Consider the following 57671-nt stretch of genomic DNA (forward strand, 5'->3'; position numbering starts at 1 on the left):
CCCCAACTTAGAAATAGGTTGGGGTTTTTGCGTTTGGAGCTTGGTGGAATGGGAAGGATGATCCATAGTGAAAGAAAGATACGAACAACTGATTCAGGAAATAGCCCCGCTTTAAATAATACTTCTAACTAGGCATGACTTTTTCAGCCTCTGGGCATAGCGTTTTGTTTTGGAAATAGGAGGTCGATTCAATAAATAAATTGTAGTAGAAATGACTAGATGTTCAATGGATACTTGTTGCTTACAGTAACTGAAATGCGCAATTTTATAAAGACTGTTTATTCGAATGGGATAATGAAAGAGCTTGAATCCAGGAGAAATACTTTTTAACCTTTAAGGGCTAGCGTTTTGATGAACTGTATAATGGTGGTAAATTATGTTGCCTTTGTTAAGGATATTAAAATTTCTTACTTAAATTAGATTTAAGGTAATGATGGTTATATTTATATATTATGTGAAAAGTACAATTGCTAAAGTTGCCATATTCACGAGTGCCACAAGGGCAGTATTAATTGGTATTTTACTATTAGATATTTTATTAAATAAATACTAGGAAGTAATGAATCAGAAGCAACAATAAATTATAAAAATTAAAAAGAATAGAAAAAGGTATGCGCATGAAAGAAGTGGAAAAAATAATGGGTAAACCAGATACAATACTAATTTTTTCTGCTAAATATTATGGATATATGTATGATGCTCCGTTTGGCATGTCTGATAATTTTTACATTTTTATATCCAAGAAAGATAGTTTAGTAGTCGGTATAAACGATGGTACATAAAAAAACGCTATGACTTTATTATGTAAAAGTCATAGCGTTTTTTGTTTAATAATTGATTACCTATGCGCCAGCCGTCACGATGTTAAAAGGCTCGGTAAAATATTGGTTAGCTAAAGCTTTCAGATCTTCGTTTGAAGTGCTACGGATAGTAGCAAAATAAGAGGTAAAATAATTAGCAGGCAAATTATAGAGTATCAAATGTTTATAGCGATCCATTTGATCGAAAACTGTGTTGGATTCGCTTAAGAATTTACCAATAATGTAATTTTTAACCGTTCTTAATTCTATGGTCGGGATCAATTCATTTTTTAGCGATTCCAGTTCTTTATTTATTTCGGTAACAGTTTCCCCGGCTTTTGCCGCGTTTACTTCTGTACCGATGAAAAATAAGGTAGAATGTTTCCGAGGAGAAAGGGAAGCATATATGCCATAAGTAAAGCCTTTATCTTCCCGGATATTTTTCATTAACCTGGATCCGAAATATCCTCCCAATGTTTTAGTCAGAATACTAAGCTTTATGTAGTCAGGATGATTTATTAAAGGAAAAGTTTTACCATACCGGATAGCAGCCTGTAAACTACCTGGTATAGCAACGTTTTCAACTAAGGACCCAGGCTGAATTTCATGCTTTGGAATATTTACAGCGGTAATACTAATATGATCAATGAGCTGTAAATTTTCAATTGCCTTACTAATGTCAGGGTTAAGATCGCCACACGCAAAAATTTCCGCAGTGCTTATACGGAACTGGCTAGTGTAAAAATCGCGGATGTCTGTTAATTGGATCTGCCCGATGGTTTCATTATCCATCCCGGAAGTATAAGGGTGGTTCCGCCCATAAATATTGCGGGTAAAATGCTCCATGGCCAAGTACGCAGGTTTCTTTCTTTCCACCGATATGTTTTGAGCGGTACGTTGCTTCAGCAGCTCAAATTCCTTCTCAGGGAAAGCCGGTTCATTCAGAATTTCGGTTACCAACGGCAGCAAGGTTGTAAAATGCCGGGAGAGGCAATAAAGCGTTAACGTAGCATAGTCAAAACCCTGGTTACACTCCAGCGATGCACCGTAAAAATCGAGAATGTCGGCAATTTGTTTGGCCGATTTATTTTTAGTGCCTTCCAGTAAAAGCTTCGACGTGAAATAGGAAGCACCTTTTACTTTTTCAAACCATTTCCCGGCAGGAAAAACGATCTCAAACCGCAAAACTGGTTGGGTGGAATTAGCAAGGTAATGCACTTTAGCACCATTAGCTAAAGTTTTTACTTCAGTTTGTGGTAACGAGAAATTTTCGAATTCGTGAATTGCCGGGGCAAGCGAACGATCTAGCATAGATTGAATTATTGTGCTGGAGCTACAGATGCTTCGTCTTTATCTACGTTAAACATCAGCGTAAAACGAATGGTATTGGCAAGCGGATTGGATTGCTGATTGCCCGTTGGAACCAGATAGGCAGCATCTAATCCGAATTTCTGATAACGAATACCAAGACCCATTGAGAAATACTGACGATTGCCTTTATTAGGATCTTCGTAGAAATATCCGGCCCGGGCAGCAAAGATATTATCGTACCAGTATTCAGCGCCAGCCGAAATATTGATCTCTGAAATTTCTTCGCTGAAACCGTCTGGAGCATCGGAGAAAGAGCTGAATACAGCACCTAATACGTTCTTAGCGCGGCGGATTGAATCTTCCTTGATATCACCGGAAGGAGAAGGAACCAGCAGTTTGTTGCCATCAACGGTCAAAGTGATTTTGTTGAATGGGTCCAGATTCATGGTAAAGGCAGTACCTAAACGCAGGTTGGTTGGAATAAAATCTTTATCGTCCTGGGTATTGTAGCTGATCTTGGCACCAAGGTTAGATACATTACCACCAAAAGAAAGGTTATAATCTTTACCACCCATAACCAGATCTTTGGTATAATAGATGCCCAGGTCAGCTGCAACCGAGTTGCCCGGTTTGGCTGTTGCTGTAGCACCGCTGCCGCTGGTAATAGAAATACCGCCGGCTAAGTTAGAGTGAATAAAACGAGCCCCTAGACCCAAAGAAAGGTTGTCGCTCAAACGCTGGCCGTAGGCTGCATCAATAGTATATTCTTTCGGCCGGAAATCCTGTAAAGGGTTGCCATTGGCATCGGTAAACTGAATGGAACCGAGGTTGAAATATAAAAGTGATAAAGAAAAAGAGGAGTTGTCGTTAATGTTTTTTACTGCTGAAACGTAGCTCAGCGACATGTCGTTGATGATATTGCGGAGCCATGGCGAATAAGAGGTAGCAATAGAAAAATCGTGCTGAATAAAACCAAGTTTGGCAGGGTTCCAATGAGGTGCATTTGCATCCGGCGAAATGGCTACTCCTGCATCGCCCATAGCCGCAGAGCGGGCATCTGGCGAAACCGTTAAGATCGGTACGGCAGTAGTAATAGCCCGTAAAGCATCCTGACCGGAAGATGAATTTTGTGCGAATGAGATTTCTGGAAGGAGTAGGCAAATACCGGCTAAAAATCCTGAAACTGATAGTTTTATTTTGTGCATATGAAGCGGGAATTATTTATTGCAAAGACCAAATATAAATATACTTTTTAATTTAAAATCACCAGTTTTTCGTATTTCGAAACTTTTGCACCGCGCGATGCCCGAACCGTTAATTTGTACACGTATACGCCCTTTGCCAGCACGTCGTTATATTCGTCACGGCCGTTCCAGGTTATTTCTGCTACGTGAGGCTTGCTGGCAAAACTGGTTGCGCTCAGCGTTCTGACCAGTTTACCTGATACGGTGAAAATCTGAATTTGTATATCCAGATCTTCGCCGGCCCGGTTATGGTCGAAATGGAAGGTGGTATTGGTAGAGAATGGGTTCGGGTAATTCAGCACATGATCAAGGGCCAGGCTTTCGGAACTGGCTACTATAAACTCAATGCGTTTTTCCGATGAATTATTGTGCGTGTCCCAGGCTTTTACGCGCAGTTCGTGCGGGCCGGGCGTTAAATTCTTGAACATATACCGCACCTTGCCCGATTGGAAATTATCGAGATCGGAAGTATAATATTCATTCAGCACTTTCACGTTTTCCTTATTCCCGTCAAGGGTTGCCGTAATTTCGTGGCCAATGCCTAAACCTGCCGTATTAATGCCGCTGGAATCGGAGAGGTGGGAAATAAGCAGGGAATTGGTACCGGTAAGTCCGCCGTACACAAAGGCTTCGTTATCCATAAAAAGGCTGATAACCGGCGGCACCGTATCGGCAGGAATATTGGATGCCGAACCGCCAATAATAATAGTAGTATCAGCGCCATGAGCATCCAGATTACCTGATGCTGCATACAAGCTAATCTTGCCTTTGCCGTAGAGGTAATTAATATCTTTCGGTACTACAAAGGTGCTGCTCCATAAACCGTTTTTAGCGGTGGCTACGCCTTCGTAAATAATGCTCTCGCGGGTATTGATGTTTTGCGGACTACTGCCATTATCGCCTAAGGTACGAACGGTGGTTTCTTTTTCGAAAACCGTGATATTGACTTTTCCATTAAAATCGGATAGCGTTTGGCCGTTCTTGCTGGTAACGTTGCCGGAAAGTTTTACGGTAGAAAGCGCTTTTAACGTATCAGGTTGGTTCACGGCCGGTTTTACATCGATGGCGCTAACCTGCACTTTTTCTTCCGGATAAGCCAGCCGCATGGAAGGATCGCCGAGTAAAGCAAAGTTGCGGTTCGAGGAACCCGAAATACTGGTGTTTTTGGTATGCATTACAATGTCACCTAGGCGTGGCATCTGGCCGTTTACCGGTTTAAAAGCAAAATTATAAAAGCTGCGGTTCAGCACATCGTTAGAGCTGGCACCAACCGGACGCGTGGTGGTTATTAACCCGATCGCGCCGCCTTTCTTGCTTTTTAAAGCGAATTCAGCTGCGGAAGGCCGGCGCGGGTCATCGTAACGGCCAAACTCGCAGGTGGCAGTTACAAAAAACGACGGGCTGTTTAAGTTATTCCAGTTATTGATCTGGCCTACGGTAACGATCTGTTCGTGTGCTAAACCGGTTTCGCCGCCGTGGCCGGAATAATTTATGATCAGAGAACCTTGTTCCACCGCGCGGTCAATTTCGGCAACGCAATCCGGCGAACGCTGACCATTAGCCACAGCTACCTGACGGAACATATCGAGGTACACTTTATTTACATTATAAGCGGGCTGCTTTTCTGTTAACAGATTGGCATAAGCTTCGGTAGCATTCTGATGCAGGTTTCCATCCTGGTCGTCGGCAATGAAGGTGATGCGGTTTCGCCATTTGCCGAACTTCTCCGGACTGTCGTAGGTAATAATTTTATTCACCATGTTTTCTGCATCTTCGGTGCTGGCCGCCGGTAAACGTCCCACGCCGATGTCAGAAAAACCATTGGAAGAATACTCCGGCCAGGCACCTTCCGAATCATCTAAAAAGGTATAATAATCTTCGGAAGAATAGGTGTCTATCTGGTCCAGCGATTCGAACGATTCGTAAACCGGCACAAAGTTGGTGTTGTTTTGCGTGCGGTTCTGCTGGCTGTTAGGGAAGTTTGATTTATAGTCGTAGGAAGCATCGCCGAACAGCAGCAGGTAAATTAAGCTGTCGCCGGTTTTGGTGTCGTTCAGGATTTTGCGGTCGTAGATCATTTTCATCAGGTCGCGGATGGCAGTTACATCCTGGGCGCCGGAAGAAAATTCGTTGTAAACCTGGCGGGGCGTTACAATGGCAATGTTCAGTTTATCGCGCTGGCGGCGGTGGTTGGCCAAACGTTGCGCCTGCGGCAGAAAAAGCGGGTGGCTCACAATTACCATATCCAGCTTGCCATCCTGGTTCAGGGCGTGCAGGTTCTGGTTGGCAACGCGGCCCCAGGTAAAAGGAGCAGAAAAATTGGAGCCGGAAAAAACCACAAATTCCCGAATGCTATTGGTGCGGGCGATAAAAGTAGCTTCGTTGCCGTTAAAACTAAGTTGTTGTTGCACGGGTTGCAGCGGGTCGGTTACGTCCCACACAAAGGTTGCTGCGGGGTTGCCAATATTACCGATCCGGAACTGGCTGATCCCATTCGGAGCGATGTTTTGAAGCGAGCGGAAATTGGTTTGATCGTTATACAACTGCAGCCTTCTTTTCGCATTTATTTCCAGGTAATTCAGGTAGCCTAAGGTAGAGGTTAAGCCCATCTGGTTAAAGGCAAGGCCTACGCGCAGACTGGAATTATTGTAAGCAACGTTATTTAAATTGAAGGTAAAAGTCTGGGTGTTGTCGTCGCCGGCCGGGTGATAATCCCAGTTGCCGTGGCCCATAATATCCTGCGTGCCCAGGGTGGTATTATTTACTTTTACGGTAAAACGGCCACCAACGGTACCTGTAGAAACCGGCGAAACTCCTGCTACCGAAGAGGTAAGCACGACGGGAAATGCCGGGTCCAGTTCCGATAAGCCGGAGAAGTTAATTTCGTGGTTCAGTTTGTAAGCGTTGAATTCTTCGCCGTACCAAACCCGGCCTGAAGTAAGCAGGTTCCGGTTTTCTAATTCGTGGTGGGCCCGCTCATTGAAACTGGTAATGGTTGCCGTTGGCGTACCGGTAAGAACCTGGGCATTCGAAACCCGCTGGCCGGGAGCCGCGCCAACTGTCAGAAAATAATAGGCGGTATCGGAGTAAATGTTGAGGTTGTAATTAAAACCATCTTTATTGTTGTTCAGCTTCCAGGTATGCGGGCCCTGGCCATAGAATAAAATATAATCCTGTTGGTTGAACTGTCCGTCACTTTCTCCCGGAAAAAAGATAGCGTTTTCTACCAGGTCATCGGCCCGGGGGGCATCGTTGGCCTGAGGCAGCATGCCGCCACCGTTGCCATAAAGCTGAATGCGGCGCGGATCAACGTTCTGTAAATTCAGGCCCATGCCCTGTAGGGTGGCATAATCGAGCTTGTACATGCCGCTGCCGGTAATGCCAATGCGGTACCAATCGCCGGAGCTTAGTACGGAGGCGGTCTTGTAACCCCGCTGGTTGGCGCCTTTTTTTTCTTTTAAAGCTGAATTGCTGGTATATGTATAATCGAAACGGGTAAGTTTTTCGAGCTGGCCAGTCTGCGGGTTTTTCCGGATCGGGACAAAAGACACGGTGCTTAAGCTGCGGCCGTTGGATAAACCGCTGTGAACAGAAACTTCAGGCGAGGCCTGGAAAATATCTTTGGGTAAAAAACGGGCTTCTTCGGAGGTGAACGGTACGTAAACCGGGTTCTGGAACTGGAAATTGCTTACGCGGGCATCGGTTATCTGGAAGGAATAAACCGGAACGCGTTCTTTGTATCTTATTTCGGCGCCGGCAAAAACAGGGATGGTAGCTTCGGCTTTACTGGTTTTCTGAACGGGTGCCGTGCCCTTCCAGGCCAGGGTAATGGTTTTACCGGTTTCAGAAAACGCAGACGTTGCTGAAAGCCAGGAGAATAATACAAAAAAGAGCGCGGTAAACTGCTGCTTCATAAGGCCAAACAAATATTCCGTAATATAAGAAAAAAGCGCATTAATTGTTTCAGCAACAAGAAAATAGCCCGGCAGGTTCAGCTGCAGGGCTATTACATAACTACTGTTAAGAATAAATATTGTATGCGGCCAATAATTAATTTTGGTGCAGCTCGAAACGGTACGATTCCATGATCAGGTTGGCCAGTAATTTCTTGCAGGCATCTTCCACTTTCCCTTTAGCTTCGGCTTCGTTTTCAGCTTCCAGTTGCAGGGTAATATGTTTGCCTACGCGTACGTCCTGCACGGTATTTAAACCCAAATGCTCTAAGCCCAGCATCACCGCTTTGCCTTGCGGGTCCAGCAATTCTTTTTTCGGCATTACGTCAATTTCAGCGGTAAATTTCATGAATAAGAAGGTTTTATTATGGATAAAAGGATGTATAAAGCAATGATAAACGGTATGGCTACGAACTGAAAAAGTGCCGTTAATAACACCGCCATGATAACAAAAACGAACCGCACCGAATTATCTTTCCAGGTCAGGTTCTTGAATTTTAAAGCGAACAACGGAATTTCAGCCACCAGCAGATAACTCAGCAGCGCGGTTAAAAACGTAAGCAGAAACGGGTTCAGAATAATTTCGGAAATCCCGAAACCATCGTTGGCCAGGATAAGCGGCAGCGAGCTTACAAAAATGGTACAGGCCGGCGTTGGCATGCCAATAAAAGACGTGGTTTGCCGCGTATCGATGTTGAATTTAGCCAGCCGCAGGGCCGAAAAAATAGTGATCAGAAAACCGAAGAACGGAAAAACGGTAGGGGAAATGCCCAAAAAACTGCTTTGTCCTTCGAGCGAAGTTTGCAGCAAATGAAACATGAGCACGCCCGGCACAAACCCGAACGAAACCATATCGGCCAGGGAATCGAGCTGCTTGCCGATCTCGGAATAAGCTTTGAGCAAACGCGCCAGCATGCCGTCCATGAAATCGAGCACCGCCGCCAGACCCACCAGATACGCCGCCAGCACCATGTTGCCATGAAAGGTAAAATACACGGCCAGACAACCGCAAAACAGGTTCAGACAGGTAATGGCGTTGGGGATATGCTTTTTCATTGGTACTTTTTTGATCGGAAAAGATACGGTTTTTTAGCGTAAAAACGGATTTTCTCTTTTTTCTTCGCCCATGGTGGTGCTCGGTCCGTGGCCCGGATACACTTTTACATCTTCGGGCAGTACGAATAATTTGGTTTTAATACTTGATATGAGCGTATCGAAATCGCCGCCGGGCAGATCGGTGCGGCCAATGCTGCGCTGGAAAAGTACGTCGCCGGCGATCAGGTTTTTGCCTTTTTCGTCGTAGAAAACCACGTGGCCCGGCGCATGGCCCGGCGTGAAGATCACTTTAAGCTGGGTGTTGCCGAAAGAGACGGTATCGTTTTCCGCTAAAAAAGTGGCAGGCAATACTTCTTCGTAGTTGGTAAACCCGTAGCTTGGCGCATAAGCCGGAATCGCTTTCAGGGTCGGCAGATCAGCCTCGTGCATTTCCAGGCCCACGTTGTAGGTATCGGCTACAAATTTATTGCCCAGCACGTGATCGATGTGGCAGTGCGTGTTCAGCAGTTTTACCACTTTCAGGCCGTTGTCGGAAATAAACTGCTTCAGCTTCGCTTTCTCGGCGGCATCGGAGCAACCCGGGTCTACAACTACGCATTCCTTGGTTTCGTCGTAGAGTAGGTAAGTATTTTCGGCAAAAGGGTTAAACGTAAGGCCCGTAACGGTCATGGCAAAAGCATTTTAAATTGTTGCTGTAAAATTGCGTTAATATTTAGGCATTTCCAATTTCGGGGCGGGATTTGGGCTTGTCTAGTGGAAGAGATACATTAACAGTTTTGAAATATAAACATTTTGTTTTCTTGATCTCCTTTGTTTAACTTGGCTTTTCTGCTTGCTTCTTACCTTCTGCCCTATGAAAAAGCTTCTGCTGACTTTTCTGGCTTTTCTATTTTTCTCTATAAGCTCTTCGGCACAAATGCTTTGGGATAAGATATATGGCCCACCGCAAAGCCATGCATTTCTTTCCAGAATGATACTCCTTTCTAATGGTGACTATTTATTGGTAGGAAGGCAGGCATCGCCAATCTATACAACTTATGCTGTGCGCACTGATGCTAATGGAGATACTATCTGGACGCGTAAGTATACGCCATTGGGCTTGGCATTTTATCTGGTTAATGATGCAGTTGAAGATAGCGATGGAAATTTGATTTTAGTTGGAGGGGGGCATACAGGTAATCCAAATAATTATGATGGGTTTATCCTAAAGTTGGATGCCAAAGGCGATACAATTTGGATGAAAAAGACAGTTACGCCCCAATATGATAGTTATTCTGAAATCATAATTGGAGCTAATAATACTTGTCTTGTTAGTGCAATGGTTGGCGGGAGCAATTTTTTGCAGAAGCTCCATAAGGACGGAACGGTTATTTGGAGCAAATCTTATGCATTTTCTCCGGGTAATATTGGTGGAGTAAATGGTTTAATTAAAGTGGCGAATGGCTATCTCATATTTATTGGATCACATTACAGCATAGGCCGCGTTAGGGCTGTACGCATTGATGAGAATGGGTTTGAGCTTTTTAGTTACATCAATAAAGCTTGGCAAATATTTGACGTAGCTGCTGATCAGAAAAATAATTTTTTGGTCTGTGGTGCTGGAAGGTTATTTAAGTTTAATTCCCAAGGGGATACCTTATGGAGTATTAGTCCAAGAGTTGGAAATAAGATGATTTCAATCTTTTCTGCTAAGCCTACTGCCGATGGAAATTACATCGCTCTTTTTGACAGGAATAACGGGAATGATCAGGATATAGGTTTAATGAAAGTTGCGCCAAACGGTACTGTTATTAAAGATACAGTGCTTTATCGTTTTAGATTTACTGAATATTCAAGTGATATTGTCGTAGATGCTAATGGCGACTATGTTTTTGCCGGTTGGGCTCAGGTAACAAATGGGCAAAACAGGTTCTTCCTAGCTAAACACCGCAAATGGAATCAGGTAATTGATATAGAAGAGAAAAAAGATGAAAAAGAACTGGTTTCAGGAACAAATCTATATCCAAATCCCGCCACCACCCACGCTACAATATCAAATGAAGATTCTCTATCTGGAACATTTAAATTATATGATTTGCAAGGGAAAAAAATCTGGCAGGAAACGGTATCAAATAGTACTGAAAAAGTCATTCCATTACAAAGCTTTTCCCGGGGAGTTTATATCCTGAAGTTCTATTCCGAAAAGGGTAGCAACTTTACTAGAAAAGTCGTGAAGCAGTAAGCCAACTCACAAAACCCTCACCGCTTCCGAAAACCTGTGAGGTTTTTTTACACTTATTCCAGCGGAATTTTCTTGCCGTTTTCCTGTAGCCACATTTCGAAATTCTGCAGTTCCGGGTTTAGTTCTTTGGCCAGCTGCACGTTGCGGGTTTTGGAAAATACGTCTTCAAAATCGCGGTAAAACTGGAACATATTGCCCAGGTCATCGGCCCCCGGAAAACCCAGGTTCCGGTACGTTTCCGGGGTAATTTCATGGTATTGCACTTCCTGCCCCAACGTTTTACTCAGCGCATCGGCCATCGCCTGGCAGGTTAGTAATTCGCCGGCAATGCCTACCGTTTTCCCGATCATTTCCGGGCCTTTTTTTAAAATACCGTACGCACATTTACCAATATCGGCAGCCGCAATGCCGGCCAGTTTTTTATCGCCCATCGGAAACGTGATCGTCAGTTTCCCGTCGTCGCCTCTTTTCGGCCCCATGCCAAAATAAAGCAGGTTTTCCCAGTAAAAAGTAGTGAGCAGAAACGTAACCGGCACGTCCAGATCGGTGAAAAAGTGGTTGGCTTCGCCTTTAGCATCGAAATGCGGTACTTTGTATTTGCCTTGCAGCGTCGGCATGCGGTCATCATCCAGCGGCACGTATTGGCGCGTATCATCCAGCGTAGACCAGATCACGTGTTTTAAGTTGGCATCTTTGGCAGCCTGCGCCATGCTGCGGGCTTCGGCCAGTTCCTTTTCCGGCGAAAAATGCTCCCAGAAAAAAGTAACGAAATAAGCTCCGTAAGCGCCATCCAAAGCCCGCTGCATACTTTTTGGGTCGTCTATATCAGCCTGTATCAGTTCCGCGCCCAGTTCCGCCAGTGCTTTGGCTTTTTCAGAATCAGGGTTGCGGGTAACCGCCCTAACCGTAAATCCGCTGGCTTTATCCTGAAGAATAGCACGCGCCAGACCGCCACCCTGCGCACCGGTAGCGCCAAAAATTGTGATCACCTTTTTCTCCGACATCGCTGTAGTGGTATGATTCAGGAATTTAAACAGTTCTGTCTGGCTATGGTTTTAAAAATTTCCCGAACGCCGCATTTTTTTGCCAGGAATGTAGCAGTCGTAATTCAATTCGAAAACGGTATGCTTTCAGCCTCAAAAAGTAGGAACCCACTCGGTCAAACCTCCTAGGTCTTTTAAAGCTGGGAGGTTTTTCTACTAAACTTTCTTTCCCATAACTCCATATAAATTACCATATATTCAGCGGTTCTTTTAACTTGCCGTATGCTTTACGATTTCCTGGTGGTGGGCCACGGCCTGGCGGGTGCCATTCTAGCGCAAACCTTAGAAAAACGCGGTCACAACGTGCTCGTGTTCGATTTTGAGAAAAATAATTCCGCTTCTAACGTCGCAGCCGGTCTGATCAATCCGGTGGCGGGCAAGCGTTTTGCTAAAAGCTGGCAGGCCGATGTGTTTATTCCTGCCGCCGAAGAATTTTACCGCAACCTCGAAACCGAACTGGGAACCACACTTTACCACCAGAAACCCATCTTAAAGCTTTTTTCGAGCATCGAAGAACAAAATAACTGGATGGGTAAAAGCGCCGAAAACCAGTGGAATGAATACATCGAAGAAACCTACCCATCGCTGCCATTTTCCGAAACCGTAAACCAGGAACTCGGCGGCCTGAAAATTGCCAGAGGCGGGTTTGTAGAGCTCCGGAAAATGCTATCGTTTTTGCGTCAGAAACTCGGAACACAAAATAAAATCCGCTCCGGAACGTTTCAATTCAGCAACTTAAAGCTTACAGAAAACGGCATTCAGTACGAAGATATCCGGGCCCGGCACCTGATCTTTTGCGAAGGCTGGCAGGCGGTCAATAATCCTTACTTTGGCTGGCTGCCCTTCAGCATCAATAAAGGCGAGGTTCTCGATATTTCGGTGCAAAATTTTACTACCGGATGCATCTATAATAAAGGGGTTTACGTTGTGCCATTAGGGGAGGAAAGATGGAAAGTAGGGGCCACGTATAACTGGCGCGAACCAAACGAATTGCCAACCGCAGAAGGCCGAGAAGAATTGCTGGGAAAGGTAAAACAACTGCTTAAAATTCCGGTGGAAGTTACCGGGCACCTGGCAGGAATAAGGCCGGCCACGCGCGACCGCAAACCGCTGATCGGTACGCACCCGGAAGTTTCGCAGCTCAGTATTTTTAACGGCATGGGCTCAAAAGGCGTACTCATGGCGCCGTTTTTAGCCGGGCAGTTTGCCGATGCTTTAGCCGGAAAGAGTGTACTCTGGCCCGAAGTTTCCATAGACCGCTACCGGAAGTTTTTTAATGAAAGCGAGCAAAAAGGATGAAAAATATAAGTAGCCGTTGCCTTGGATTGTTATTGTTTTTGCTGGCCTTCATGGGTTCGCAAACGGCGCAGGCACAGGTGGCCGAAGAAGAATTTGGCCGCAACCGCATCCAGTACAAAGAGTTTAACTGGCAATATTACAGCACGCCCAATTTCGAGGTTTACTTTTATGCCGGCGGCAAAGAGCAGGCCCTGCGCGTAGCCGAATATTCCGAAAAAGAACTCAAGCGCATCACCAATCTCATCGGGTACTATCCGTATTCCAAGATCACGTTGCTGATCTATAATTCCGTTTCTGATCTGCGCCAAAGCAACATCGGCCTGAACGATGACCGTTACCAGACCGGCACCGATGCGCTTTTTCTCAAAAATAAGATCGAAATCCCGTTCGAAGAATCGCAGGTTAATTTTAAAAAGAACATTACCTACCGCCTGAGCCAGCAATTGCTCAACGATATGATGTATGGCGGCAGCCTGAAAGAAGTATTGCAAAGCAGTTATTTGCTCAAGTTGCCGGAGTGGTTCATCAGCGGGGTTTCGGCCTATTTAGCCGAAGGCTGGAGCGTGGAAATGGACGGCTACATGCGCGATATGATAGAACGCACCGGCGGCAAACGCCCCGAAACGATCTTTCTCCGCGATCAGAAAATGGCCGGCCAGTCGGTCTGGAATTACATTGCCGAACGCTACGGCTACACCTCCATTCAGAATATTCTCAACCTTACCCGCATAACCCGCGACATTGAAATAGGGATTTCCAGCAGCCTGAACGTTCCTTATAAAAAATTCATCCGCGATTGGAATACCCATTACCTGCAGATTAACACTTTACCCGATGCCGGTTTAACTGCCCTGACGGCTGACGATCAGGTAAACGGTACCAACTGGCGCGGCCGCAAATTCTCGCAGGTTACTTTCAGCCCCGATGGCAGCCAGCTGGCTTATGTGCAGAACGATGGCGGCCGTTATAAAGTAGTGGTGCGCAACATGGCTACGGGCAAACAAAAAACGGTGCGCCGCGGCGGCTATAAAACCCCGGATCAGAAAGTAAACTATAATTTGCCGCTCGTGGCCTGGCGTACCAAAAACCAGCTAAGCGTTGTGGAAGAAAAGAAAGGCCGGTTAGTGCTGGCTGGCCTGAATTTAGCCGGCGGAAAACCGGCCGTTACCAATCTGAGCCAGTTTTCGGCCGTAAACAGCCTTCGCTATTCCGACGATGGGAAATTGCTGGTAATGAGCGCCGTGAAGAACGGGTATTCCGATCTGTTCCTGTTCAGAAATATGCGCCAGCCCGAACAGATCACCAACGACGTTTTCGATGACCGGCAACCGGTTTTTATGAAAGGCAGCAACACCATTGCCTTTGCCTCTAACCGCTGGCTCGATTCTCTGGGGCCGGTTACGGGCAGCTTCGATAAAACCGTCGATAACTTCGATATCTTCCTGTACTTTCCCGATAAAAATACCTACCGTTTCCGGCAGATCACGTCTACCATTTCTAACGAAACATTTCCGGTAGCGGTAGAGAACGGGTTTTTATACCTGAGTGAAGAAAGTGGCATCAGAAGCGTGCACCGCTACGATTTTGCCGCCGGTTTACAAGGCCGTATTTCCGGTTTCCTGCAAAACATAGAGGCTTACGACTATAATCAGAATACCGGCAACCTGGCGTTTACCGCTACTTCGCGCGCGCGCCAGAATGTTTACCTGGCTAAGAATTTTGCCGGAAACGGTATAGAAAGTGACTTCAAAACGGTGCGCCAGGAAACCCTGGAAGCCCGTAGCCGCCAGCCGATCATTCGCGAAACAGTAAAGAAAATTGTGCCCCAACCCGATACCACTTCGGCTAAACCTAAAAACAACGGCACAATTAATATAAAAGATTACCAGTTCGATACCCAGACGCAGGCCAAAGCGCCGGTGGAAGCGCCCAAAGCGGTGATCAGAACCACGCAGCCGCAACCCGAAGCGCTGCAGATCACCGGCCCGTATAAATATGACCTGCGCTTCGGCATCGATAACCTGGTTTCTTCTATTTACCAGGATAACCTGATGGGTTTTGGTTTGGTAGGTCAGGTAAATATGTCGGACCTGATGGAAGACCACCGCATAAGAGGTGGCGTTTTTGCCGTAACCGATCTGCGCACCAGTAATTTTTACGCCGAATACCAGAACCTGCGCAAACGTTACGATTATAAACTTTCTTACCGCAAGCAAACCATTTTTACGCAGGTAGGCTCTAATTTCTACCGGTATTCGCGCCACGAAGTGAAGCCTACGGTTAGTTACCCGCTTACCCACAGCCTGAGCGTGCGCGGCATTCCGCAGTTTGTAAGTACCCGCCGCACCACCGTAACCGATGTGGCCGCCCGCGATAGCGTGATCGATTTCGGGGGCATGTCAGCCGAGCTGGTGTTCGATAACTCGATTATTACGGGCGTGAATATGTTTGAAGGCACGCGCATGAAAATTGGTATTACCGGCTTGAAAGGGCTGAACAATTCGGCCGAAAACTTCAATAAATTCTATGCCGATCTGCGCCACTACCAGAAAGTGCATAAGCAGATCATTTTTGCCAACCGCGTTAGCTTCGGGGCTTTCTTCGGAAAAGCTGAAAAGCAGTTTCTGCTCGGCGGCATGGATAACTGGCTGTTTGCACCCGGCGACCCGCTCCGCGACAGTTTCGCCGGCATTCCGTCGGCGCCGGATGTGTTCTTCCTGCAATTTGCCACCCCTATGCGCGGTTTCCGGTTTAACGAACGCCAGGGGCCTAAATATTTGCTTTACAACGCCGAACTTCGTGTGCCGATCGTGCAGTATTTATTCCGTTCGCCGGTTTATTCAGGCTTCTTTAATAACCTGCAGCTAACCACCTTCTTCGATGCCGGTACGGCCTACGCAGGCAGCAATCCGTTCAACCGCAATAACTCTTTCAATACCCAGATAAAAGGCGGGAACGGTAACCCGTTCGAAGCAACGGTTATTAACTTCCGGAATCCGTTCCTAATAGGTTATGGTTTTGGCGCGCGCACTACTTTGTTAGGCGTTTACGGCAAACTCGATGTGGCCTGGAGCCAGGAAGACGGTCAGGAGCACGGACCGAGGTTTCACTTTACGATGGGCTACGATTTCTAAATGCAGCGCAAAAACAAACGAATCTTAACAGGTACCATTGCGGCAGTAGCTTTAGGCGCTGCCGCAATTTATTTTTCGGGCAAAACCTACGTTTACCGGGCATTATACTACAATTTTGCCGGCATAGACGATAACCGCATTTTCGAAGAACGCCTTATTCCGGCCGCAGATCCGCAACCCTGGCCTGTGGGCAGCAATTACAACCGCAAACCGCTGCCCGGCGAGTTCAACTACAACCTGCAGGAACTGGAAACGGCGGCTTTTCTGGTGATCTGCCACGATTCTATCCGGCAGGAACATTACTGGAACGGTTACGGGCCGCAATCGAAGACCAATTCTTTTTCGGTAGCCAAAAGCGTGGTGAGCATGCTGGTGGGTGTGGCTTTAAAAGAAGGCAGGATCAAAAGCTTGGATCAGCCCGTTTCGGAGTTTCTGCCGGAATTTAAAAACGGCGGGAAAGAGAAAATTACCATCCGCCATTTACTCGCTATGAGTTCCGGCCTGGATTGGGATGAATCGTACAGCAACCCGCTTTCCATGACCACCGAAGCGTATTACGGCCAAGACCTGAAAGCGCTGATAAACCGGCAGGAAGTAGAAACCGATCCCGGTAAAACGTTTCATTATAAAAGCGGTAATACGCAAATTCTGGCAATGGTTTTAGAAGCGGCCGCCGGTCAGAAGCTTGCCGACTACGCTGCCACGCGCCTTTGGCAACCGCTCGGCGCCGAACAAACCGCCGAATGGAGCCTCGATAAAGAAAACGGTACCGAAAAAGCGTATTGCTGCCTGTATTCCAACGCCCGCGATTTTGCCCGCCTCGGCCAGCTTTACCTCAAAAACGGCATCTGGAAAGGTGATACGATCATCGATCCGGCTTATGTTCAGGAATCGCTTACCCCCACCGGTTTAAAAGACGAACTTACCGGCGCCAAGGGTGATTTCTATGGTTACCACTGGTGGCTTATTCCGAATTATAAAAATTTTAAGGCATTCTACGCCCGCGGCATTTTAGGGCAGTATATTATTGTAATTCCTGAAAAAGAAATGGTAATCGTGCGGCTCGGTGAAAAGCGCGGCCAGAAAAAAGGCATGCACCTGCAGGATGTTTACGATCTGATCGATGCCGGTTTAGGAGTTTGCAAATAAAATACGGTAGGGTTTTGGGTTGAAAAACGCAGTAAAACGGTAGGGTTTTGAGGTTGGAAAAGTATAAAAACGCTATGGTTTTGAGCGTAAAAACTGAAGGTTTAGCAAAAAAAAAACTGTGTCTGGCACAGGTGACGCTTTCGCCTAACACTTGCGCCGGTTAAATTCAAATAGCTTCGGAATGGCTTAAAACCAGCTCTTATCTGGTTTTTGAATAGCTACGATCATCTTCCATGTGTTTCCGGAAAAATTCGACCAGCTCATTATTGATTTTTTTATCGGTTCCGTGGCCCATGTGGGAATAAGTTCTGAAATCGGTTTTTACGTTTTGCTTGCTGTAAATTTCCTGCACAAATTCCCAACGTTGCGGCACGAGTTGTTTGCCCATGAGCGCATATACTTTTTCCCGGTCTTCGGCACTGTAAGCATCATCAAAAGCAACCGCATCGTTTTCGTCTAAGGCACCCATAAACAGCATTTTCGGCAATTGGTTGAAGGCTTTTAAATTTACTTCCCGGCCCGTAATTTTTTTAACGTCAGCAATTCCCAAAGGATAGTTCAGCGGCGTTTCCTTTAATTGGCTAACCGGTAAAATGGGAATGGCATTAATGCCGCCGGCCGCCATCGCTTTTATTTTTTCGGGATGCAGCATGGAAAAACGGTTAGCGAACGTGCCGGATGCCGAAAAGCCGTTCATGAAAAATTTATCTTTTACCGGAAAACCGCGCTGTTTCAGTTGCTTACGCGCATCTTTGATCATGGCCAGTAATTGCAGATCCAGGCGTTTAATGGCGGCATCCTGACTTAGTAACGTTTCGCGATCTAACGCGTGGGTATAAAGCTCCCAGTTCGTTATCGAGCGCGGAAAGATGGGAACAAGCAACGGAATTTGCAGTTTTCTGGAAGTATAATTGCCAACCGAACTTTGCCCGGCGGCATACTGCGCGCCTTTTTCATGAAATTCGATGGAATCGTTCAGGCCGGTATTGGTCGTTTCTACCATCAGATAATGCTGCTCATGGCTTTTTAGTCCTTTCGGCAAATAAAGAAAATACCCGAAATTGAAGCCCGCTTCCGGCCGCGCAGAGAATTTTAGAAGCGTATCGGAGGTTAATTCCGGGCCGCGAAAAGGAAGCTTCTCTGCAGCTTTCGGCCGGTAGGAATTACCATTGAAAAAAATGAAGAATCCGCTCAATAGCAGCAGTATTCGTAAGGGTTTCCAGGAATTACGCATCGTTTGTTGGCTGATTTTAAAATTCATAACTTAGAATTACAGTATTTATTTCCGTTTTATATGGATGCTTTGAATTTCCTGATGGTTGCCTGAAAACAAAAGCGAAGCAACTTATTCAGCTGTTTAGCTAAACAATTGGTGCTTTAAAGACTACTATAGTATCATTCATTTTAAACTTAATAGATAGATAATCTTCGTAGCAAGCAGTGCTGTTGAACTTATTAATAAGGTAAAAAAGACAATCTTTGAAATCTCTCGGAATTTGATCGTTATTGTGTATTGCACCCAGAAAAAGTAAGTCCAGTAAATTTTGGCAAAGAAAGCGACTGAGCTAAAAGTTATTAAAAAAGTAAATGCCAGAATTAGAATCGTTTCAGAAACAACCAGTTTCATGTAATTCAAGCTTATAAAGAAAAGTAAAGCGAGAGAAGAAAAGATAATAATGCGTCCGCAGGTTTTGGTTCCAATAAGTTTAGCGATCAGGCTTTTCATTTTTCAATGTAAACAAAAAAGCGAAGCAACTTCCGCAGCTGCTTCGCTTTTCAATTATAATACTTTTTACGCGTAGAATCCTACCGTTTTTCAGGCTTTACTTTTTCGGCTTAAAACCCTACCGTTTTGCTTACGCTAAAACGCCGGCCAGCAACGATTCGAAGATCGCTTTACCGTCGGTGTTTCCAAGATCGGCATCGGCGGCGCGTTCCGGGTGCGGCATCATGCCAAACACGTTGCGGCCTTCGTTGGTGATTCCGGCAATGTTATCTAAAGAACCATTGCAATCGAATTCCGGGGCAATGATACCGTCGTGCGAGCAATAGCGGAACATAACCTGGTCGTTGTCCTGGATCTTTTTCAGCGTATCAGCATCGGTGTAGAAACGGCCTTCGCCGTGCGCTACCGGAATTTTATAAGCCTTGTTGGTATCTAAAAGTTGGGTAGCCAGCAGGCTGGTGGTTTGCGGTTTTACGTATACGTTCTTGCACAGGAATTTCTGCTCCTGGTTACGCAGCAATGCGCCTGGCAGCAAACCGGCTTCCGTCAGGATCTGGAAACCATTGCAGATACCCATTACGTAACCGCCGCGGTTGGCATGCTGAATTACTTCCTGCATGATGGGCGAGAAACGGGCAATGGCGCCACTGCGCAGATAATCGCCGTACGAGAAACCGCCGGGCAGCATAATAAAATCGCAACCTTGCAGATCGTGGTCTTTGTGCCACAATTTCACTACTTCTTGGTTCATGGTTTTGCTCAGCACGTCTATCACGTCCTGGTCGCAGTTAGAACCCGGGAAAATTACAACTCCAAATTTCATGGCCCAAAGATAGCTAATTTTCAGCGTTTCGTGGTTTTGCTTCGCACTTTTTCTGCCTTTTTTCATAGCGTTTTTCCGGCCTCTTTGCTTTTTCTGAGTTGCCACCCTTTTTCCCGGACGAATAAACGGCAGGCTCCGGAAAAAACTGTATTTTTACCTGTTTTATATTTCTCCAACTATGCTACAATCCATGACCGGTTTTGGCCAGGCGCGCCTCGAAGCCGAAACCTATACGCTTACCGTTGAACTGAAATCGCTGAATTCCAAAAGCCTGGATCTGAGTTTGCGTTTGCCGCGTTTCCTGATGGAAAAAGAACTCGAGATCCGCAACCTGATCAGCAAAAGCCTGATCCGCGGCAAAGTAAACCTGTGCATCGAATTTACCTCCAATAAGGTAGCCAAAGCCAAAAACCGCATTAACCACGAATTGCTGGAAGCTTATTACCGCGATCTGGAAGAAGCAGCCGAAAGAGTTCAGGCCGATAAAAGCGAACTTTTCCGGTTGGCTTTGCAGATGCCCGAGGTAATGCAGGCCGCCGAAAACGGCGAAGAAACCGAATTGCTCACCTGGGAACAGGTGTTGCCGGTGGTACAGGAAGCCATAAAAAACTTCAATAATTTCCGGAACGATGAAGGCAAAGCCCTTACTTCCGAAATTATTTCTTACACCGAGCGCATCCGTATTCTTCTTTCCGAAGTGGAAAAATTCGACCCGGTACGCATCGAAAATATCAAGCAGCGCATTACCATGCACATGGCCGAGCTTACCGGTTCCGAGCAATTCAACCATAACCGCTTTGAACAGGAAATGATCTATTACATAGAGAAGCTCGATATTGCCGAAGAAAAAGTACGTTTACTTAATCATTTACACTATTTCACCGAAACCGTGTACCTGCCGGAACCAACCGGAAAGAAACTGGCGTTCATTGCTCAGGAGATAGGTCGTGAAATTAACACCATCGGTTCTAAAGCCAACGATGCCACGATCCAGCATTTTGTGGTGGAAATGAAAGAGGAGCTCGAAAAAATCAAAGAACAGATCAATAACATTCTTTAATTAATTTTGTATATTTAAAGCCTTGTTGCTGAATTGGTTCCATTGGAATTGTTTTGCGGCCTGTTACGGTTCTGAATTGCGGTTACATCATTTTTAGAAATTGTATTTATGTTGAAAAATTTACTCATTGGTTTGGGTTTGGTGCTGAGTTTCCCAACGGCTTTGCTGGCACAGCGCAATTGCGGCGCCATGGACCATCTTGACAGGCTGGAGCAGCAGAAGCCGGGCACCAAGGCCCGCCTCCTGCAGCTGGATAATCAAATTGCAACGATCCAAAGCCATCAGGGAGCAAACCAGAAAACCAATGCCGTTATTACCATTCCGGTAGTAGTGCACGTAGTTTATCGCACATCTTCGCAGAATATTTCGCAGGCCCAGATCCAGAGCCAGATCGATGTACTGAACGAGGACTTCAACAAACTGAACGCGGACCGGGTTAATACCCCTACGGCGTTCAAGCCACTGGCCGGCGATATGCAGATCCGTTTTGAACTGGCCCAGCGCGACCCTAACGGCGACCCGACTACCGGTATTACCCGCACTCAAACCAGTGCCAGTGGTTTTGGGCTGGACGATGCCATAAAATTTGCCAGCCGCGGCGGCCACGATGCCTGGAACCGAAATAAATATATGAACATTTGGGTTGGTAACCTGGGTGGCGGTCTGCTGGGGTATGCCCAGTTTCCGGGTTCCGGTCCGGCAACTACCGATGGCGTAGTTATTGGCTATAATTATTTTGGCCGTACGGGTACCGTTTCCTCTCCTTTCAATAAAGGCCGCACGGCTACCCACGAAGTAGGCCACTGGCTGGGCCTTTACCACATCTGGGGCGATGAACCAAGCTGTGCCAACGACGATAAAGTAGCCGACACCCCTTTGCAGAAACGTGAAAATTACGGTTGCCCAACCTTTCCGCAGACTACCAGTGCGGGTGGCGCCTGCGCAGCCGGTAGCCCGGGCTCTATGTTCATGAATTATATGGATTATGTAGACGATGGCTGCATGAATATGTTTACCATTGGTCAGGTATCGCGCTCCCGCAGCATTCTGCAAAACGTGCGGCCGGGCATTCTTACCTCAGACGGACACCTGCCGGTAAATATCAAACCGCTCGATGCTTCAATTTTACAGGTAAACTGGCCAAAGGGCGTTTCCTGCGAGCCGAACGTTACTCCCAAAGCCATTCTGAAAAACCAGGGTACTTTGCCTTTAACTGCAGCCACCATCAGCTACCAGGTAGATAACGGCCCGGCCCAGACCTTAAAATGGACGGGAAATCTGAAGATCTATGAATCGGTGGAAGTTGCCCTGCCTGTTTCAACTGTTGGTTTTGGGGCCCATAGCCTTACCGTTTATGTAACTTCGCCGAATGGCGCTGCCGATAACGATCCTTCGAACGATGCCCAGACGGTTAATTTTACAGTTATTGAAAAAACGCCGGGTCTTGCTTTGCCTTTCACCGAAGGTTTTGAAGCCGATGTATTCCCGAAACAAAACTGGGAGCTGAAAAATCCGGATAGCGGTATTACCTGGGAAAGAACCAGCCTTGCCGCCTTCGAAGGACTTCATTCAGCTTACGTCAATAATTATGATTACGAATATGTAGGCGAAACCGATGAACTGCAGATGCCGGCTTTGAACCTGAGCAATGCCGTAGAACCGCAACTTACGTTTAAGCTGGCTTACACAGCTACCAATTTCAGTGCGAATGCCACCGCAGATACGCTGGAAATACTGGCTTCTACCGACTGCGGCGTAACGTTCAAAAGTGTTTACAAGAAAAGCAGCCGTTCACTGGCCACCATCGCCGATCCGGTTGGAACGGCATTTTTCCCGACCGCCAGCCAATGGCGCACCGATACGGTATTGCTGGCAGATTTTACCGGCCAGAAAAATGTGCTGCTGAAATTCCGGAGCATAACCGGTTACGAAAATAATCTTTTCCTCGATGATGTGCGGGTAGCCAGTAAAGTGGAACTGCCTGAGCCTAAATCTGAACTGGTAATGTTCCCGAACCCAACTACCGGCCGCTTAACGCTGCAAATGCCAGGCAATAGCAACGCCGAAGCCCAGGTTGTGATACTCAACAGCATTGGCCAGGAGATCCTCAATGAGAAACTAACGCCGGTGAATGGAAAAATAAAACTGAACCTGGTAGGCAAAGCCGACGGTATTTATTTTATTCACGTAATTTCTGAAGGCAAAACCCATAAGCAGAAATTAGTACTCGATCAAACCAAAACCCGCTAAAACGGTAGGGTGCAGGCATAAAAAAGTCCCGGTTTCAACAGAAGCCGGGACTTTTTTAGTTTGGGATTAATGTTAACTTGTGTGCCGCTTTTTATGCTGAAATGTTTCGAAGAAGGCTACTTTAAAGCTTAAAAACGCTAGGATTTCAACCTGAAAAACTCCGTCAAATTCCTGAAACCGTTTTATCTGCGATCAGAAATGCTATGGTTTGCAGGAAAAAGTGATGAAATGCCAGCCGGTTCAAAACCTTAACCAGCGGTTGGCTACGTAATTTACCAGCGGAATAATGCCCATAACGGTACCGGAGATCAGGAAAAAAAGTACCAGCATGGCACTGAACCAATGTCCGAAAAAGCCATCCGGAAAACCGAAAACGTAAAGCTCCAGCACCAGCGAAACTACAAAGCTGAGAATGAAAATTACCAGAAATGCCCGCTGCCGCTTAGGCGTAAACCACGAAAAAAGGCCTTTGGCCGGTTTTGGGGCCGGTTTTGAAGCGGGTTTCCGGGGGCTGTAACGGGGCGTGTTCTGTTTCATGCGTAATTCCAATTTTACAGCCAGATGCGTAACCGGCCGTTAAAGTGCTGCAAAGATACAGGAATTCCGGTTGCCACAGAAAAGCTTGTAAAGTAGCGGTTTTCGTGAAAGGCAGCGGCCCGGTTTTAACCTTCGCGGCGCATCGTCGTAGAAACGCAGCAGAACGCCGGCTCAGGCAAACATTCACTTAATCTACTTCTAACTATGAACCCATTTTTCCAGATTCTGGCCCCGCGGGCATTCAGCCTTGTTTTTGCAGCTTCGGTAACCGGCCTGGCCGCCTGTAGCACCGGCACCAACCCCGGCGATACCAACGTGGAAGAAGGCAGCTCGAAAAATAAAAATCCCGATATGCGCGATGCATCCGGGAGAAATACCGCGCCTTCAGTAGATACCCACCAGGATACGATAGATGCTTTAATGGATACGGCCAAAGTGAAAAACGACGCTTACGAACGCGCGAAGAAAACGCCGAACCCTGCTTATAAAGACAACAAGGAAAACCCGGAAGACCACACCGGCCACAATCATTAAGCAAAAAACGCTATGCTTTTTAACCGAAAAACCCCGACCTGCCAAAGCAAGCCGGGGTTTTTTATTGGTATTTCAGTTTTCCGGAAATTATCTGAACAAGAAATTATTCGGCCCAATAGCCACCGTAAAAGAATCTAAAGCTGCGCCGCTGGTATTATAACGGATCACTTTGCCGTTGGCCGAAAAACTGGTAGTAACCGCGCCGTAAATGGTGTTGGTAGCCGGATCGATGCCTACCCCGCTGAAATTCCGGTTGATGAACGTAGTAGTTGGCAAAGCAGAAGCCGAAGTTTCCATCTGGTAGAATTTATTTTCGGCGTTGTAGTAAAGTTTGGTTTTAGCGGTATTCATGGCCAGGTTGCCCGGCATATCGGCTTTGGAAGTGAACGTGAACGTGTTTTCTACCGCGTTGCCATTGATTTTTACCAGGCTGCCGGCCGTGCTCGCGTTCAGGTCCAGGGCATAATCAGGCGCGCCGCCGTACACTTTTTTGCCGCCGCAAAGCACCCAGAGGTTGCTGGCCGCATCCACGGCCAGGCTGTTCGGACTGTCGCCAACTACCAGCGTATTTTCTACTGCATCGGTAGCGGTATTGATCACCGAAACGGTGTTTTCACCATTGTTTACCACGTACAACTTATTATTAAGCAAAAGCACTTTTTCGGGCAGCTGGCCTACCGTTATGGTTTTAGAAACCGTATTGCTGGCCAGGTCTATCACCGATACGCGTCCGTTCACGCCATAACTTACCCATTCGGTTACGTAAAGCTTATTGTTCAGGCCTACGGCGTAGCGCGGCATTTTAAGCCCGTTGATCGAGCCGGCTTCCTTAAACGTACCGGCATCGGCGATCTCAATTTTTTCGGAGTTGTTCACCACTACATAAGCTTTGCCGTTATGCACCGTCATCGACTGCACCACGTCGCCGAGCGGCCGGTTATTTTTTGTCATAAAAATGTCGCGCTCCACTTCGTTATTCTGTTTGTTGATGAAGCTTACCGCGCCGTTGCCTTTCTGGAACTGCCCTTCATTGGTTACAAAAACACCGTTCTCGAAGGTGCGCGGCGCTTCAGGTTTGTCGTCTTCTTTCGAGCAACCGGTAAAGAAAACTCCGGCACTTAAAAACAGCGCACTGAAAGCAATGGAAGTAATTTGTTTTTTCATAAAATGGTAGGAAAATGAGGTTTAAAAGTGTGAATTGGGTGAGCGTTTATTGAATGATTGCGTAATAAAATGATTGAATTATTGATTGCGTGAATGATTGAATTATGGGTTGGTTTTAATTCAGTTCGAAGCGCAGACTCAGGTTATAGTTCCGGCCGGGCCGGGCGTAGTACTGCAGGTTCTGGTAAACGGTATTTGTGAGGTTGTTTATCTGGCCGATAACCTGGAACCGGCATTTGCCCGCCTGGAGCGCTTTGCTGCCCGAAACGTTAAAAAGCATATAAGCCGGCAAGGCAATTTCGTTTTCGGCGTCGGCAAAACGTTCGCCGGTAAATGAGCCGTTCAGGTTCAGGAACCAGGTTTTATAACCCAAACCAGCCAGCGCCGAAGCCGTATGCAGCGGCGTGTAAACCAGTTGCCTGTTCAGCGGTTCGTCTGAAATGAGATAAGTGGCTTTCTGCACCGATCTGGTATAAGCATAATTGCCGTTCAGCTTCAGGTGCCAGTCAGAAAAATGGTAGGTTATTTTGCCTGAAAACTCGAGGCCGCCGGCGTGTACCTTTTTCAGATTGACCGGTACCCACTTTGATGCATCCTTTGCCGACGGCAACCATTGGATCCAATCGTCTACCCGCAGCGCGTAAACCGTAAGTTCAGTTTCAGTGGTTAATTGATTCTGGGTAAACTGATGAACCAGGCCGGTTTCATAGTTCCAGCTTTCTTCAGGCTTCAGGTTTTCGTTTCCGGGTGGCCAGTAACGGTCGTTCAAGGTTGGTACACGGTAGCCACGCGTAATATTTCCTTTCCAGCTAAGTGTATTTTTAGCCCGATTCAGAAATGCATAACTGAGCCCGAAAGTTGGTGCCGGTGGCGGATTAAATCCTTGCACAAAAGCCTGCCGCCAGTTCAGGTTCAGGTGCAGGGTTTCAAACAGATCGTAGCGCAGTAAAGCAAAAACAGAATTCCGCCATTCATTTACCGGTTGGGAATAACCATCTACTTTCCCCGCAAAATACTGGGCATGGGCACCTAGGTTTATATTCAGTTTTTCCCGGAAAATAAAAGCCTGTTCCGCCTGTATCTGATAGGTTTTAATATCCGTGTCGGCTGGTTGCAGGTTGTCGTCCTGGTACTGCATAAAGTCATGGAAGTAAGCGGCTTTTAAAGAGGTATTCCCCCAGCCGGAGCGGTAATTCCATTCGGCCATGCTGCGTAGATTCCGGTTCTGGTTCCGGGCGTGGGTATTGGCGGCTATCATGCCAGGCTGGGCCTGGAAATTGCTGCTGGTAAACCAGTTCCGGAAAAAGAACCTGCTATTATCAGTTGCTTTCCAGGAAGCATTAGCTGTAAAGCCAGCTTGTTCAGTAGCAGCATTTTCCTGTTTTTCCGCCGGTTTTCCGAATTTGAAGGTGTTAATAAAGGGGAAGTTGTTTTTAGCTTCCGTCCGGAAAATAGAAGCATCTACGTTAGCTTTCTTAAAACCATAACTGCCGCCAATCTGGGTGAAATAACGTCCGAAGCTGCCAAAATCCTGCTGGACGTTTAAGCTTAAGCCGGGTTTTATATCCGTATTTGAAGAAAGTAAAACGGCCCCGCCAATGGCTGAAGATCCAAAATTAGAACCTGCCGAACCATGCTGCAAATGAATGCTCCCAAGTGAATTGGCGGGAATAATTGAAAAATCGGTTTGCCCTAACGCAGGCAGGTTAATATTAAAACCGTTCCAGAGTACGGCGGTCTGGCTGGCAGTTGTTCCCCGGAAAGAAACCGAAGCAATGCCATAAGATTTTATGTAAACTGCGGTAGCATTTTGTAAAATATCTGCCAATGAACCTGCATTGTTGTTTTTCAGGAAAGCAGAATCGATAGGGGTGTGGCGGCTGCCGGCGGCAAAAACTTCCGGTTTGCGGGCCACAATTTCCACTTCGCGCAGCTTGCGGCCGCCCAGAGAATCGGCTTGCTGGGCAAAGGCCGGCAAAACCCCGCAGAAAAGTAAACTTAAAAAACTAACGCACCGCATTTCTCCAGCCAGAAATTAGCCGGGAACTCAGAGGTGCTGCAAATGAATTAAACAGGAAATTTAACTGCATGAACCGCTACGCTTTTTACCCGAAAGCATGAAACATTTATTAACCGGAACAGGCAGGTCTCCTGGCTCTCTTCATCAGCTTTGGCCTTCCCACCTGGTTTGCTTGCAGGCAGTGGCTTGTGCGGTAAAACTGATTTTAATCGAAGATCACAGTTGCGGGAACAGCACAGGTATTACACCTGTTTCCCTTTTAAGACGTTTCTTGCGGCAGCAAGATCCATCACCCAATCCGGAGGCAAAGGTATTTAAAATTATTGAATGAGCGAATGATTGAATGTGAGAATTAGAGATTGGGAGAATTGGAGATTGAGAAAATTAGAAAATGTAGAAGTGAGGACTATGTTTGCAACGGTATGGTTTTGGTTATAAAAACTCAACGTATTAAAGTCCGTTCAAGAGAACTGTTTACAAACTTTTAATTCAATCATTCACCAATTCCCTTATTCAATCATTCCATTTCATGAAGCTTCCCCAAGAATTTTACCTGCGCCCAAACGTAGTACAGATAAGCCGCGACCTGCTAGGGAAATTCCTGTACACCAACATAGACGGCATTTTAACCGGCGGCATGATCGTGGAAACCGAAGCTTATTCCGGCGAAAACGATAAAGCCTGCCACGCGCACCTGGGCCGCCGCACCAATCGCACCGAGATCATGTATGCCGAAGGCGGCGTGGCTTATGTGTACCTGATCTACGGCATTTACAACCTTTTCAATATCATTACCAACGTGCAGGACAAAGCCGATGCGGTTTTAATACGAGCCATAGAACCCACTGAAGGCCTGAAAGAAATGCAGCTCCGCCGGAATTTGTCCAGGATACAACCCAATTTAACAGCCGGCCCCGGCTTACTCACCCAGGCTTTAGGCATCACGCGCAACCATTACGGCGCCGATTTAAACGGAAACCAGATCTGGATAGAAGACCAGGGCCTTGTAATTCCGGAAAGCGAAGTGTTGGAAAGCCCCAGGGTAGGAGTAGCCTACGCCGAAGATCACGCACTTTTGCCCTGGCGCTTCCGGATAAAAGGAAATAAATGGACCAGTAAAGCGAAGTGAAATTGTTGAATGGTTAAATGGTTAAATGGTTGAATGGTTTAATTGCTAAATTGCTAAATGGTTGAATGGTTGGAAAAACTGGAATAACCTGAAGCTCCTTCCTCCGACATTGCTGGCAATGCTAGCACTACTGGTATTTAGCCAAAACTTCGTTTTGCTGACATAAAAAGTAACGTTTCGTTGAACACTTGCGCTAGCTTGGTTACTAATAGGCACCTGAAAAACGCTATCATTTCTGTCCCAAAAACTAAAAACCTGTGAGACTTTCAGAAACTTCACAGGTTTTGCCGCTTAAAACGGTAGCGTTTCGTCCTAACCATTCAATGATTCCCAATTAGCAATCAACAATTAAACCATTTAACCATTTAGCAATTTAGCAATTCAACAATCACCCCGCCTTTTCGCAAATTAAAACTACCGGCTGCTGGTGCATATCCGTTGTGGCAAACAAATACAGATCGCCGCCTTCTTTCAAACCGGTTTTTTGCCGGATCTGCGCTACCGTTTCCGGGAAATTACGGACCGTGATGTTGGCTTTTTTTTCAGAAATTAAACCTTGCAGCACTTTTTTGTTGTATTTCGCTACCGTTTTTAACCTGAAACTCCGGCCGGGAAAATCTGCAACCAGGTTTTCGGAAGTGTATAAATGCGAGTTGCGGTGCAGTTTTTTTAAGCCGAAACGATCGGCAATTTGCCGGAACGCGCCGGCTTTCATGATGGCGGCATTCGGTTCGTAAATAAATTCCAGCGGTTCGGAATAACGTACTTCGGCGCTTTCTTCGTTATTTTTCCGGAAAGAAAAGCTGGCGGTTTCAGTTTTCGGGTTCAGGTTTACGGCGGTAATTTCCGGGTCCGGGTTTTCGGTTTGCCCGATCTGGTAGAGCACTTCCTTGCATTCGTTTTCTACGGCAATTACCCAGAGCCTTTCTACGTTTTTAAGTTGCTGCACGGCGCGGTCAATATCCAGCATGGGGCTGGTTTTTAGCAACACGCTACGGCTTTTGGCCAGTAAAGCCGGGAGCATCTGCAGCACATCGGGTTCGCAATCTTCCAGCAAATGTACTTTCTGATTAGCCGCGCCGCGCCGGGCCGGGTCGAGGTAAATTACATCAGCGGTTTGTTTAAGATTTTCCAGAAAAACGGTAGCGTTCTGGGCCAGAAAAGTCACGTTTTTCACCCCGAGTTTTTCAAAGTTAAAGGCTACCGTTTCGCTTAGCGTTTCGTTTTGTTCCACGTGGTAAACCTGCCTGAATTGCTGCGCAAAATAAAAAACATCTACCCCAAAACCACCCGTCAGGTCCACCAATATTTCGCCGGAAACCAGCCTGGCTTTGAATTGCGCGGTCAGTTCCGAAGAAGCCTGTTCTACCGAAAGATTAGCCGGGAAAATAAGATCGAAGTTTTCGGCCCAGCCTGGGAGTTTGGTTTTAGCTTTTTGCCGCGCCTGGATCTGCTGCACCAGTTCGGCTACCGGCAAACCCGGAAAGCGTTTGGCCTGCAGCATTAAACCGGCCGGATCGGCCGCTTTGTTTTGTTCCAGAAAGGCGCGGGCTTCCGCCGAAAAAGGTTGTAAAGCCATGAAATGAATGATTAGCGCAATTGCCAGTTCAGTGTAAGGCCAGGCACTACTTTGCGGTTATAAAAAGTGCCAAAACCAAAGCCCGAAGGTTTTAATTTATAAAAGCCGCTGTTATTATTAATGGTAGCAAAAGCGTTGTATTCGTCTATGGCGCGGAGCATGTGCTGGTTGGTGTTGCGCAGAATTAAAACGTTAACCAGCAAACTGCCGGCCGCAATGCCCAGGTACACTTTCTGGCGGTCGTTGAAATAAACGTAGCCTTCGTCCTGCAAAACTTCGTTGGCATACAGAATTACCGCCGAAACAAAAACGGCGCGTTCGGCCAGGTAACCAATCTTATAATTCCGGTACTTATTGAGTTCCTGTAAGGCTTCTGGGCTGGCTGCAATATCTTTGCGGAGATGCTGCCCGAAAAAGCCGGCATTTTTTTCGCGCTGGTCGGCGCCTAAATAGTAGTAAAAATTGCGGGTCGGGCCGCCGTTTCCGCGTTGTACATCTTCGGCAGTGCGGGAAATTAACGGGTAAGCCAGGGGTTTAGCGGGTTTTGCGGGCGAAGTTTGGGTACCGGCTGGTAAGGTTTGCGGATTAGGTTCGGTGGTTAAAACCGGTTTTAACAGGGTAATATCCGGCCCTTTTTCAAAATAATTGGGTCCGTACTGTTTGGTGGCCTGGATAAAATTCTGGATCAGTTTTTCGTACGTTTCGGCCTGCAGCACAAACGCTTTCTGGTTGGGCGAAGTAAGCGTTACGCGGCGGTTAAAAGCCGTATGCGTGAGCACGTAAGAGCCCACCGCGCCGGTGCCTTTTATATCAGTAATATCCAGCAGCAGCAGGTTTTCTATTTTCAGGCTGTCGTACTGCCGGAGTAACAGGCGTTTTTTAGCGGGTTGCAGCAGCACATTTTTATCGGCGAAATGCAGCATCTGGATGCCCAGGCGCTGGTTGTCGGTAAGAAGTTGGGTGCTGAACTTGCTAATGATCCGGGCATCTTCTTCGGAAGTGGTTTCTACGTTACTGGCATAACCAATTAAAACGGCGGTGCGGGCAGAAAATAAATTTTCAGGCAGGTCGCGCACAAATTTAAGTTGCATGTTGGTTTGGGCCTGAACGGCAGCCGGAACGGTAAATAAAAGAGCAAACAACAGGAAGAGAAGGATTGGCGAGAGCGGTTTTTTCATAGGATCAGGTTTGCGGCTGGTAAAATTAGTGAAAGTTTCATAAGGAATTCTGGCTGGCAAGACCAATTAATAAGGTCACTGGTTGCCTGGCCGACAGTTTTTTTAGCAAAACCATAGCGTTTTGCAGGTTATGGTAGTTTTTCAGCCCGAAACCATAGCGTTTTTACGCAGATTCCCGGAGAAAGGGAATTAAATCAGATTAAAAGGTATTTAGAAACAAATTGATTAATTTTGTGTTTTGATTCCGAAATATTTAAATTCTGAAATAATGGTAGAGACTTTTGTTCCTTACAAAGTAAAAGACATGTCGCTGGCTGAGTGGGGCCGCAAAGAAATAAAGCTGGCCGAGGCTGAAATGCCGGGCTTAATGGCGATCCGCGAAGAGTTTGGTGCTTCGCAGCCACTGAAAGGTGCGCGCATTGCTGGTTGCTTACACATGACTATCCAGACGGCGGTTTTAATTGAGACGCTGACGGCGCTTGGTGCTGACGTTACCTGGTCTTCGTGCAATATTTTCTCTACGCAGGATCACGCTGCTGCTGCCATTGCGGCCGCCGGCATTCCGGTTTACGCCTGGAAAGGCATGAACGCTGAAGAGTTTGACTGGTGCATCGAGCAAACCTTATTTTTCGGTGAAGACCGCCAGCCGCTGAACATGATCCTGGACGATGGTGGTGATTTGACCAACATGGTTTTCGATAAATATCCGCAGTTGGTGGAAGGCATTAAAGGCCTTTCGGAAGAAACCACTACCGGCGTGCACCGCTTATATGAGCGCATGAAAAACGGTACCCTGGTTATGCCGGCCATTAACGTAAACGACTCGGTTACCAAATCGAAATTCGACAACAAATACGGCTGTAAAGAATCGCTGGTAGACGCCATCCGCCGCGCAACCGACGTAATGATGGCTGGTAAAGTAGCCGTAGTAGGCGGTTACGGCGACGTTGGGAAAGGTTCGGCTGCTTCTTTACGTGGTGCCGGTGCCCGCGTAATTGTTACCGAAATTGACCCGATCTGTGCGCTGCAGGCTGCTATGGATGGTTATGCGGTAAAGAAAATGGCCGATGCTATTAAAGAAGCCGATATCGTGGTAACTGCTACCGGTAACTGCAACATCATTACCGGCGATCATTTCCGCGCCATGAAAGACAAAACCATCGTGTGTAATATCGGTCACTTCGATAACGAGATCGATATGGCCTGGCTGAACGAAACCTACGGCCATACCAAAGACACCGTAAAACCGCAGGTAGATCTTTACAACGTAGAAGGCAACGACATCATCATCCTGGCCGAAGGCCGTCTGGTGAACTTAGGTTGCGCTACCGGTCACCCGTCTTTCGTAATGTCTAACTCCTTCTCCAACCAGGTTTTAGCCCAGATCGAACTTTGGACCAACGCCGATCAGTACGAAAATAAAGTGTACACCCTGCCGAAACACTTAGACGAGAAAGTTGCCCGTTTACACTTAGCTAAAATTGGCGTAGTGCTGGAAGAGCTGACCGACGAGCAGGCTGCTTACATTGGCGTTGAGAAACAAGGCCCTTACAAAACTGATCTGTACCGTTACTAAGCTTTAGAAAACGGTATTGTTTTAAGCATAAAAAGTCCTGCCGGAGCATTCCGGCAGGACTTTTTGCTTTTATTGAAAATGAAGTTACAACAAAGATTGTTTTATATTTTGTAATATCTATATTGCAAATATAATTGAAGATAAACGCGGGATTTTCTATTGGATTAATTTTTTCTCACCTTTAAAATTAACACAATGCAAAAAAAACTATCCCATTATTCTTGCAGGCTTTTAGGAGCGTAAAACGTCCGAAAGCAAAACTTGTCATTTTATCGTTTGTGCTTTTAACGTTATTTAGCAGGGTAGCCAACGCCCAGAACGAAAGCATTTTAAAGCATTTGAGCATTAAGGCTGAAAATCTGAACACTACGCAGCGTGGGCGTTTAGAAAAGCTTAATAACCACAACATCTATAAAAGCATCCATTTTGTAGAAACCCAGGACCCAGAACTTGTGCAGGATAATGGCTTGCTTAAACTAGAGCTTCCTTACATTGCCTGCCCGGATTTACATTTTGCCGTTGCCAACGTAGAAAAAACAAATGAAAATAATTACCAATGGTACGGACAAACGGTAGAAAAACCGGATTATGAAACAGATAGCCTTTGCGGCTCAGGCTCATTAACCATAATGAAAAATAATGGCTTGATTATCGGCCACATAACCCTGGAAAACCGTAGCTTTGAACTCTACGACCTGACTGGAGGCGTACAGGCGCTCTGCGAAACCGATCTAAGCTTATTTACTGCGGAAGAGTGCGCCGCCGATATGGATGCCGATAGCATTGCTTATCGTACTAATGGCTCCGACCCTTGCGAGGTAGCTACTACAAAAGTTTTAGTTTTATACACTCCGGCTGCCTTAAACTACGAAACTGATATTACCGGTAAAGCCAACTTAGCCATTAGCCAGCTTAATAACATATGGGCAAATAGCGGCATTAATAATAGTCTGTATATTGCCTCCATTCAGCCATTAAGCTTTACGGAAGGCACAAATGGAATAATGGCTGATGTGATTCAACTATCTAACAATACTACCGCCCAGAATTAGCGGGCAATCCATAAGGCTGAAATTGTGGTCTTGTTGACTGCGCCGGGCTATAACGCTTATGGAGTAGTAAAAGATATAGGCGGGGCATTTGCTGATTCTTACGCTATTGTAGATATTACAGCAGCTACCACAGGCCGTTTTACCTTTGCGCATGAAATCACCCATTTATACGGTGGCAGACATAATACTGACCCTGACCCTGGAAATGCACATGGTGCTGTATTTAGGACAGGAGATGTTTTAGGCTTTTTTGGGACAAAGCGTTATACATTAATGGCTGTAGGAGGTGATTCTAGAATAGAACATGTGTCGAACCCGGATGTAAAATATAAAAAGAAAGCAACTGGTAATACCAATCATAATAATGCTCAAAAAGTAAATGATTTAAAATATCATATAGCCAGTTTTTACCCGGAACCGCCAAAGTCTTTTCAGGCTTCTGCCTCTGTGTACTATTACTTAAATTCTTGCCAAAGCGAAGGCGTGGTTAAGGCAGCTGTGCAATGCGGGCTAGGGCCTTACCAATACCAATGGTATTCCAGCCAGGATGGCTATAACTGGATGCCTAAAGGAACCAGCAGTGCAGAACCTTTCTCGGTGCCAGCAAACAGCGCCAACCGCAAGTTCTATTTTATGAAAGTGGTAGTAACTGATGCTAATAATCACACTGTCACTTCAAAAGTAAGCTTCCGGTATTTCTGTATTGCTCCTCCTGATCCAGACCTGAATCGTCGTGCCCAAACGTTGCAGCAAAACCCTATTGCCGAAAATATCAGCATTTTCCCAAATCCGAACAGCGGAAAATTTACGATAACCTTACCGGAAAGTGTAACAGGTTTTACTAATATACTGTTAAAAGACCTGAGCGGAAAAACTGTTGTGAATCTTTATGAAGGTGCAATAGATGAAAAAACGAAGCAGTTAAACCTGGATAGCAAAAACCGCCATCTGCGTGGTTTATATCTATTGCAGATTGAAACGGCGGGCATAACCCTGCATCGTAAAATAATGTTAGAATAACTAAGGTAAAGATTTATGAAAAATTTATTTATAATACTCTTTACCTTCCTTTTCTTTGGGTGTTCAAAAGAGAAAAATCAACCGATAGAAGGTTCGTTAACCTGTAAACTCAATGGTACATATTGGACTGGAAAGATTAAAGGCTCAAATAGAGGGGCTAAATTTGGTTTTGTGTGCCAAAAGTTAAAAATAATTGATGGAAAAGAGGTGCCTTGGCAGGATCTTGGATTCGGTGCAGTAAATAAAAATGTTAATACTCAACGCTTATATGAGGCAAATCAGCTAGTTAATGAACATCCTGATATCGCCAGTACTTATGCAACCTTTAATACTGCTCAAGATGATGGCGATGTAGTTTGTGATATCTACAAATTGATAGAAGCTGATTCACTAACCAACTATATCCGCATTACCAAAGAAACTGGTAATTACAAAGAAGTTTGGGGCGAGTTCAGCGTAAACTTTGTAAGAACGCGCGGCTGCACAGAAAGCACCTTGCCCGATACGCTTAGAATCAGGGATGGACAGTTTCATGTAGTACTGGAATAAAAACGCTATCGTTTTAACCTAAAAAAGTCCCGTTGGTTTATACCGGCAGGACTTTTTACTTTTTAAAGCGCTGATAACGCTATACTTTCAGGCTAAAAAACTGCTACCCAAGTCAAGGGTTTTTCTGGTGCAAGTGTTCAGCTAAATAATATTAAATTTCGCCATTAATTCCTTCCGGAAAGATTTTCCGATCGGGATCGATTTTTCGGTGATGATAAGCGAATTTTCTTCAAAAGCATCTACCTTTTCCAGGTTTACGATGTAAGACCGGTGCGTGCGCACAAAGTTTTTGGAAGGCAGCTTGGTTTCCATTTCCTTCAGCGTGGAGCTTATTAAATATTTATGGCCCGGCGTAATAATAAAGGAATAGTTGTCGTAAGCTTCCACCCACAAAATATCTTTCAGCGCAATCTTCACCATGCGGTGCTTTACTTTTACAAATAAATATTCATTCGTAAAAGCGCTGTCAGAAACCGGGGTGGCGGTTTTGGGTTCTACACGTTCTTTGTCGCGGTTATGCTTGTAAAGTGCAATTTCTATGGCCGAACGCAGGTCTTTGTCGTCGAAAGGTTTTACAATAAAGCCGTAGGGTTCGGTGGTTTTTGCCCGGTCTATAGTAGCCTTGTCGGCGTATGCGGTCAGGAAAATGAACGGGATATCAAATTCCTGTTTTATCTGAGCCGCCAGTTCCACGCCATCTATGTCGCCTTTCAGGTGAATATCGAGCAGGAGCAGGTCCGGTTGGGTTTCGCGGATAATTTCTATTAAATGGTCGCCGGAGTCTATTGCACAAATATTATAACCCAGCTCTTCGAGGCAGGAAGCAATATCTTCAGCAATAATTATTTCGTCTTCAGCAATAAGGATTTTAGGTGTAGCCATTTTTCCAAATTCTTTTATTGTGGTAAGATAACAAATTGAAGCCGGATTTGCGTGCCGCCTTCAGAATAAAATTTTAAGGTACCGTGTAATTTTTTAATTAATGAACTAACCAGCTGCAATCCGAAACTCGTAGCCATTTTTTCTTCGAAGTTATCGGGCAGGCCGGTGCCATCGTCGCTGATCGTGAGCGTATAATCCGTTTCGGTTACGCGCAGCAATTCTATCAGAAGGGTGCCTTTGCGCTGGTCAGGAAATGCATACTTTAACGTGTTAGAAACTAATTCGTTCACAATCAGTCCCAGGGTTAAAGCCGTATCAATATCGAGGTATAACGTCGGAATATCGAACTCGAGCCGCACGTGGTCTTCGCGCACGCCATATGATGAAAAAAGGCTGCGGCAGAGCGTCTGTACGTACTCCGAAAGATCGATGCACGAAAGTTCTTCGCGCTGGTAAAGCCGCATGTGCAGCATCGAGATAGATTTTATCCGGTCTTTAATATCCCGCAGGGTTTCCAGGGCAGCCGGGTCGGTCAGGTGCCGCGATTGTAGATTCAACAAACTGGTAATGATCTGGAGGTTGTTTTTTACCCGGTGGTGCACCTCTTTCAGCAGAACTTCTTTTTCCTGGTTTTTCCTTTCCAGCATCAGTGTGCGTTGCTTCACGTTTGCTTCCAGCAGCGTATTGAGGCGGCGCAGGTTGCGTTCGCGCCAGCGTACCAGGCCCAATGCAAAACCGCTGATCAGTAAAACAGCAATGGCCACTATGCGGTCTTTGCTCCAGAATGCCGGCGTAATGCTAAAGGCATAATCCGTTGAGTTTTCTACGCAGCTGCCGTTCCGGATACAGGCTTTTACCATAAATTTATAATTGCCCGGCGGCAGGTTAGAATAAGTTACAGCCGTATTGGTAGTTGGCTCCGACCATTTTCTATCGAAACCCTCCAGTTTGGTCATATAGGTTACCAGCTCAGGGTTGGTAAGATAAATGCCGCGATATTCAAAAGTAACATGGTTCTCGTCGTATGGCAGCTTCAGGTTATCGGGCATGTTAAGCCCATGCGTAGAGGTGTAGCCGCGTTCTTTCCAGTTTACCGGCTGCCCGAAAAGTTTGATCGCAAAAATATTGAGCAGGGGCGTTGGTAACCCGCGTTTTTCATTTTCGGGGCTATACCGGATCAGGCCGTTCACCGTTCCGACCCACATATTGCCCCCTCTGCCTTCTTCCAGCGCATTAGAGTTTACTTCTATGCCCCGAAAGCCGTCGGCGGTTGTAAAGCGTTTCATCTGCCCGGATGGGTCTTTATAATATTCCTTTAAATTCAGCCGGTTCATACCGCTAATGGTGCCTACCCAAAGCTGATCTGCCGAATCGATGCGCAGGCTGGTTACTGATTCTGAAAGCAGGTTGCGGTCTTTATCAATATGATCGTGGGTGGTCTTTTTCAGGTCAGGCGAAATCCGGGCCAGGCCATGGTCGAAACTCGCGACCCATAAATTGCCTTTAAAGTCCTGGGTAATGCTGGTAATTTCCTTGAAGTTCATGGCGGCCGCCTGAGGATGACGCCGGAAAGTGCCATTTTTAAAGAGGTAAACGCCCGATTTTGTACCAGCCCAAAGCTGTTTATCTTTGTCTATAAACAGGCTGGTAATAAAATTGTCTTTCTGGTTGCCGTAGATCTTGTAATTCCGGAAACGGTTATTTTCCAGCAAGGAAAGTCCTTCGTTGGTTCCGATCCAGATGCGGTTGTCGGTTTCGGGCAGAATATAATTGGCAATGTTAAAGACCAGGCCATCCTGAAACGTATATTTTCTGAATCCTGCGCCTTCGAAGCGGGCAATGCCGTTATTGGTAGCAAACCACATGGCGCCGCCCGGTGCTTTGGCAATGTGGTTCACAATGTTGTGGGGCAGGCCGTTTTCGGTTGTATACCATTTAAAAGTGTTGCCGGTACGTACTCCCGCACCGCCATCAAAAGTGCCGATCCATAAATTGCCCTGCGCATTGCGCGCCACCGTTCTTATATTTTTGTTTCTTACGCCTTCGGGCTCTAAATAATACGTGAAACTGGAAGGTGTATACCGCTGCAGACCATTATTCAGCGCCCCCAGCCATAAATTCCCTTCCCGGTCGTAAAGCAGGCTATGAATGTAGTTGCAGGCTAAACCGTTTTTGGAGGTCAGGCGGGTCATCTTTTTACCGTCGAAGCTCAATAAACCACCGCCATCCAGACCCATCCAGAGTTTGCCCTCCGAATCTTCTGCAATGGCCATGGTGCGGTTTAGGTTCTGGTCTGTATCCGGGTAAAACGGCTTGAAATTCTGGCCGTCGAATCTGGTAAAGCCACCGTAAGTTCCGATCCAGATGGTGCCGTTGCGGCTTTCGAAAAGCGAATAAACGATCAGGTTGCTTAACCCGTTCTCTAAAGTAAAGTGCTCGGTAGTTTTGCCGTTGTAACGATAAAGCCCTTCGCCCAAAGTGCCTAGCCAAAGGTTGTTGTTACGGTCGAAACGGATGGTCCAGAAATTTTTGGCCGGAACGCCGGTACTGGCCGGGAGTGGCTTGAACGTGTTGCCTTCCAGGAAATAAATGCCTTTTGGGGTAGCCACATATAAACGGCCGTTTTTATCTTCGGTAATACTGGTAATGCCGCCGTATGGCAAACCGTTTTGAGTGCCGTAAGCCGTAAATTTACTGAAACCTGATAAACGATTTATGCCGTTGTCGTAGGTGCCGATCCAGGTTGCGCCCTGGCGGGTCTGGTAAACACAACTGATGCTGGTGCTGCTTAAACCGTTTTCTTTCGTGAAATTGGTAAAACGCAGCCCGTCGAAAGTAGATAAGCCGCCCATCGTGCCGATCCACATAAAACCCCAGTGACCCTGTACCATGCTGGTAACTTCGGTTTGGGGCAAGCCTTCTTCCGGGGTCCAGATTTTTAAATTGTATTGCTGCGCCGATAAAAAATTTACCGACGAGCAGATCAAAAATAATGTAAGCAAAAAAGCGCGCATGTTCTTCAGGCTGAATACTGCCTGTACTCTAAACCAGATTAAATATAGTATTTTTTGTTTTCAGCAAACAACACAGCAACTTAAATCTGGTAAATGCAGCTTTTTAGAGGGTGAACGATGTTGAAATAGACCGGCTTACAGCAGTTTCTCAGCTTTAAACCCTACCGTTTTTAGTGCAATTCAAGCTCCTGATTTTCTGCCAGCACCTGCCGGTAAATTTCCAGCGTACGCTTTGCCGTGTTTTCTTTCCGGAAATTTTGCAGAAAACGGCAAGCTTGTTCGGTTAAGATCTGCCGCAGTTTCTCATTGGTTAAAACCCGTTGTACCTGGTACGCTAATTGTTCGGTGTCGTAAACGTTGGCCAATAAACCGGTTTCGCCTTCTTTCACAATTTCCGGAATGCCGCCGCCCCGCGTAGCCACCACCGGCACCCGGCACGCAAAGGCATCCAGAATAGTAGTGCCCAGGCCTTCGGTTTGCGAGGTAATTAAAAATACGTCCAACTCCGGCAGAATCTCCGGCACATCGTTGCGGAAACCGGTAAAAATAATGTGCGCTGTCAGGTTTTTTTGTTTTACAAAGGCTTCTATTTCGGCACGCATCGGGCCATCGCCGATAATAAAGAATTTCGCGTGCAGCCCTTTCTGCAGCAAAAGTTCAGCGGTACTTACAAACGTGAAATAATCTTTCTGCTCCGCAATAGCCGAAATATTGCCAATGATCAGCTGATGTTCCGGCAGGTTAAATTCTTTGTGCAGCTTACCGGTGTTCTTGCTGTTTTCGAAACGGCTCAGATCAATGCCGCTGTGCACGGTTACGCAGATCTGCGGGCGTTTAAGCGAAGGCATGGTAATTTCGCGGATCTTTTCTGAAACGCAGATCACCCGTTTTATGCCCTTGTAATTGTATTTGAATTTGGAAAACCAATTCTTTTTCACCGGAAAATCGACGCGGCGGCTTAAAATAATGGGCGGTTTATTGCCCAGCACCGCCCCCCAAACGCTCAAGCCATGCGAATGCGAACTATGCGCGTGCACCAGGTCAATTCTGTTTTCAGCACAATATTTTTTCAGCTGCGAAGCCGTGTAAAGGTCAAATTCGTTCGCGAAAGGCAAGGCTACGTGCGGCAGATTCTGCTTCTTACAGTATTCTTCGAAAGGCGTGTTTTTTCTACAAGCCACAAAACAGTTTTCGCCGTTTTTCCGGAGTTCTTCTATTAAATAAGCAATTTGCTGTTCGCCGCCGCGCCAGGTTTTTTCCGAACTTACATGCAGAATATTCATTAGAAAAACGGTAGGGTTTGGGGTGTAAAAAGTCTGAGCCTATTTATTTTTTGCCTGCTGGAAAAGTTCGGCGGCTTTGGCATATTTTAAATAAACCGCCATGGCCGAAATTTTGCAGATGGTATAGCCGTAAAAGCCATCCAGAAAACCACGTTTAATTATATAGCTCAGGCAAAATTTCAGCGAAGGTTTGAGGAATAACTGGTACGCCGTAGGTTTTTTGCCTTTCTTGAAAAGCTGCTGCGCGCCAATGGAAGTAAATTTGTTTACCTGCTCAAAGTGCTGCGAAATGGTGTAAAACGAATAATGGAGCAAGTCGCCGGACAGGTATTTTACGTTTGCGTTCGATTCCATTATGAATTTATCGTGGGGGTTGGTGCCGCCCCACTGGCCTTTGCGGCTGTCCCAGAGGCGCAGTTTCCGGTCCGGGTACCAGCCGCTGTGTTTTATCCATTGGCCGCAGTAATTGGTCAGCCGGTTCAGAAAATAACCGTCGGCCTGCCAGTTGTTTTTCACCGTTTTTATCGTTTCGATCAGTTCCGGACTCAGGGCTTCGTCGGCGTCTAAAGAAAGGATGTGCGGAAAAGCAGCCTGCGTAATGGCGTAATTTTTCTGTTCGATGTGGCCGGCAAAAGCGTGCTGCACAAATTTTACGCCTAGTTCCCGGCAAATTTCTTCCGTGCGGTCTTTAGAAAAAGAATCTACCACCACCACTTCGTCGGCAATTTCCCGGACCGAATTCACGCAGCGCGCAATATTCTTCTCCTCGTTGAAAGTAATGATTACGACCGAAAGTTTAACCTGCATGGCAAGCGGAAAAATAATTGAAATTTAAACTGATTGAATTGGCTGCGCATCCTGATCATACTTCTGTAACCCGATAAACGCCATAAACGTGCAGAAAAGCATGCTGTCTACCTGCGTGGCCAGCACCGTATCGGGCAGCATATTTACCAGGTAAAAAACCAGGAAAGCCAGTCCGTAAAAATAAAGCTGCCCGCGGCCGCGCAAATTCAAAAGCCAGAAACCCAAAACCGCCAGGAAAACGAGTAAACCAAAAATGCCGGTCATGCCCCAGAAAAGCAGGTATTGGTTGTGCGTGTTCAGTTCCATTTCCGGGTTATTAGCGGAATACGCTTTCCGAAGTTCCGGGTGGAAATCGCCGGTGCCGGTACCCAGAACCGGATTTTGCTGCACCACCTGCCACATGTTTTTATAAGAAACCAGCCGCCGCAGCGTAGTGAAATGTTCGTAATCGTATTGTTTGTATTCCTGGTTTTCGAGCAGGTCCATTTCCCATTTGGTCTGGTAAAAACGTTCCTGCACCGGTTTCAGGGTTTTAAAACTCACGTAAGGAATTCCGGCAAAAAATAGTATTCCAACTAAAACCAGCATGGTAGCGGCCGCCATTTTGCCGGTGCGTTTTCTTAGTTTCGGATATAAAATATTTACGGCAATGGCTACGGCATAAACCAGCAGGCTTATAAACAAAGCCAGCTGCGCGCCACGCCCGCCCAGAATAAGCATGGTAAAAAGTAGCAGAGGCAAAGCTGCCAAAAGTACTTTCCGTTTGTAGTTTACCACAATCAAATAAAGGCTGCTTAAAACGGCCACCGCCGTTAGGCTACTGAACTGAAGCCGGTCTATAAAAGGCGAATACAAGCCGAATGCGGCGCGGTGAATATTATCCGGGTAAGGTAGCGTCAGTTTAGTAGCGTTGGCAATGCTGCGGGCGGTTTCTTCGGGAAGCAAATAAAGCAGCACAATAAAGGCGCAGGCGGTGCCGGTAGCCAGAATGTAGGCCAGGTTCAGTTTGCGGAAATTTTCCTGCAACAGCCGGGCGTGCAGCAGAAATAAAAGCGGAATAATTAAAAAGCGGTGCTGATGTTTTAAAATCTTCCAGCCGTTTTGCAGATCTTCCGTATACAACATTCCTAAAATCAATATTCCGGAAATGAGCGTGAGCGCCGCCACGTTTTTGTAGCGCAGAACGCTATGCTTTAAGCCCGAAAAAGTGCCCGGCCAGAACGAAAGAATGACCAAGGCCACTTCGGCTACGTTAGCAAACGCTTTAAAAAGCGGCAACGAGCAGAAATAAAACAACCAGGCAAAAAGCAATAAACGGTTTTTAAGCGGCATTCCCCGAAATATTTATCTTAGGCTATGTAAGTTATTTTTATTTTATTTGCGTATAGTAACTGTTTTCAGGTCTGTAAAAGTACAAATTTATTTAGATGAGCGAGGAAAAAGCCAACAAGCTGAGCAAAGAAGAAAAAGACAGACGTTTCGAAGCCGAGCTGATGCCGGTGATCGGACCGCTGTATAACTTTGCTTTCCGCCTTACGCTGGACGAAGACGATGCCAACGACCTTGTGCAGGAAACCTATCTTAAAGCATACCGCTTCTTCGATTATTTCGAGCAAGGAACTAATGCCAAAGCCTGGCTGTTCCGCATCCTGAAGAATTCGTTCATAAACGATTTCCGGAAAAAGAGCAAGCAACCCGCCAAAGTTGACTACAACGAGGTGGAGAGCTATTACAACACCGACGATGTGGAAGGTGAAGGCGAAATGGCGGCAACTTCCGACATGCGTTCGCAGGCGGTTCAGGAATTAATCGGCGATGAAGTTGCCGGTGCATTGAACTCTTTACCAGTCGATTTTCGTACTGTAATTATACTCTGCGATCTCGAAGGTTTTACCTACGAAGAAATGGCCAAGATCCTGGATATCCCGATCGGCACGGTTCGTTCGCGCTTACACCGCGCCCGAAACTTCCTGAAAGAGAAACTTGAGAAGTATGCCAAGACAATGGGTTACGATGCTGACAATAATGGCAACCACGATGAAGATGAATAAATTTAACTTTTAACCGATATGGAGACAACTACTACCGAACTGAAAGGCGACGTGACGGCCGCTAACGCTGATTGCGATAAAGTGATCAGTATCCTCGAGATGATCATCGATGAGGAAGCATCGTCCGAAGAACAATCTTATTTTTACCAGCACCTCGAAGAGTGCAAAAACTGCTTCGAAGCGCACAGCCATCAGAAAATGCTCAAGAGCTTTCTGAAAATGAACGTAAAAAGAAAAGATGTGCCGGCCAGTTTGATCTCCACCATCAAATCCATCGTTCACGAAACCGCTTAACCCTCCGTGCAAGGAAAGATCATTATCTTTTCGGCTCCCTCCGGCGCCGGCAAAACCACTATTGTAAAACACCTGCTCAACGTTAATCCGCAGCTGAGTTTCTCCATATCGGCGTGCACGCGCGACAAACGCGGCCGCAACGAAACCCACGGCAAAGATTACTACTTTATTACGCCCGACGAATTTCGCAAGAAAATTGAAGAAGAGGCTTTTGTAGAGTGGGAAGAAGTGTATGAAGGCGCATTTTACGGTACCCTCAAATCAGAGATAGAACGCATCTGGAGCACCGGCAAGCACGTGATCCTGGATGTGGATGTAAAAGGCGGCCTGAGTATCAAGAATTTTTACAAAGACCGCGCCCTGGCTATCTTCGTAAAACCGCCTTCGGTAGAAGAACTGGCCAAACGTCTCCAGGCCCGCGCCACCGATTCGGCTTCCAGTATTTCCAGCCGCGTTTTCAAAGCCAAATTCGAACTGAGTTTTGAAGACAAATTCGATACCGTTATTGTGAACGACGACCTCGAAAAGGCTTTCCGCGAAGCCGAAAAACTCGTAAACGATTTCCTGAATTCCGAAGAAACCATCGTATGAAGGTAGGCTTGCTGTTCGGCTCTTTCAATCCCGTGCACGTAGGTCACCTGATCCTGGCCAACTACATGGCCCAGAACACCGACCTGAAACAGGTCTGGTTTGTGGTTTCGCCGCAAAATCCGTTCAAGCCCAGTCACACCTTACTGCACGAACAAGACCGCCTGCACATGGTGCGCCTGGCCATAGACGATAACCCCAGCCTGAACGCCACGGACATAGAATTCAACATGCCGCGGCCGAGTTATACCATCGATACCCTGGCTTACCTGCATCAGCGTTACCCGAGCTACGAATTTGTGCTCATCATGGGCGAAGATAATTTGCCTTCGTTGCCGAAATGGAAAAACTACGAACAGCTGATCAGCAACTATGAAATTTACGTGTACCCGCGCAGCAAAACCCCCGAAACGGTATTAAAAACGCACGAAAAAGTAAAAATGGTACCCGCGCCTAATCTCGATCTTTCGGCTACCTTTATCAGGGAAACCGTAAAAGCCGGTAAATCCATAAAATACCTGGTACCGGAACCGGTGGAAGATTATATCAAAGCGAAGAAATTCTGGGTGTAAACCTATTCCGAACCATCCTCTTCAAAATCCTGCTTTATTTCCGGCACCGGTTTGTGCTTAATTTTCTTTCCGTTCAGCGTATATTCCACCTGAACCATAAAATAAGCCGGCCTGATCACCTCAAAAGACCCTTTGGGCGTTGCAATGGCGTTCGACTGGTTCTGCACGTAATGGAATTTGTTTTCGTAACGTACCGAGCCAAATTCCCGCAACAGTTCCTGGTGGAATAAAACGCTGAGCGCTATATTTTCGTGGAAAAAAGGCCGCAATTCCGCACCTATTTCTGCGCCCAGCAGCATGCTGTTTTTGGCGGGAATAAAAGTAGAAGCAATGGAATGATCGGTGCCGCTACCGGAGCTAACGCCACCGCTAAAAATCGAGCCGCTTTTATAACTGTAACCATAATAGGTCGAGCTGATCCAGTTCCGGCCCAAACTAAACCCGCTGCTTATTATAAGCTGATGCCGGCGATTCAGTAAGGTATAAGCTAGGTGCACCGGAGTTTCGATGCCGAAGCCTTTTTGCCGCCATTCCGTTTTAAAAACGCTATTCCCCGGGTAAGAAAAAGTCTGTTCAAATGTTAGGGCTTTGGCCATAAACCTGATACCGGCCTGCAATGAAAAGCCGTTCTGTAGTGGTAAAGCCGCCTGAAAAGCGGTAACCAACCCACGGGCTACTTTCGGCGCTATTTCATAAGCCTCAACCGGATCTGGAACTTGTTTTACGTACGCATAATTGAAACTATAACCCGCTGCAACTCCTAAGGCCACTTTCTGGGCTTCAGCTTTTTCTGCAAAACCTGTCAATAGTAAACAGCAGGCAAGAATTTTAACTGAAATTGCCATGGCAGATCTGCGTTTTGGTTTATCAGCAGCTTTACAGGATCGTTTGAAAGAACGGATCCACTAATATTTTAATTTCTTCCGCTTCTGACTAGTACTTTTCTGCTTGAATTTTGGATTGGACGGCTTCTTCTTATCCCAGAACGGCAGCCGGTAATTGAGTTGCCCCATCAGGTAACTGGTACGTTTGGCTTTCATAGTTCCTTCCGGATAATCCTGGAAACTTTGGCCGGAAGAAGTAATGTAAAAGTTGTTGTGATAAATTACGCTGCCAAAAGTAGGGATGAGGTCGAAATGATAAATGGCGCGTAAACTAAAATTCCTGAAAAACAGCGGCGTTAGTTCAAAGCCGGCCTCTAAAGCCGGGGTTAAAAACGCTTTCCGAGAAAATAATTCGGTATCGAATACATGCGCAAAAGAATAGGGTTCCCGGGTGGTGAACTTCAAGGAATAAGAATCGGAAAGCTCGTAAATGGTATTACGGCTGAAACAAACGCCGCCAATAAGTTTAAGCTGCCGGCCTAAAACCGGCGAAGGTACATCGTACACTACATGCACCGGCAATTCCACCGAGTTCCCCCAGCTCATCCATTTGTCTTCAAACGTAAACTGATTGGCATACTCGAAGCGAAGATTATACACGTAGGTTTTGAACATGGTGCGCAAACCAGCCTGCAGGTGCAGTTTGTCTTTTATCGGCATGGAAGCCTGCACACTGAATACCGGGTCGCCATTGCCTTTATTGGCGATGATGGTGCCGGCAGCTCCGCGTTCGGGTATTTGCTCAATAGCCACATAATTTTTCATGATGCCCAAAGAAACGCTCACATCTACCTGGGCTAAACCGGTAGTGGCACTTACGCCAAGAATTACGAGCAAAAGTAAAATGCTTTTCCGGAAGTTCCCCATATGCTGTTTGGTTGGTGGCTTAAAGAACAGTGCAGCTAAAAGCAATATCCAGCTAACAATGTAAACAGCCAGGCTTACCCGAAGTTTTCAAAAACGCTATGCTTTTCGGTTAAAAATCCGCGTTTTAACAAACTGTTTAACAGCAATCATAATATTTCAGCAACCGGTCCGGAAAAAAGCTATGGTTTTCCAACAAAAAAGCCTTTCAGTTAAATCTGAAAGGCTTTTTTATATGAGTCCTGATACTTGTGTTTTGCTTCTTATGTCTAGATCGTCATGATCTCGGCTTCTTTCTTGCTCATCAGTTCGTCCACTTTCACAATGTAAGTATCGGTCAGTTTCTGAACTTTGGCTTCGGCGTCTTTAATGGCATCTTCGGCAGCGCCTTCTTTCAGCAGTTTCTTCAGCGAGTCGTTCACGTCTTTCCGTACGTTGCGGATGCGCACTTTACCGGCTTCGGTTTCGTTCTTCACCTGCTTTACCAGGTCGCGACGGCGTTGCTCGGTCAGAGCCGGAATGTTCAGGCGCACGCCATCGGCTTCCTGCATTGGGGTTAAACCCAGGTCGGAATTTTTAATGGCTTTGGTAATCTCGCTCAGCATGTTTTTCTCCCAGGGCTTGATCATGAGCGTGCGCGCATCGGGCACGGCCACGTTAGCAACCTGCGAAATAGGAGTAGGCGTGCCGTAATAATCTACGCGCAGATCTTCTACCATAGCCGGCGAAGCTTTGCCCGCGCGGATTTTGGTCAGTTCAACACCGGTATGGTTCAACGCCTTTTGCATCGATTCCTCGGCGTCGTCTAAATACATCTTAATGTCTTCGGTCATCTTATTCTATCTTTAAATAGCGTAATAAACTCAAATGTTTAAATATTGTTTTCCAAAAGCTTGAAGCCAAATGGAAAACGGTAGCAAAAATGCACCAAAAAGTCAGGAGCACAAAATAAAAAATCTAATGTCTTGTGGCTAATGTCTTAAGTCCGAAAAATTAAAGTGCCGGCTCCGTTTCCATGCTTACCAGCGTACCGATCTGGTCGCCGTTCAGTACTTTGCGCAGGTTGCCTTTTTTGTTCATGTCGAAAACGATGATCGGCAGGTTGTTTTCTTTGCAAAGCGTGAAAGCCGTCATGTCCATCACGTTCAGGTCTTTTTCGAAAACTTCCTGAAAAGTAATGTTGGTATAGCGGGTTGCTGCCGGATCTTTTTCCGGATCGGCGGTATAAATGCCGTCTACGCGGGTGCCTTTCAGAACCACATCGGCTTCAATTTCAATGGCGCGTAAGCTGGCGGCAGAATCGGTGGTGAAATACGGGCTGCCAATACCGGCCCCGAAAATTACCACGCGGTTTTTCTCTAAATGACGCATCGCACGGCGGCGGATATACGGTTCGCAAACCTGCTGAATGTTGATGCCGGAAAGCAAACGGGTATTTACGTTGATTTTTTCCAGCGCGCTTTGCAAAGCCATGCTGTTGATAACCGTTGCCAGCATGCCCATGTAGTCGCCCTGCACGCGGTCCAGACCAACTTCTTCGGCCTGCATGCCGCGGTAAATGTTGCCGCCGCCAATTACAATGGCCACCTGCACGCCCATATCGGCCACCGCTTTAATTTCGGCCGCATATTCTACCAACCGGTTCGGGTCAATGCCGTAATTCTGGTCACCCATCAGCGATTCGCCGCTCAATTTCAGTAAGATCCGCTTGTATTTCACTTTCTATATCCTTGTTTTAGTTTTTTGTTTGGTGCTGATACCGTTTTGCGGTTTCAGTATTTAGTAGTTTTTATGCCGAAAACCCTACCGTTTATTTACAGCTTTCCATTTAACCGTTCGGTTGGAGATTAGGGATTTTAGCTTCAGCCTAATTTAATAAAAAGGCTGCTCAAAAAGTTCGGTCAGGTCCGAATAATCGCCGATGAAACAATTAACAATCAACAATCAGCAATCCAAAAGTCGAGCCTAGAATTCCAGCAATACCTGCCCTTTTTCTACGTTGTCTTTCACGTTCACTTTAATGGCTTTCACCACGCCGTCGCCCGGAGATTTCAGGATGTTTTCCATTTTCATGGCTTCCAGGATCAATATCTGATCGCCTTTTTTCACTTCGTCGCCTATCTTCACTTTAATATCGAGTACCAGACCCGGCATCGGCGCTTTAATATCGTTCAGTTTTTTCTCGTTCGCATTGCTCATGCCCATCTGGTCGAGCAGCAGATCGAAGCGGTCTTTCACCGAAACCGTGTGCAAAGTGCCGTTGATTTTCAGCGTAAACGTTTTGGTCTGGTAATCGGCTTCCACCAATTCGGCCATATACGAAACGTTGTTTTTAATGATATGAAAGCGGTTGGCATCTAAAGCAACCAGGTCCCATTCAAAAGGCTGGCCGTTCAGAAACAGGTTTCCCTGCTTGTTTTCTACCTGCCAGGAAGCGTCGCCGGATTTTACCTGCAGCATATTTTCGGGGAAGTTTAAAGCTTGAAATTAAGGGATTCTGAAAGGAATTTCCCAAATTGAGGCAAATTTAAGGATTTCGACATGAATTTTAAGGCTTTTGCAGTAATTAGTTTCGCGGTAGCAAACGGTATGCTTTTAGGTTGTAAAACTGCCGAAACGGCTTCGGGTTCTAAAAAATCTTTGGCTGGCACAGTTACCGCGGCCGGGAAAAACCAAACGATACCGGAATGGGTGCCAAAACCCGCGCCTTATCGGGCCACCGAAACCCAGCTCACCGACCTTGTGCATACCAAACTCCGCGTTTCCTTCGACTGGCAAAAGCAACACCTCATCGGCGAAGCCACGCTTACATGTCGTCCTTATTTCTATCCGCAGAACACGCTGGTTCTGGACGCCAAAGGTTTCGACATAAAAAGCGTGGAACTGGAAGAAACCGCCTCCCCGCTGAAATATACTTACGACGGCCGCAAACTCACCATCAACCTCGATAAAACCTACAACCGCACCCAGGAATACCAGGTACTGATCCACTACGTAGCCAAACCCAACGAACTCAAAGCCGGGGGCAGCGCCGCCATTACTTCCGATAAAGGCCTCTATTTTATCAACCCGCTCGGCGAAGACAAAGAAAAACCGCGCCAGATCTGGACCCAGGGCGAAACCGAAGCCAGTTCCTGCTGGTTCCCCACCATCGATGCGCCAAACCAGAAAATGACGCAGGAGATCTACATCACCATCGAAGATAATTTTAAAACGCTCAGCAACGGTTCGCTTATTTATTCCCGCCAACGGCCCAACGGCATGCGCACCGATTACTGGAAGCAGGAACTTCCGCACGCGCCTTATTTAGCTATGATGGCCATCGGCGAATTTGCGGTGGTTAAAGAAAGCTGGAAAAATAAAGACGTTACCTATTACGTAGAACCCAAATATAAGAACAGTGCCAAAGGCATCTTCGGCAACACCCCGGAAATGTTATCCTTTTTCAGTCAAAAACTCGGGGTAGATTATCCCTGGGAAAAATACGCGCAGGTAATTGTCAGAGATTACGTATCGGGCGCTATGGAAAACACCTCGGCCAGTTTATTTGGCGAATTTGTGCAGCTCAGCAACCGCGAACTGCTGGATCACAGCATGGATGAGATCATCGCGCACGAATTATTCCATCAATGGTTTGGAAATTTAGTTACCACCGAAAGCTGGAGCAACCTGCCGCTGAACGAAAGTTTTGCCACTTATGGTGAATATCTCTGGTTCGAGCACAAATTGGGCCGCGACGAAGCCGATATGGGTTTGCAAAATGACCTGGGAAGTTACCTACGCGAGGCCCGACAGAAACAGGTGCCGCTCATTCGTTACCATTACCACAACCACGAAGACATGTTCGACCGCCATTCTTACCAAAAGGGTGGGAGAGTGCTGCACATGCTCCGCAATCACGTCGGCGACGAAGCCTTTTTTGCTTCCCTGAAAAAGTACCTGGCCGATAATAAATTCAAAGCCGCCGAAATTCATCACCTAAGGTTGGCTTTCGAAGAAGTGACCGGCCAGGACCTGAACTGGTTTTTCGATCAGTGGTTCCTGCAGCCCGGCCATCCGGAAATCCAAATCGATCAGAAATTCGAAAATGGCAAACTGACCGTGCGTGTTTTCCAAAATCAGGATACCGCCTTTACACCCCTTTTTAAACTGCCCGTAAAAATTGCGATATGGAGCAACGGCAAGAAAACCGAATATCCGGTAACCGTTTCCAAATTCCGCAATGTGTTCGAATTCCCGGCTTCCGCAAAACCTGAATTAATAGTTTTCGATCCGGACGCCCAGCTTTTAGGCACCATTCAGCACGAAAAAACGCAGGAGGAACTCATTTACCAGTATTACCACGCCGAACGTTTTCAGCACAAATTCCAGGCCCTGAACTTATTGATGGATAAAGTAAGCGAACCGAATGTAACGGCCGTTTTTAAAGATGCCCTGAATGCAAAATTCTGGAAACTCCGCAGCACCGCTGTTTTTGCCTTCAACGCCACCCGCTTCATGACTTCCGCCGACGGAAAAGATGCCAGCGGAAACGTAAAGTTCAGTTCTCCGGAATTTACCGCCATAAAAACGCAGCTCCGGAAAATAGCCGAAACCGATCCGAAAACCTCCGTGCGCGCCGAAGCCCTTGCCACCTTAGCCAGTTACCGTGATCCGCAATTCACCGATGTATTCGGCAAAGCCCTGCAGGATAGTTCTTACGCAGTAGCCGCCGCCGGCCTCGATGCGTTGGCGTCGCAGGACAAGGCAAAAGAAATGCTGCCAAAGATCAAACCGCTGCAGGAAACCAGAAATGCAGAAGTAACCCATGCGCTCGCTTCCTTTTATGCCAGCCACGGCGACGTTGCTCAGTTGCCCTGGTACGAAAAACAGATAAAGCAGCAGACCGGCACCAACCTCAGCAATTTTCTCCCGGTTTTTGCCGCTTATTTATTAAGACTTCCAACTCCCGAAAAAAATAAAGGAACCAGAACGCTGGAAGAAATGGCACGAACAAATGGAAATTACCGCATCCGTTTAGGAGCATACCGGGCACTTCAGATCCTGGCCGATGACCCCGCTGTGCAGCAAATGATCCGGAAAATAAAAGAAACCGAAAAAGACGAACGCCTGAAAGCCCTTTATGGCGAAATATAAACGCTATGCTTTTTTACCCGGAAAGTACTGAATTACAAAATGTAAGCAGAAAAGACAGACCTGAGAGAAATAAAAACGCTATGTTTTTTTAAGAAAAAAGTGCGTGAGAGTTTTAGAATCAAGAAATTTAGTGTAGTTTCGCATCGCTTTAAATCAGGCAAGCGATTGAAGCCTTCGGAAAAAGAAATAAAAAAAATATTTTTCCGGAAAAGTTTGACAGATTGAAAAAAGCAATTAATTTTGCAGCTCCTTAGAAAAACAGCACAACGGTGCCAGATTGCTGAGGGGTGTATTTTAAAAAGCCGGGGAGATTCCAGAGTGGCCAAATGGGACGGACTGTAACTCCGTTAGAGTAATCTTTCGAAGGTTCGAATCCTTCTCTCCCCACCACTTCGAATTAAAAATTAGAAGTTAGAAATTAAAAATTGCCACAATAATTTCTAATTCATAATTTCTGATTTTTAATTTGAAACAAGCGGGAGTAGCTCAGTTGGTAGAGCGATAGCCTTCCAAGCTATAGGTCGCGGGTTCGAACCTCGTCTCCCGCTCGCAAGAGTCCTGAACAGATTTAAACAAGGGTTTAAATCTGTTTTTTATATAACAAGCCGACGTAGCTCAGGGGTAGAGTACTTCCTTGGTAAGGAAGGGGTCGTGGGTTCAATTCCCATCGTTGGCTCAAAAAGTTTATTCTGTATTCTTTTTATAATTTAGTTTTAAAACAAAATCTAATATTCTTTTAAAATGGCTAAAGAAAATTTTGATCGTTCCAAACCGCACGTAAACATCGGTACCATTGGGCACGTTGACCACGGCAAAACAACCTTGACTGCTGCTATTACGCAGGTTTTAGCGAACAAAGGTTTAGCCGCAAAACGCGATTTCTCTTCTATCGACAATGCTCCGGAAGAAAAAGAGCGTGGTATCACTATCAACACTTCACACGTTGAGTACGCTACAGAAAACCGTCACTATGCACACGTTGACTGCCCAGGTCACGCTGACTACGTGAAAAACATGGTTACTGGTGCTGCTCAGATGGACGGTGCTATCCTGGTAGTTGCTGCAACTGATGGCCCTATGCCACAGACTCGCGAGCACATCCTGTTGGCTCGTCAGGTAGGTGTACCTCAGCTGGTTGTTTTCATGAACAAAGTTGACATGGTAGACGATCCTGAATTATTAGAACTTGTTGAGATGGAAATCCGCGAGCTTCTTTCTTTCTACGATTTCGACGGCGACAACATTCCGGTTATCCAGGGTTCTGCTCTTGGTGGTCTGAACGGCGATGCGAAATGGGTGAAAACGATCGAAGATCTGATGGAAGCTGTAGATAGCTACATTCCGATTCCTGCGCGTTTAACTGATCTTCCATTCCTGATGCCGGTTGAAGACGTGTTCTCTATCACAGGTCGTGGTACAGTAGCTACTGGCCGTATCGAGCGTGGTGTAATCAACTCTGGTGAGCAGGTTGACATCTTAGGTATGGGTGCTGAAGGCCTGAAGTCTACAGTAACTGGTGTTGAGATGTTCCGTAAGATCCTTGACCGTGGTGAAGCTGGTGACAACGTAGGTTTATTATTACGTGGTATTGAGAAAACTGATATCCGTCGTGGTATGGTTATCTGCAAGCCAGGTTCTGTGAAGCCGCACATGAAGTTTAAAGCTGAGGTTTACGTTCTTTCTAAAGAAGAAGGTGGCCGTCACACGCCGTTCTTCAACAACTACCGTCCACAGTTCTACCTGCGTACAACAGACGTAACAGGTGTAATCACACTGCCAGAAGGCGTTGAAATGGTTATGCCAGGCGATAACATTACTATCACTGTTGATCTGATCAACAAAGTAGCAATGGAAAAAGGTCTGCGTTTCGCTATCCGTGAAGGTGGCCGTACAGTAGGTGCAGGTCAGGTAACTGAAATCCTTGACTAATTATTTAGAAATAAAAACCCCGTCCGAAAGAAAATTCTAACGGGCGGGGTTTTGTTTTTATAAAAATAATTTCTAAATTTGCACTCCAATTCACATTTAGTTGATTTGTGAGTGCATTTTTTTACACGGGCGTAGCTCAATTGGTAGAGTAGTGGTCTCCAAAACCATTGGCTGGGAGTTCGAGTCTCTCCGCCCGTGCAACGTTATTTTAATAACAAATAAAATTAGCAAAAGTGAAAAAGTACATCAACGATACTATTACGGAAATGCGGCACAATGTTGCATGGCCTACTTATACAGAATTACAGAAGAGTTCAGTGTTAGTGCTGGTAGGTACTTTAATTTTTGCTTTGGTTGTTGGCGCAATGGACTATGTTTACGACGCCGGACTGAGCTTGTTCTATAACCAATTTTAATTCAGCTATGGCGGAATTAAAATGGTACGTAGTGCGGGCAGTAAGTGGTCAGGAAAAGAAAGCTAAAGCCTATCTCGAAAACGAGATCATGCGTCAGGGATTAACGGATTATGTGCCACAGGTGCTTATACCGGCAGAAAAAGTTTACGAAATGCGCAATGGCAAAAAACGCGTTCGTGAAAGAAACTTTTTCCCGGGCTATGTGTTAGTTCATGCTGACCTTTCTCATGGAGAAGCAGAACACATTATTATCAGCACGCCGGGTGTAATTGGCTTCCTTGGTGCTAACGAAGGGAAAACCATCAGCAAGCCGGTGCCCTTGCGTCTCTCTGAAGTGAACCGCATCTTAGGAACGGTAGACGAAGCAGAAGAGCAGGAAGAAGTACTGGATTCGCCATTTATTGTTGGCGAAACGGTAAAAGTAATGGATGGGCCATTCAATGGCTTCTCCGGAACGGTAGAAGAAGTATTTGAAGAGCGGAAGAAACTGAACGTAATGGTAAAGATCTTCGGCCGTAATACTCCGGTAGAATTAAACTACGTTCAAGTAGAAAAGGAATCGTAACCTTAAATACGAATAAATAAAAACAACGTGCTTTAGAAGAAAGCGCACAATTAAAAAAAATGGCAAAAGAAATCAAAGGTTATCTGAAGCTTCAGATAAAGGGAGGCGCTGCTAATCCAGCACCGCCGGTTGGACCTGCACTTGGCTCTAAAGGCTTAAACATCATGGAATTCTGCAAGCAGTTCAATGCGCGGACCCAGGATAAAGCTGGCCAGGTTTGTCCGGTATTAATCACCATGTATACCGATAAGTCATTCGACTTTGTGGTGAAAACTCCTCCTGCTCCCGTAATGATCATGGAAGCAGCAAAAATCAAAGGCGGTTCTAAAGAGCCTAACCGTAATAAGGTTGGTTCAATTACCTGGGATCAGGTAAAAGCAATTGCAGAAGTTAAAATGCCGGATCTTAACGCATTTAAACTGGAAGCTGCAATGCGTTTAGTTGCTGGTACTGCCAGAAGTATGGGTGTAACAGTTTCAGGAACTGCTCCTTGGAGTGAATAATCAGAGGTAGAAATGGCTAAAAATACAAAAAATCGCAAGGCAGCCCTGGCTAAAGTTGATCTGAACAAAGAATATTCTCTGGCAGAAGCAGCAGGCGTTGTAAAAGAAATCACCTTCACCAAATTTGATGCTTCAGTAGATATCGACGTTCGTTTAGGCGTTGACCCACGGAAAGCTGATCAGATGGTACGTGGTATTGTTACCTTGCCACACGGCACAGGTAAAGATGTTAAAGTATTGGTTCTTTGTACTCCGGATAAAGAACAGGAAGCAAAAGACGCAGGTGCTGATTTCGTAGGTCTGGACGATTATATCCAGAAGATCGAAAAAGGCTGGACCGATGTTGATGTGATCATCACCATGCCGTCAGTAATGGCAAAAGTAGGTCGTTTAGGCCGTATCTTAGGTCCACGTAACCTGATGCCAAACCCGAAATCCGGAACAGTTACTACTGAAGTTGGTAAAGCAGTTAAAGAAGTGAAAGCAGGTAAGATCGACTTTAAAGTTGACAAAACCGGTATCATTCACACCAGCATTGGTAAAGTATCTTTCTCTCCGGAAATGCTTGCAGCAAACGCTGCAGAAGTAATCCAGACCTTAACGAAGTTGAAGCCTTCATCGGCAAAAGGAACTTACATCAGAAGTGTAACCCTTTCCAGCACGATGAGCCCGGCAGTTACGATTGATAAAAATTCGATCTAAGGAGAAGACAATGACAAGAGAAGAAAAACACGCAATTGTACAGGAGTTAAGCGAAAAGTTCGCTGAGAACAGCTTCTTTTATATTACTGATGCCGGTGGAATGACAGTAGCTGGTATTAACCGCTTCCGTCGTCTTTGCTTCGACAAGGGTATGGAATTTAAAGTTTACAAGAACACCCTTATCCGTAAGGCCCTTGATACTTTAGGCTCAGATACTGCTGAAATGGACAACGCCCTGAAAGGTCAGTCCGGTATTTTGTTTTCCAAGGAAAGTGGCAGCGCTCCTGCCCGTTTACTGCAGGAGTTCTACAAAAAAGAAGGTTACGGTAAAAAAGCCATTGCAAAACCAGTTTTCAAAGGTGCTTACATCGACAGCGATCTGTTCGTAGGTTCCGAATACCTGGAAACCCTTTCGAAAATCAAATCGAAGCAGGAACTTATTGGCGAGATCATTGGTCTGTTACAGTCACCTGCGAAGAACGTTATTTCCGGTTTACAAGGCGGTGGCAACAAACTGGCTGGTATCCTGAAAACTTTATCCGAAAAAGAGTAATTAATTAAATTCAATCAATAAATAACTATTAAATTTTTATAAAATGGCAGATTTGAAAGCATTCGCAGAGCAGTTAGTAAATTTAACTGTTAAAGAGGTAAATGAACTAGCTACTATCCTGAAGGATGAATACGGTATTGAGCCTGCTGCTGCTGCTCCGGTAATGATGGCTGGCGGTGGTGCTGGTGCTGATGCTCCTGCAGCCGAAGAAAAAACTTCTTTCGACGTGATCCTGAAAACCGCTGGTGCTTCTAAATTAGCAGTAGTTAAGTTAGTAAAAGAACTTACTGGCTTAGGTCTGAAAGAAGCTAAAGAATTAGTTGATGGCGCTCCAAAAGAATTGAAAGCTGGTGTTGCTAAAGACGAAGCTGATTCTTTAAAGAAAGCTTTAGAAGAAGCTGGTGCTGAAGTAGAGGTAAAATAATTACCCTACCGTAACCATATTCACAGAATTAGACCTGGCAATTCGTCAGGTCTTTTCCTGTTTGTACCCGATTAACATTACTGAAAAGAATAACCGATTTGCCGACGGGCAAACGCGCTCCGGTTCGGAGGAGGGCAGGAAGACTTTTATAGGCTAAAACCATAGCGTTTTACCAGATCGTTTTTCCCGGTTAGTGAATCAGTAATTTCCGAATAGTTTGAGGTGCCAATTATTTGCCAGGCTCGAGACCGGCAAGAGAAAGAATTTAATTGCAACATTTAAATTTTTAACCATTGGCTAAAAACAGAACCGATGAGCGGATCAATTTCGCTTCCATCAAAAAGGTAATTGATTACCCTGACTTTTTAGATGTTCAGCTACAATCTTTTCAGGATTTCTTCCAGTTGGAAACTGCGGCCGAAAACCGTACCGACGAAGGTCTTTTTAAAGTATTTGCTGAAAACTTCCCTATTTCAGATTCCCGTGAAAACTTCGTCCTGGAGTTTATCGACTACCACATCGATCCGCCAAAGTATTCGGTAGACGAGTGTATCGACCGGGGTTTAACCTATTCCGTACCTTTAAAAGCCAAGCTTCGCCTCATCTGCAACGACGATGATAACGAGGACTTTGAAACGATCGAGCAGGAAGTGTTCCTGGGAAATATCCCATACATGACCGAAAAAGGCTCTTTCGTGATCAATGGTGCAGAACGTGTAATTGTATCGCAGCTGCACCGTTCACCAGGCGTGTTCTTTGCGCAAAGCAAGCACACCAACGGTACGAAATTGTACTCT

General features: G+C 46.1%; 50 protein-coding genes, 4 tRNA genes and 1 riboswitch (1 of these 55 running past the window's edge). Of the genes, 30 read left to right on the forward strand and 24 right to left on the reverse strand.

Annotation, left to right across the window (positions count from 1 at the left end; translation table 11 throughout):
* Positions 1–617 precede the first annotated feature (617 nt).
* The gene (locus I5M27_RS00005; protein ID WP_200503983.1) at positions 618–782 is read left to right on the forward strand and encodes a hypothetical protein; all 165 of its coding nucleotides are present in this window, start codon (positions 618–620) and stop codon (positions 780–782) included.
* A gap of 60 nt (positions 783–842) precedes the next feature.
* Here the strand turns inward: I5M27_RS00005 and I5M27_RS00010 are convergent, their stop codons facing one another.
* The 6 genes from I5M27_RS00010 to I5M27_RS00035 all read right to left on the reverse strand — a co-directional run bounded on the left by I5M27_RS00010 (position 843) and on the right by I5M27_RS00035 (position 9033).
* Positions 843–2111: a M16 family metallopeptidase gene (locus I5M27_RS00010; protein ID WP_200503984.1), complete on the reverse strand. Its 1269-nt coding sequence runs from the start codon at positions 2109–2111 to the stop codon at positions 843–845.
* Positions 2112–2119: 8 nt separating this feature from the next.
* Entirely contained in the window at positions 2120–3316 is a 1197-nt protein-coding gene (porV, locus tag I5M27_RS00015) for a type IX secretion system outer membrane channel protein PorV (protein WP_200503985.1), read from the reverse strand.
* A 47-nt stretch (positions 3317–3363) separates the two neighbouring features.
* Positions 3364–7269 carry a type IX secretion system sortase PorU gene (gene porU / locus I5M27_RS00020; RefSeq protein WP_200503986.1) on the reverse strand — a complete coding sequence of 1302 codons (3906 nt, stop codon included), beginning with the start codon at positions 7267–7269 and terminating at the stop codon, positions 3364–3366.
* A 136-nt stretch (positions 7270–7405) separates the two neighbouring features.
* On the reverse strand, positions 7406–7657 hold the full coding sequence (gene purS / locus I5M27_RS00025; RefSeq protein WP_200503987.1) for a phosphoribosylformylglycinamidine synthase subunit PurS: 252 nt from the start codon (positions 7655–7657) through the stop codon (positions 7406–7408).
* Positions 7654–8364 carry a CDP-alcohol phosphatidyltransferase family protein gene (locus I5M27_RS00030; protein ID WP_200503988.1) on the reverse strand — a complete coding sequence of 237 codons (711 nt, stop codon included), beginning with the start codon at positions 8362–8364 and terminating at the stop codon, positions 7654–7656. Before I5M27_RS00030 ends, purS begins: the two co-directional genes overlap by 4 nt.
* Positions 8365–8397: 33 nt before the next feature.
* The gene (locus I5M27_RS00035; RefSeq protein ID WP_200503989.1) at positions 8398–9033 is read right to left on the reverse strand and encodes an MBL fold metallo-hydrolase; all 636 of its coding nucleotides are present in this window, start codon (positions 9031–9033) and stop codon (positions 8398–8400) included.
* Between the two features lie 184 nt (positions 9034–9217).
* Between I5M27_RS00035 and I5M27_RS00040 the strand changes: the two genes are divergently transcribed.
* A complete protein-coding gene (locus I5M27_RS00040) occupies positions 9218–10585 on the forward strand; it encodes a T9SS type A sorting domain-containing protein (protein ID WP_200503990.1) in 1368 nt (455 codons plus the stop codon).
* A 53-nt stretch (positions 10586–10638) separates the two neighbouring features.
* On the opposite strand, the gene I5M27_RS00045 is transcribed toward I5M27_RS00040, so the two are convergent.
* A complete protein-coding gene (locus I5M27_RS00045) occupies positions 10639–11589 on the reverse strand; it encodes an NmrA/HSCARG family protein (RefSeq protein ID WP_200503991.1) in 951 nt (316 codons plus the stop codon).
* A gap of 261 nt (positions 11590–11850) precedes the next feature.
* Here I5M27_RS00045 and I5M27_RS00050 point away from each other — a divergent pair, with 261 nt between their 5' ends.
* The 3 genes from I5M27_RS00050 to I5M27_RS00060 are packed head-to-tail and all read left to right on the forward strand — an operon-like array spanning position 11851 to position 17210.
* Positions 11851–12927 (forward strand): NAD(P)/FAD-dependent oxidoreductase, encoded by a 1077-nt coding sequence (locus I5M27_RS00050; protein ID WP_200503992.1) that lies wholly within the window; start codon positions 11851–11853, stop codon positions 12925–12927.
* On the forward strand, positions 12924–16061 hold the full coding sequence (locus tag I5M27_RS00055; protein ID WP_234462328.1) for a BamA/TamA family outer membrane protein: 3138 nt from the start codon (positions 12924–12926) through the stop codon (positions 16059–16061). The genes I5M27_RS00050 and I5M27_RS00055 overlap by 4 nt, the downstream gene beginning before the upstream one ends.
* Entirely contained in the window at positions 16062–17210 is a 1149-nt protein-coding gene (locus I5M27_RS00060) for a serine hydrolase domain-containing protein (protein WP_200503993.1), read from the forward strand.
* Positions 17211–17409: 199 nt separating this feature from the next.
* Here I5M27_RS00060 and I5M27_RS00065 read toward each other — a convergent pair whose 3' ends face one another.
* The gene (locus I5M27_RS00065; RefSeq protein ID WP_200503994.1) at positions 17410–18471 is read right to left on the reverse strand and encodes a hypothetical protein; all 1062 of its coding nucleotides are present in this window, start codon (positions 18469–18471) and stop codon (positions 17410–17412) included.
* A 595-nt stretch (positions 18472–19066) separates the two neighbouring features.
* Positions 19067–19759 (reverse strand): phosphoribosylformylglycinamidine synthase subunit PurQ, encoded by a 693-nt coding sequence (gene purQ / locus I5M27_RS00070; RefSeq protein ID WP_200504741.1) that lies wholly within the window; start codon positions 19757–19759, stop codon positions 19067–19069.
* A 178-nt stretch (positions 19760–19937) separates the two neighbouring features.
* Here purQ and I5M27_RS00075 point away from each other — a divergent pair, with 178 nt between their 5' ends.
* Complete coding sequence (locus I5M27_RS00075) at positions 19938–20819, forward strand: YicC/YloC family endoribonuclease (protein ID WP_200503995.1); 882 nt, start codon at positions 19938–19940, stop codon at positions 20817–20819.
* Positions 20820–20927: 108 nt separating this feature from the next.
* Positions 20928–23069 (forward strand): M43 family zinc metalloprotease, encoded by a 2142-nt coding sequence (locus tag I5M27_RS00080; protein ID WP_200503996.1) that lies wholly within the window; start codon positions 20928–20930, stop codon positions 23067–23069.
* A gap of 240 nt (positions 23070–23309) precedes the next feature.
* Here I5M27_RS00080 and I5M27_RS00085 read toward each other — a convergent pair whose 3' ends face one another.
* Positions 23310–23606: a DUF2798 domain-containing protein gene (locus I5M27_RS00085; RefSeq protein WP_200503997.1), complete on the reverse strand. Its 297-nt coding sequence runs from the start codon at positions 23604–23606 to the stop codon at positions 23310–23312.
* A 204-nt stretch (positions 23607–23810) separates the two neighbouring features.
* Between I5M27_RS00085 and I5M27_RS00090 the strand changes: the two genes are divergently transcribed.
* Complete coding sequence (locus I5M27_RS00090; protein WP_200503998.1) at positions 23811–24140, forward strand: hypothetical protein; 330 nt, start codon at positions 23811–23813, stop codon at positions 24138–24140.
* An 87-nt stretch (positions 24141–24227) separates the two neighbouring features.
* Here I5M27_RS00090 and I5M27_RS00095 read toward each other — a convergent pair whose 3' ends face one another.
* Positions 24228–25304, reverse strand: coding sequence for a DUF5074 domain-containing protein (locus I5M27_RS00095; protein ID WP_200503999.1), 1077 nt, complete (start codon positions 25302–25304; stop codon positions 24228–24230).
* A 115-nt stretch (positions 25305–25419) separates the two neighbouring features.
* The gene (locus I5M27_RS00100) at positions 25420–27324 is read right to left on the reverse strand and encodes a TonB-dependent receptor (protein WP_200504000.1); all 1905 of its coding nucleotides are present in this window, start codon (positions 27322–27324) and stop codon (positions 25420–25422) included.
* Between the two features lie 104 nt (positions 27325–27428).
* Positions 27429–27636, reverse strand: a riboswitch (cobalamin riboswitch).
* 217 nt (positions 27637–27853) lie between these two features.
* On the opposite strand from I5M27_RS00100, the gene I5M27_RS00105 reads away from it, so the two are divergent.
* A complete protein-coding gene (locus I5M27_RS00105; RefSeq protein WP_200504001.1) occupies positions 27854–28453 on the forward strand; it encodes a DNA-3-methyladenine glycosylase in 600 nt (199 codons plus the stop codon).
* Between the two features lie 388 nt (positions 28454–28841).
* Here I5M27_RS00105 and I5M27_RS00110 read toward each other — a convergent pair whose 3' ends face one another.
* Both I5M27_RS00110 and I5M27_RS00115 read right to left on the reverse strand, forming a co-directional pair.
* Entirely contained in the window at positions 28842–30032 is a 1191-nt protein-coding gene (locus I5M27_RS00110) for a THUMP-like domain-containing protein (RefSeq protein ID WP_200504002.1), read from the reverse strand.
* Between the two features lie 11 nt (positions 30033–30043).
* Entirely contained in the window at positions 30044–31210 is a 1167-nt protein-coding gene (locus I5M27_RS00115) for a hypothetical protein (protein WP_200504003.1), read from the reverse strand.
* Positions 31211–31478: 268 nt separating this feature from the next.
* Here I5M27_RS00115 and ahcY point away from each other — a divergent pair, with 268 nt between their 5' ends.
* The 4 genes from ahcY to I5M27_RS00135 all read left to right on the forward strand — a co-directional run bounded on the left by ahcY (position 31479) and on the right by I5M27_RS00135 (position 35407).
* Complete coding sequence (gene ahcY, locus I5M27_RS00120; RefSeq protein ID WP_200504004.1) at positions 31479–32786, forward strand: adenosylhomocysteinase; 1308 nt, start codon at positions 31479–31481, stop codon at positions 32784–32786.
* A 221-nt stretch (positions 32787–33007) separates the two neighbouring features.
* Positions 33008–33838: a hypothetical protein gene (locus I5M27_RS00125; RefSeq protein ID WP_200504005.1), complete on the forward strand. Its 831-nt coding sequence runs from the start codon at positions 33008–33010 to the stop codon at positions 33836–33838.
* A 30-nt stretch (positions 33839–33868) separates the two neighbouring features.
* On the forward strand, positions 33869–34858 hold the full coding sequence (locus I5M27_RS00130) for a T9SS type A sorting domain-containing protein (protein ID WP_200504006.1): 990 nt from the start codon (positions 33869–33871) through the stop codon (positions 34856–34858).
* Positions 34859–34873: 15 nt separating this feature from the next.
* Positions 34874–35407, forward strand: coding sequence for a hypothetical protein (locus tag I5M27_RS00135; RefSeq protein ID WP_200504007.1), 534 nt, complete (start codon positions 34874–34876; stop codon positions 35405–35407).
* Between the two features lie 141 nt (positions 35408–35548).
* Here the strand turns inward: I5M27_RS00135 and I5M27_RS00140 are convergent, their stop codons facing one another.
* The 5 genes from I5M27_RS00140 to I5M27_RS00160 form a co-directional block, all read right to left on the reverse strand.
* Complete coding sequence (locus I5M27_RS00140; RefSeq protein WP_200504008.1) at positions 35549–36289, reverse strand: LytR/AlgR family response regulator transcription factor; 741 nt, start codon at positions 36287–36289, stop codon at positions 35549–35551.
* A 14-nt stretch (positions 36290–36303) separates the two neighbouring features.
* Complete coding sequence (locus I5M27_RS00145; RefSeq protein ID WP_200504009.1) at positions 36304–39303, reverse strand: two-component regulator propeller domain-containing protein; 3000 nt, start codon at positions 39301–39303, stop codon at positions 36304–36306.
* A 170-nt stretch (positions 39304–39473) separates the two neighbouring features.
* On the reverse strand, positions 39474–40586 hold the full coding sequence (locus I5M27_RS00150; protein WP_200504010.1) for a glycosyltransferase family 4 protein: 1113 nt from the start codon (positions 40584–40586) through the stop codon (positions 39474–39476).
* A gap of 39 nt (positions 40587–40625) precedes the next feature.
* A complete protein-coding gene (locus I5M27_RS00155) occupies positions 40626–41393 on the reverse strand; it encodes a glycosyltransferase family 2 protein (RefSeq protein WP_200504011.1) in 768 nt (255 codons plus the stop codon).
* A gap of 24 nt (positions 41394–41417) precedes the next feature.
* Positions 41418–42725, reverse strand: coding sequence for an O-antigen ligase family protein (locus I5M27_RS00160; RefSeq protein ID WP_200504012.1), 1308 nt, complete (start codon positions 42723–42725; stop codon positions 41418–41420).
* 95 nt (positions 42726–42820) lie between these two features.
* Here I5M27_RS00160 and I5M27_RS00165 point away from each other — a divergent pair, with 95 nt between their 5' ends.
* The 4 genes from I5M27_RS00165 to nadD are packed head-to-tail and all read left to right on the forward strand — an operon-like array spanning position 42821 to position 44898.
* Positions 42821–43444 (forward strand): sigma-70 family RNA polymerase sigma factor, encoded by a 624-nt coding sequence (locus tag I5M27_RS00165; protein ID WP_200504013.1) that lies wholly within the window; start codon positions 42821–42823, stop codon positions 43442–43444.
* A gap of 18 nt (positions 43445–43462) precedes the next feature.
* Complete coding sequence (locus tag I5M27_RS00170) at positions 43463–43738, forward strand: hypothetical protein (RefSeq protein ID WP_200504014.1); 276 nt, start codon at positions 43463–43465, stop codon at positions 43736–43738.
* A gap of 6 nt (positions 43739–43744) precedes the next feature.
* A complete protein-coding gene (gene gmk / locus I5M27_RS00175) occupies positions 43745–44329 on the forward strand; it encodes a guanylate kinase (RefSeq protein ID WP_200504015.1) in 585 nt (194 codons plus the stop codon).
* Entirely contained in the window at positions 44326–44898 is a 573-nt protein-coding gene (gene nadD, locus I5M27_RS00180; RefSeq protein WP_200504016.1) for a nicotinate (nicotinamide) nucleotide adenylyltransferase, read from the forward strand. The genes gmk and nadD overlap by 4 nt, the downstream gene beginning before the upstream one ends.
* Positions 44899–44900: 2 nt before the next feature.
* Here the strand turns inward: nadD and I5M27_RS00185 are convergent, their stop codons facing one another.
* The 5 genes from I5M27_RS00185 to I5M27_RS00205 form a co-directional block, all read right to left on the reverse strand.
* On the reverse strand, positions 44901–45743 hold the full coding sequence (locus I5M27_RS00185) for an outer membrane beta-barrel protein (protein WP_200504017.1): 843 nt from the start codon (positions 45741–45743) through the stop codon (positions 44901–44903).
* 60 nt (positions 45744–45803) lie between these two features.
* Entirely contained in the window at positions 45804–46649 is an 846-nt protein-coding gene (locus tag I5M27_RS00190) for a hypothetical protein (protein WP_200504018.1), read from the reverse strand.
* Between the two features lie 266 nt (positions 46650–46915).
* Complete coding sequence (gene frr / locus I5M27_RS00195; RefSeq protein WP_200504019.1) at positions 46916–47479, reverse strand: ribosome recycling factor; 564 nt, start codon at positions 47477–47479, stop codon at positions 46916–46918.
* A 160-nt stretch (positions 47480–47639) separates the two neighbouring features.
* Positions 47640–48365 carry a UMP kinase gene (gene pyrH, locus I5M27_RS00200; protein ID WP_200504020.1) on the reverse strand — a complete coding sequence of 242 codons (726 nt, stop codon included), beginning with the start codon at positions 48363–48365 and terminating at the stop codon, positions 47640–47642.
* Positions 48366–48611: 246 nt separating this feature from the next.
* Positions 48612–49106: an acetyl-CoA carboxylase biotin carboxyl carrier protein subunit gene (locus I5M27_RS00205; RefSeq protein ID WP_200504021.1), complete on the reverse strand. Its 495-nt coding sequence runs from the start codon at positions 49104–49106 to the stop codon at positions 48612–48614.
* A gap of 81 nt (positions 49107–49187) precedes the next feature.
* On the opposite strand from I5M27_RS00205, the gene I5M27_RS00210 reads away from it, so the two are divergent.
* From I5M27_RS00210 to rpoB, 13 genes are all read left to right on the forward strand, one after another.
* Positions 49188–51782 carry a M1 family metallopeptidase gene (locus I5M27_RS00210; protein WP_200504022.1) on the forward strand — a complete coding sequence of 865 codons (2595 nt, stop codon included), beginning with the start codon at positions 49188–49190 and terminating at the stop codon, positions 51780–51782.
* A gap of 304 nt (positions 51783–52086) precedes the next feature.
* Positions 52087–52172: transfer RNA gene (locus I5M27_RS00215), tRNA-Tyr, on the forward strand.
* Positions 52173–52257: 85 nt separating this feature from the next.
* A tRNA-Gly gene (locus I5M27_RS00220) sits at positions 52258–52330 on the forward strand.
* 56 nt (positions 52331–52386) lie between these two features.
* A tRNA-Thr gene (locus I5M27_RS00225) sits at positions 52387–52458 on the forward strand.
* A 65-nt stretch (positions 52459–52523) separates the two neighbouring features.
* The gene (tuf, locus tag I5M27_RS00230; RefSeq protein WP_200504023.1) at positions 52524–53711 is read left to right on the forward strand and encodes an elongation factor Tu; all 1188 of its coding nucleotides are present in this window, start codon (positions 52524–52526) and stop codon (positions 53709–53711) included.
* A 125-nt stretch (positions 53712–53836) separates the two neighbouring features.
* Positions 53837–53909, forward strand: a tRNA-Trp gene (locus I5M27_RS00235).
* Positions 53910–53944: 35 nt separating this feature from the next.
* Positions 53945–54127: a preprotein translocase subunit SecE gene (secE, locus tag I5M27_RS00240; RefSeq protein ID WP_317193530.1), complete on the forward strand. Its 183-nt coding sequence runs from the start codon at positions 53945–53947 to the stop codon at positions 54125–54127.
* 7 nt (positions 54128–54134) lie between these two features.
* Positions 54135–54692 (forward strand): transcription termination/antitermination protein NusG, encoded by a 558-nt coding sequence (gene nusG / locus I5M27_RS00245; protein ID WP_200504024.1) that lies wholly within the window; start codon positions 54135–54137, stop codon positions 54690–54692.
* A gap of 59 nt (positions 54693–54751) precedes the next feature.
* Positions 54752–55195, forward strand: coding sequence for a 50S ribosomal protein L11 (gene rplK / locus I5M27_RS00250; protein WP_200504025.1), 444 nt, complete (start codon positions 54752–54754; stop codon positions 55193–55195).
* A gap of 12 nt (positions 55196–55207) precedes the next feature.
* On the forward strand, positions 55208–55897 hold the full coding sequence (gene rplA, locus I5M27_RS00255) for a 50S ribosomal protein L1 (RefSeq protein WP_200504026.1): 690 nt from the start codon (positions 55208–55210) through the stop codon (positions 55895–55897).
* Positions 55898–55907: 10 nt separating this feature from the next.
* The gene (gene rplJ / locus I5M27_RS00260; RefSeq protein ID WP_200504027.1) at positions 55908–56450 is read left to right on the forward strand and encodes a 50S ribosomal protein L10; all 543 of its coding nucleotides are present in this window, start codon (positions 55908–55910) and stop codon (positions 56448–56450) included.
* 43 nt (positions 56451–56493) lie between these two features.
* On the forward strand, positions 56494–56874 hold the full coding sequence (gene rplL / locus I5M27_RS00265; RefSeq protein WP_200504028.1) for a 50S ribosomal protein L7/L12: 381 nt from the start codon (positions 56494–56496) through the stop codon (positions 56872–56874).
* Between the two features lie 293 nt (positions 56875–57167).
* Positions 57168–57671: the beginning of a DNA-directed RNA polymerase subunit beta gene (gene rpoB, locus I5M27_RS00270; RefSeq protein ID WP_200504029.1), read on the forward strand. 3369 nt of this gene lie beyond the right edge of the window; 504 of the gene's 3873 nt are visible here — the first part of the coding sequence; it begins with the start codon at positions 57168–57170; its stop codon lies beyond the right edge, outside the window.

Source organism: Adhaeribacter terrigena (assembly GCF_016623615.1).
Lineage (GTDB): Bacteria > Bacteroidota > Bacteroidia > Cytophagales > Hymenobacteraceae > Adhaeribacter_A > Adhaeribacter_A terrigena.

What these genes read in the sequence shown, in the direction of transcription:
- I5M27_RS00005 (WP_200503983.1), top strand. Translation starts at nt 618, where the DNA reads ATGAAAGAAGTGGAAAAAATAATGGGTAAACCAGATACAATACTAATT.
- I5M27_RS00010 (WP_200503984.1), bottom strand. Translation starts at nt 2,111, where the DNA reads ATGCTAGATCGTTCGCTTGCCCCGGCAATTCACGAATTCGAAAATTTC.
- porV (WP_200503985.1), bottom strand. Translation starts at nt 3,316, where the DNA reads ATGCACAAAATAAAACTATCAGTTTCAGGATTTTTAGCCGGTATTTGC.
- porU (WP_200503986.1), bottom strand. Translation starts at nt 7,269, where the DNA reads ATGAAGCAGCAGTTTACCGCGCTCTTTTTTGTATTATTCTCCTGGCTT.
- purS (WP_200503987.1), bottom strand. Translation starts at nt 7,657, where the DNA reads ATGAAATTTACCGCTGAAATTGACGTAATGCCGAAAAAAGAATTGCTG.
- I5M27_RS00030 (WP_200503988.1), bottom strand. Translation starts at nt 8,364, where the DNA reads ATGAAAAAGCATATCCCCAACGCCATTACCTGTCTGAACCTGTTTTGC.
- I5M27_RS00035 (WP_200503989.1), bottom strand. Translation starts at nt 9,033, where the DNA reads ATGACCGTTACGGGCCTTACGTTTAACCCTTTTGCCGAAAATACTTAC.
- I5M27_RS00040 (WP_200503990.1), top strand. Translation starts at nt 9,218, where the DNA reads ATGAAAAAGCTTCTGCTGACTTTTCTGGCTTTTCTATTTTTCTCTATA.
- I5M27_RS00045 (WP_200503991.1), bottom strand. Translation starts at nt 11,589, where the DNA reads ATGTCGGAGAAAAAGGTGATCACAATTTTTGGCGCTACCGGTGCGCAG.
- I5M27_RS00050 (WP_200503992.1), top strand. Translation starts at nt 11,851, where the DNA reads ATGCTTTACGATTTCCTGGTGGTGGGCCACGGCCTGGCGGGTGCCATT.
- I5M27_RS00055 (WP_234462328.1), top strand. Translation starts at nt 12,924, where the DNA reads ATGAAAAATATAAGTAGCCGTTGCCTTGGATTGTTATTGTTTTTGCTG.
- I5M27_RS00060 (WP_200503993.1), top strand. Translation starts at nt 16,062, where the DNA reads ATGCAGCGCAAAAACAAACGAATCTTAACAGGTACCATTGCGGCAGTA.
- I5M27_RS00065 (WP_200503994.1), bottom strand. Translation starts at nt 18,471, where the DNA reads ATGAATTTTAAAATCAGCCAACAAACGATGCGTAATTCCTGGAAACCC.
- purQ (WP_200504741.1), bottom strand. Translation starts at nt 19,759, where the DNA reads ATGAAATTTGGAGTTGTAATTTTCCCGGGTTCTAACTGCGACCAGGAC.
- I5M27_RS00075 (WP_200503995.1), top strand. Translation starts at nt 19,938, where the DNA reads ATGCTACAATCCATGACCGGTTTTGGCCAGGCGCGCCTCGAAGCCGAA.
- I5M27_RS00080 (WP_200503996.1), top strand. Translation starts at nt 20,928, where the DNA reads ATGTTGAAAAATTTACTCATTGGTTTGGGTTTGGTGCTGAGTTTCCCA.
- I5M27_RS00085 (WP_200503997.1), bottom strand. Translation starts at nt 23,606, where the DNA reads ATGAAACAGAACACGCCCCGTTACAGCCCCCGGAAACCCGCTTCAAAA.
- I5M27_RS00090 (WP_200503998.1), top strand. Translation starts at nt 23,811, where the DNA reads ATGAACCCATTTTTCCAGATTCTGGCCCCGCGGGCATTCAGCCTTGTT.
- I5M27_RS00095 (WP_200503999.1), bottom strand. Translation starts at nt 25,304, where the DNA reads ATGAAAAAACAAATTACTTCCATTGCTTTCAGTGCGCTGTTTTTAAGT.
- I5M27_RS00100 (WP_200504000.1), bottom strand. Translation starts at nt 27,324, where the DNA reads ATGCGGTGCGTTAGTTTTTTAAGTTTACTTTTCTGCGGGGTTTTGCCG.
- I5M27_RS00105 (WP_200504001.1), top strand. Translation starts at nt 27,854, where the DNA reads ATGAAGCTTCCCCAAGAATTTTACCTGCGCCCAAACGTAGTACAGATA.
- I5M27_RS00110 (WP_200504002.1), bottom strand. Translation starts at nt 30,032, where the DNA reads ATGGCTTTACAACCTTTTTCGGCGGAAGCCCGCGCCTTTCTGGAACAA.
- I5M27_RS00115 (WP_200504003.1), bottom strand. Translation starts at nt 31,210, where the DNA reads ATGAAAAAACCGCTCTCGCCAATCCTTCTCTTCCTGTTGTTTGCTCTT.
- ahcY (WP_200504004.1), top strand. Translation starts at nt 31,479, where the DNA reads ATGGTAGAGACTTTTGTTCCTTACAAAGTAAAAGACATGTCGCTGGCT.
- I5M27_RS00135 (WP_200504007.1), top strand. Translation starts at nt 34,874, where the DNA reads ATGAAAAATTTATTTATAATACTCTTTACCTTCCTTTTCTTTGGGTGT.
- I5M27_RS00140 (WP_200504008.1), bottom strand. Translation starts at nt 36,289, where the DNA reads ATGGCTACACCTAAAATCCTTATTGCTGAAGACGAAATAATTATTGCT.
- I5M27_RS00145 (WP_200504009.1), bottom strand. Translation starts at nt 39,303, where the DNA reads ATGCGCGCTTTTTTGCTTACATTATTTTTGATCTGCTCGTCGGTAAAT.
- I5M27_RS00150 (WP_200504010.1), bottom strand. Translation starts at nt 40,586, where the DNA reads ATGAATATTCTGCATGTAAGTTCGGAAAAAACCTGGCGCGGCGGCGAA.
- I5M27_RS00155 (WP_200504011.1), bottom strand. Translation starts at nt 41,393, where the DNA reads ATGCAGGTTAAACTTTCGGTCGTAATCATTACTTTCAACGAGGAGAAG.
- I5M27_RS00160 (WP_200504012.1), bottom strand. Translation starts at nt 42,725, where the DNA reads ATGCCGCTTAAAAACCGTTTATTGCTTTTTGCCTGGTTGTTTTATTTC.
- I5M27_RS00165 (WP_200504013.1), top strand. Translation starts at nt 42,821, where the DNA reads ATGAGCGAGGAAAAAGCCAACAAGCTGAGCAAAGAAGAAAAAGACAGA.
- I5M27_RS00170 (WP_200504014.1), top strand. Translation starts at nt 43,463, where the DNA reads ATGGAGACAACTACTACCGAACTGAAAGGCGACGTGACGGCCGCTAAC.
- nadD (WP_200504016.1), top strand. Translation starts at nt 44,326, where the DNA reads ATGAAGGTAGGCTTGCTGTTCGGCTCTTTCAATCCCGTGCACGTAGGT.
- I5M27_RS00185 (WP_200504017.1), bottom strand. Translation starts at nt 45,743, where the DNA reads ATGGCAATTTCAGTTAAAATTCTTGCCTGCTGTTTACTATTGACAGGT.
- I5M27_RS00190 (WP_200504018.1), bottom strand. Translation starts at nt 46,649, where the DNA reads ATGGGGAACTTCCGGAAAAGCATTTTACTTTTGCTCGTAATTCTTGGC.
- frr (WP_200504019.1), bottom strand. Translation starts at nt 47,479, where the DNA reads ATGACCGAAGACATTAAGATGTATTTAGACGACGCCGAGGAATCGATG.
- I5M27_RS00205 (WP_200504021.1), bottom strand. Translation starts at nt 49,106, where the DNA reads ATGCTGCAGGTAAAATCCGGCGACGCTTCCTGGCAGGTAGAAAACAAG.
- I5M27_RS00210 (WP_200504022.1), top strand. Translation starts at nt 49,188, where the DNA reads ATGAATTTTAAGGCTTTTGCAGTAATTAGTTTCGCGGTAGCAAACGGT.
- tuf (WP_200504023.1), top strand. Translation starts at nt 52,524, where the DNA reads ATGGCTAAAGAAAATTTTGATCGTTCCAAACCGCACGTAAACATCGGT.
- nusG (WP_200504024.1), top strand. Translation starts at nt 54,135, where the DNA reads ATGGCGGAATTAAAATGGTACGTAGTGCGGGCAGTAAGTGGTCAGGAA.
- rplK (WP_200504025.1), top strand. Translation starts at nt 54,752, where the DNA reads ATGGCAAAAGAAATCAAAGGTTATCTGAAGCTTCAGATAAAGGGAGGC.
- rplA (WP_200504026.1), top strand. Translation starts at nt 55,208, where the DNA reads ATGGCTAAAAATACAAAAAATCGCAAGGCAGCCCTGGCTAAAGTTGAT.
- rplJ (WP_200504027.1), top strand. Translation starts at nt 55,908, where the DNA reads ATGACAAGAGAAGAAAAACACGCAATTGTACAGGAGTTAAGCGAAAAG.
- rplL (WP_200504028.1), top strand. Translation starts at nt 56,494, where the DNA reads ATGGCAGATTTGAAAGCATTCGCAGAGCAGTTAGTAAATTTAACTGTT.